At 71.4% G+C, this 55691-nt stretch carries 56 protein-coding genes (1 of these 56 running past the window's edge); 37 read left to right on the top strand and 19 right to left on the bottom strand.

The genetic code is table 11. From position 1 onward, the window contains the following. The 4 genes from DW297_RS03790 to DW297_RS03775 all read left to right on the top strand — a co-directional run. Positions 1-563: the end of a hypothetical protein gene (locus DW297_RS03790; protein ID WP_136029518.1), read on the top strand. The gene continues 1354 nt to the left of window position 1, outside the view; only the last 563 of its 1917 coding nucleotides appear in the window; its start codon lies beyond the left edge, outside the window; the stop codon is at positions 561-563. After that, the gene (locus tag DW297_RS03785) at positions 560-1339 is read left to right on the top strand and encodes an RraA family protein (protein WP_136029516.1); all 780 of its coding nucleotides are present in this window, start codon (positions 560-562) and stop codon (positions 1337-1339) included. Before DW297_RS03790 ends, DW297_RS03785 begins: the two co-directional genes overlap by 4 nt. Then, positions 1309-2253: an aldo/keto reductase gene (locus DW297_RS03780; RefSeq protein WP_136029514.1), complete on the top strand. Its 945-nt coding sequence runs from the start codon at positions 1309-1311 to the stop codon at positions 2251-2253. Before DW297_RS03785 ends, DW297_RS03780 begins: the two co-directional genes overlap by 31 nt. Before the next feature lie 83 nt (positions 2254-2336). After that, positions 2337-3146, top strand: coding sequence for an amidohydrolase family protein (locus tag DW297_RS03775; RefSeq protein ID WP_136029512.1), 810 nt, complete (start codon positions 2337-2339; stop codon positions 3144-3146). Between the two features lie 53 nt (positions 3147-3199). On the opposite strand, the gene DW297_RS03770 is transcribed toward DW297_RS03775, so the two are convergent. The 3 genes from DW297_RS03770 to DW297_RS03760 are packed head-to-tail and all read right to left on the bottom strand — an operon-like array spanning position 3200 to position 8542. Next, a complete protein-coding gene (locus DW297_RS03770) occupies positions 3200-3856 on the bottom strand; it encodes a GntR family transcriptional regulator (protein WP_136029510.1) in 657 nt (218 codons plus the stop codon). Positions 3857-3875: 19 nt separating this feature from the next. Continuing rightward, positions 3876-4475, bottom strand: a complete 600-nt coding sequence (locus DW297_RS03765) for an SGNH/GDSL hydrolase family protein (protein ID WP_240744505.1) — start codon at positions 4473-4475, stop codon at positions 3876-3878. Continuing rightward, a complete protein-coding gene (locus DW297_RS03760) occupies positions 4472-8542 on the bottom strand; it encodes an Ig-like domain-containing protein (protein WP_136029506.1) in 4071 nt (1356 codons plus the stop codon). The genes DW297_RS03765 and DW297_RS03760 overlap by 4 nt, the downstream gene beginning before the upstream one ends. A 265-nt stretch (positions 8543-8807) precedes the next feature. Here DW297_RS03760 and DW297_RS03755 point away from each other — a divergent pair, with 265 nt between their 5' ends. The 6 genes from DW297_RS03755 (at position 8808) to DW297_RS03730 (ending at position 16713) form a co-directional block, all read left to right on the top strand. Continuing rightward, entirely contained in the window at positions 8808-9728 is a 921-nt protein-coding gene (locus DW297_RS03755) for a carbohydrate ABC transporter permease (RefSeq protein ID WP_136029503.1), read from the top strand. Then, positions 9725-10630 carry a carbohydrate ABC transporter permease gene (locus DW297_RS03750; RefSeq protein ID WP_136029501.1) on the top strand — a complete coding sequence of 302 codons (906 nt, stop codon included), beginning with the start codon at positions 9725-9727 and terminating at the stop codon, positions 10628-10630. The genes DW297_RS03755 and DW297_RS03750 overlap by 4 nt, the downstream gene beginning before the upstream one ends. Positions 10631-10679: 49 nt before the next feature. After that, a complete protein-coding gene (locus DW297_RS03745) occupies positions 10680-12011 on the top strand; it encodes an extracellular solute-binding protein (RefSeq protein ID WP_136029499.1) in 1332 nt (443 codons plus the stop codon). A 10-nt stretch (positions 12012-12021) separates the two neighbouring features. Continuing rightward, a complete protein-coding gene (locus DW297_RS03740; RefSeq protein WP_240744504.1) occupies positions 12022-13431 on the top strand; it encodes a BNR-4 repeat-containing protein in 1410 nt (469 codons plus the stop codon). A 64-nt stretch (positions 13432-13495) separates the two neighbouring features. Further along, positions 13496-15757 carry an FAD-dependent oxidoreductase gene (locus DW297_RS03735; RefSeq protein WP_136029497.1) on the top strand — a complete coding sequence of 754 codons (2262 nt, stop codon included), beginning with the start codon at positions 13496-13498 and terminating at the stop codon, positions 15755-15757. 68 nt (positions 15758-15825) lie between these two features. Then, positions 15826-16713, top strand: coding sequence for a LacI family DNA-binding transcriptional regulator (locus DW297_RS03730; RefSeq protein ID WP_240744503.1), 888 nt, complete (start codon positions 15826-15828; stop codon positions 16711-16713). A gap of 11 nt (positions 16714-16724) precedes the next feature. Here DW297_RS03730 and DW297_RS03725 read toward each other — a convergent pair whose 3' ends face one another. Then, positions 16725-17534 (bottom strand): DeoR/GlpR family DNA-binding transcription regulator, encoded by an 810-nt coding sequence (locus DW297_RS03725; protein ID WP_136029496.1) that lies wholly within the window; start codon positions 17532-17534, stop codon positions 16725-16727. Positions 17535-17641: 107 nt separating this feature from the next. On the opposite strand from DW297_RS03725, the gene DW297_RS03720 reads away from it, so the two are divergent. The 9 genes from DW297_RS03720 (at position 17642) to DW297_RS03680 (ending at position 25446) form a co-directional block, all read left to right on the top strand. After that, positions 17642-18616 (top strand): acetylxylan esterase, encoded by a 975-nt coding sequence (locus tag DW297_RS03720; RefSeq protein WP_136029494.1) that lies wholly within the window; start codon positions 17642-17644, stop codon positions 18614-18616. Positions 18617-18748: 132 nt separating this feature from the next. Continuing rightward, entirely contained in the window at positions 18749-19324 is a 576-nt protein-coding gene (locus DW297_RS03715) for a glucose-6-phosphate isomerase family protein (RefSeq protein WP_136029492.1), read from the top strand. Positions 19325-19333: 9 nt separating this feature from the next. Then, on the top strand, positions 19334-20824 hold the full coding sequence (xylB, locus tag DW297_RS03710) for a xylulokinase (protein WP_136029490.1): 1491 nt from the start codon (positions 19334-19336) through the stop codon (positions 20822-20824). Further along, positions 20824-21789 carry a phosphoglycerate dehydrogenase gene (locus DW297_RS03705; RefSeq protein ID WP_206252555.1) on the top strand — a complete coding sequence of 322 codons (966 nt, stop codon included), beginning with the start codon at positions 20824-20826 and terminating at the stop codon, positions 21787-21789. Before xylB ends, DW297_RS03705 begins: the two co-directional genes overlap by 1 nt. After that, positions 21786-22745: a shikimate dehydrogenase family protein gene (locus tag DW297_RS03700; RefSeq protein ID WP_136029488.1), complete on the top strand. Its 960-nt coding sequence runs from the start codon at positions 21786-21788 to the stop codon at positions 22743-22745. The genes DW297_RS03705 and DW297_RS03700 overlap by 4 nt, the downstream gene beginning before the upstream one ends. Beyond that, the gene (locus tag DW297_RS03695; protein WP_136029486.1) at positions 22745-23713 is read left to right on the top strand and encodes a phosphotriesterase family protein; all 969 of its coding nucleotides are present in this window, start codon (positions 22745-22747) and stop codon (positions 23711-23713) included. The genes DW297_RS03700 and DW297_RS03695 overlap by 1 nt, the downstream gene beginning before the upstream one ends. A 48-nt stretch (positions 23714-23761) precedes the next feature. Next, positions 23762-24058 (top strand): putative quinol monooxygenase, encoded by a 297-nt coding sequence (locus DW297_RS03690; protein WP_136029484.1) that lies wholly within the window; start codon positions 23762-23764, stop codon positions 24056-24058. Positions 24059-24136: 78 nt separating this feature from the next. Next, positions 24137-24676: a hypothetical protein gene (locus DW297_RS03685; protein ID WP_136029482.1), complete on the top strand. Its 540-nt coding sequence runs from the start codon at positions 24137-24139 to the stop codon at positions 24674-24676. Beyond that, the gene (locus DW297_RS03680) at positions 24670-25446 is read left to right on the top strand and encodes a hypothetical protein (protein WP_205828221.1); all 777 of its coding nucleotides are present in this window, start codon (positions 24670-24672) and stop codon (positions 25444-25446) included. The genes DW297_RS03685 and DW297_RS03680 overlap by 7 nt, the downstream gene beginning before the upstream one ends. Before the next feature lie 125 nt (positions 25447-25571). On the opposite strand, the gene DW297_RS03675 is transcribed toward DW297_RS03680, so the two are convergent. From DW297_RS03675 to DW297_RS03655, 5 genes are all read right to left on the bottom strand, one after another. Next, positions 25572-26126 carry a VOC family protein gene (locus tag DW297_RS03675; RefSeq protein WP_136029480.1) on the bottom strand — a complete coding sequence of 185 codons (555 nt, stop codon included), beginning with the start codon at positions 26124-26126 and terminating at the stop codon, positions 25572-25574. Between the two features lie 126 nt (positions 26127-26252). After that, positions 26253-27257 (bottom strand): ABC transporter substrate-binding protein, encoded by a 1005-nt coding sequence (locus DW297_RS03670; RefSeq protein WP_136029478.1) that lies wholly within the window; start codon positions 27255-27257, stop codon positions 26253-26255. 157 nt (positions 27258-27414) lie between these two features. Continuing rightward, the gene (locus DW297_RS03665) at positions 27415-28449 is read right to left on the bottom strand and encodes an ABC transporter permease (RefSeq protein WP_205812648.1); all 1035 of its coding nucleotides are present in this window, start codon (positions 28447-28449) and stop codon (positions 27415-27417) included. Then, positions 28449-29951 (bottom strand): sugar ABC transporter ATP-binding protein, encoded by a 1503-nt coding sequence (locus DW297_RS03660; RefSeq protein ID WP_136029476.1) that lies wholly within the window; start codon positions 29949-29951, stop codon positions 28449-28451. The genes DW297_RS03665 and DW297_RS03660 overlap by 1 nt, the downstream gene beginning before the upstream one ends. A 190-nt stretch (positions 29952-30141) precedes the next feature. Then, positions 30142-31011: a sugar phosphate isomerase/epimerase family protein gene (locus tag DW297_RS03655; protein ID WP_136029474.1), complete on the bottom strand. Its 870-nt coding sequence runs from the start codon at positions 31009-31011 to the stop codon at positions 30142-30144. A gap of 186 nt (positions 31012-31197) precedes the next feature. Between DW297_RS03655 and DW297_RS03650 the strand changes: the two genes are divergently transcribed. Then, complete coding sequence (locus tag DW297_RS03650) at positions 31198-32199, top strand: LacI family DNA-binding transcriptional regulator (protein ID WP_136029472.1); 1002 nt, start codon at positions 31198-31200, stop codon at positions 32197-32199. A gap of 128 nt (positions 32200-32327) precedes the next feature. On the opposite strand, the gene DW297_RS03645 is transcribed toward DW297_RS03650, so the two are convergent. Genes DW297_RS03645 through DW297_RS03635 form a run of 3 tightly spaced genes read right to left on the bottom strand, consistent with a single transcriptional unit; the run spans position 32328 to position 35011 of the window. Next, positions 32328-32747, bottom strand: coding sequence for an RbsD/FucU family protein (locus DW297_RS03645; RefSeq protein ID WP_136029470.1), 420 nt, complete (start codon positions 32745-32747; stop codon positions 32328-32330). Positions 32748-32763: 16 nt separating this feature from the next. Beyond that, positions 32764-33729 (bottom strand): aldo/keto reductase, encoded by a 966-nt coding sequence (locus DW297_RS03640; protein WP_136029468.1) that lies wholly within the window; start codon positions 33727-33729, stop codon positions 32764-32766. Beyond that, the gene (locus DW297_RS03635; RefSeq protein ID WP_136029466.1) at positions 33716-35011 is read right to left on the bottom strand and encodes an L-fuconate dehydratase; all 1296 of its coding nucleotides are present in this window, start codon (positions 35009-35011) and stop codon (positions 33716-33718) included. Before DW297_RS03635 ends, DW297_RS03640 begins: the two co-directional genes overlap by 14 nt. 122 nt (positions 35012-35133) lie before the next feature. Here DW297_RS03635 and DW297_RS03630 point away from each other — a divergent pair, with 122 nt between their 5' ends. Next, entirely contained in the window at positions 35134-35994 is an 861-nt protein-coding gene (locus tag DW297_RS03630; RefSeq protein WP_136029464.1) for a fumarylacetoacetate hydrolase family protein, read from the top strand. Next, positions 35976-36743: an SDR family NAD(P)-dependent oxidoreductase gene (locus DW297_RS03625; protein ID WP_136029462.1), complete on the top strand. Its 768-nt coding sequence runs from the start codon at positions 35976-35978 to the stop codon at positions 36741-36743. Before DW297_RS03630 ends, DW297_RS03625 begins: the two co-directional genes overlap by 19 nt. Positions 36744-36917: 174 nt before the next feature. Here DW297_RS03625 and DW297_RS03620 read toward each other — a convergent pair whose 3' ends face one another. Continuing rightward, positions 36918-37820 (bottom strand): amidohydrolase family protein, encoded by a 903-nt coding sequence (locus DW297_RS03620; protein WP_136029460.1) that lies wholly within the window; start codon positions 37818-37820, stop codon positions 36918-36920. A 47-nt stretch (positions 37821-37867) separates the two neighbouring features. On the opposite strand from DW297_RS03620, the gene DW297_RS03615 reads away from it, so the two are divergent. Next, complete coding sequence (locus DW297_RS03615; protein WP_136029458.1) at positions 37868-38545, top strand: FadR/GntR family transcriptional regulator; 678 nt, start codon at positions 37868-37870, stop codon at positions 38543-38545. Between the two features lie 30 nt (positions 38546-38575). Here the strand turns inward: DW297_RS03615 and DW297_RS03610 are convergent, their stop codons facing one another. After that, positions 38576-39238 carry a transaldolase family protein gene (locus tag DW297_RS03610; RefSeq protein WP_168442788.1) on the bottom strand — a complete coding sequence of 221 codons (663 nt, stop codon included), beginning with the start codon at positions 39236-39238 and terminating at the stop codon, positions 38576-38578. 118 nt (positions 39239-39356) lie between these two features. Here DW297_RS03610 and DW297_RS03605 point away from each other — a divergent pair, with 118 nt between their 5' ends. From DW297_RS03605 to DW297_RS03590, 4 genes are read left to right on the top strand one after another with little or no spacing between them, the layout of a single operon-like run. Further along, a complete protein-coding gene (locus tag DW297_RS03605) occupies positions 39357-40319 on the top strand; it encodes a ribokinase (RefSeq protein ID WP_136029454.1) in 963 nt (320 codons plus the stop codon). A gap of 16 nt (positions 40320-40335) precedes the next feature. After that, on the top strand, positions 40336-40740 hold the full coding sequence (gene rbsD, locus DW297_RS03600) for a D-ribose pyranase (RefSeq protein ID WP_136029452.1): 405 nt from the start codon (positions 40336-40338) through the stop codon (positions 40738-40740). Further along, entirely contained in the window at positions 40740-41552 is an 813-nt protein-coding gene (locus DW297_RS03595; protein ID WP_136029450.1) for a GntR family transcriptional regulator, read from the top strand. Before rbsD ends, DW297_RS03595 begins: the two co-directional genes overlap by 1 nt. Positions 41553-41577: 25 nt before the next feature. Then, the gene (locus DW297_RS03590) at positions 41578-42636 is read left to right on the top strand and encodes a PLP-dependent cysteine synthase family protein (protein ID WP_136029448.1); all 1059 of its coding nucleotides are present in this window, start codon (positions 41578-41580) and stop codon (positions 42634-42636) included. Between the two features lie 16 nt (positions 42637-42652). On the opposite strand, the gene DW297_RS03585 is transcribed toward DW297_RS03590, so the two are convergent. Beyond that, complete coding sequence (locus tag DW297_RS03585) at positions 42653-43522, bottom strand: FHA domain-containing protein (RefSeq protein ID WP_136029446.1); 870 nt, start codon at positions 43520-43522, stop codon at positions 42653-42655. A 12-nt stretch (positions 43523-43534) separates the two neighbouring features. Beyond that, entirely contained in the window at positions 43535-43801 is a 267-nt protein-coding gene (locus DW297_RS03580) for a hypothetical protein (protein WP_136029443.1), read from the bottom strand. Positions 43802-44012: 211 nt separating this feature from the next. Here DW297_RS03580 and DW297_RS03575 point away from each other — a divergent pair, with 211 nt between their 5' ends. The 5 genes from DW297_RS03575 to DW297_RS03555 all read left to right on the top strand — a co-directional run bounded on the left by DW297_RS03575 (position 44013) and on the right by DW297_RS03555 (position 47413). Beyond that, positions 44013-44843 carry a DUF4397 domain-containing protein gene (locus DW297_RS03575; protein WP_136029441.1) on the top strand — a complete coding sequence of 277 codons (831 nt, stop codon included), beginning with the start codon at positions 44013-44015 and terminating at the stop codon, positions 44841-44843. Beyond that, positions 44840-45502, top strand: a complete 663-nt coding sequence (locus DW297_RS03570; RefSeq protein WP_240744502.1) for a class F sortase — start codon at positions 44840-44842, stop codon at positions 45500-45502. Before DW297_RS03575 ends, DW297_RS03570 begins: the two co-directional genes overlap by 4 nt. Positions 45503-45541: 39 nt before the next feature. Next, positions 45542-46105 carry an RNA polymerase sigma factor gene (locus tag DW297_RS03565; protein WP_136029439.1) on the top strand — a complete coding sequence of 188 codons (564 nt, stop codon included), beginning with the start codon at positions 45542-45544 and terminating at the stop codon, positions 46103-46105. Then, positions 46092-46829 (top strand): anti-sigma factor, encoded by a 738-nt coding sequence (locus DW297_RS03560; RefSeq protein WP_136029438.1) that lies wholly within the window; start codon positions 46092-46094, stop codon positions 46827-46829. The genes DW297_RS03565 and DW297_RS03560 overlap by 14 nt, the downstream gene beginning before the upstream one ends. 65 nt (positions 46830-46894) lie before the next feature. Next, positions 46895-47413: a glycine cleavage system protein R gene (locus DW297_RS03555; RefSeq protein WP_136029437.1), complete on the top strand. Its 519-nt coding sequence runs from the start codon at positions 46895-46897 to the stop codon at positions 47411-47413. A 21-nt stretch (positions 47414-47434) separates the two neighbouring features. Here the strand turns inward: DW297_RS03555 and DW297_RS03550 are convergent, their stop codons facing one another. Next, complete coding sequence (locus tag DW297_RS03550) at positions 47435-48145, bottom strand: FadR/GntR family transcriptional regulator (RefSeq protein ID WP_136029435.1); 711 nt, start codon at positions 48143-48145, stop codon at positions 47435-47437. A gap of 164 nt (positions 48146-48309) precedes the next feature. Between DW297_RS03550 and DW297_RS03545 the strand changes: the two genes are divergently transcribed. The 4 genes from DW297_RS03545 to DW297_RS03530 all read left to right on the top strand — a co-directional run bounded on the left by DW297_RS03545 (position 48310) and on the right by DW297_RS03530 (position 52791). After that, the gene (locus tag DW297_RS03545) at positions 48310-49545 is read left to right on the top strand and encodes an aminotransferase class V-fold PLP-dependent enzyme (RefSeq protein ID WP_136029433.1); all 1236 of its coding nucleotides are present in this window, start codon (positions 48310-48312) and stop codon (positions 49543-49545) included. A gap of 61 nt (positions 49546-49606) precedes the next feature. After that, positions 49607-50920, top strand: coding sequence for an ABC transporter substrate-binding protein (locus DW297_RS03540; RefSeq protein WP_136029431.1), 1314 nt, complete (start codon positions 49607-49609; stop codon positions 50918-50920). A 3-nt stretch (positions 50921-50923) separates the two neighbouring features. Then, the gene (locus DW297_RS03535; RefSeq protein WP_136029429.1) at positions 50924-51874 is read left to right on the top strand and encodes a carbohydrate ABC transporter permease; all 951 of its coding nucleotides are present in this window, start codon (positions 50924-50926) and stop codon (positions 51872-51874) included. Continuing rightward, a complete protein-coding gene (locus DW297_RS03530) occupies positions 51871-52791 on the top strand; it encodes a carbohydrate ABC transporter permease (RefSeq protein WP_205812679.1) in 921 nt (306 codons plus the stop codon). Before DW297_RS03535 ends, DW297_RS03530 begins: the two co-directional genes overlap by 4 nt. A 61-nt stretch (positions 52792-52852) precedes the next feature. Here DW297_RS03530 and DW297_RS03525 read toward each other — a convergent pair whose 3' ends face one another. Both DW297_RS03525 and DW297_RS03520 read right to left on the bottom strand, forming a co-directional pair. Continuing rightward, positions 52853-53866 (bottom strand): aldo/keto reductase family protein, encoded by a 1014-nt coding sequence (locus tag DW297_RS03525; protein WP_136029427.1) that lies wholly within the window; start codon positions 53864-53866, stop codon positions 52853-52855. A gap of 29 nt (positions 53867-53895) precedes the next feature. Then, a complete protein-coding gene (locus DW297_RS03520; protein WP_168442787.1) occupies positions 53896-55395 on the bottom strand; it encodes an aminotransferase-like domain-containing protein in 1500 nt (499 codons plus the stop codon). A 19-nt stretch (positions 55396-55414) separates the two neighbouring features. On the opposite strand from DW297_RS03520, the gene DW297_RS03515 reads away from it, so the two are divergent. Next, positions 55415-55691: hypothetical protein (locus tag DW297_RS03515; protein ID WP_136029425.1), on the top strand; the 277-nt coding region annotated here is incomplete at its 3' end.

The following is a 55691-nucleotide window of genomic DNA, read 5'->3' as shown; positions in this document are numbered from 1 at the left end:
TCGAGATGGCGCTCGGTCAGGTCGCGCGGCGCACGGCCATGATGCTCGCCGACGACCGCGATCCGGATGCCGCACACCTGCACTTCTGGCAGCGCGTCAACCCCGTCGTGACCGAGGTGCTCACGCAGCTCGTCGCCGGGGCCCCGCAGGTGCTCTACAACGGCGGGCTCGGGTTCACCGCGCTCCGCTACGAGGACGCCGACCGCGGCCGGCCGGGGCTCCCGCCCGACGTCGCCGCGCTCGTGCACCGCCTCGACGACCGCGGGATCGGCGTGCAGCTCGTGAACACCTCGGCCGTGCACACCCGCACCGTGCGGCTGCGCGGCGGCCGCTTCGGCCTCGACCGCATCGTGGAGGTGACCGCGACCGCGGAGGACGCCTCGGGCTGGCCCGGCGCCTCCGGCACGTACGCCGGACCGGAGGGCGAGATCGTCACGCACACCCTCACCTGCGACGACGACCTCGTCGTGACCCTGCCACCGGCGCACCTCGCCGACCTCGACCTGACCATCGCGCGCGCGACCGGCTCGCCGCGCCACCTCTTCCCCGAAGGAGCCGCATGAGCGACCTGATCCGACCCGACTTCCCCCTGCCCGTGCGGGGGGCGGCGTACCAGCGGCCGTCGCGCGACGTGCTCGACTCCTTCGACGCGATCTCCGCGGCGACCGCCTGCGCCAAGCTCCACGGCCTCGGCATCCGCCGCAGCTACATCGAGGGACCGGAGCCGCTGAGCCTCGGCCAGCGCGTGGTCGGCTCCGCCCTGACGCTGCAGTTCATGCCGCAGCGGGAGGACATGGCCTCGGGCGACGGCCAGGAGTACGCCGAACGGCACACGGCCCTGTGGCACGTGCTCGAAGCGGTGCAGCCGGGGGACGTGCTGGTGATCCAGGCGTACGGCAGCCGCTTCTCCGGCTGCGTCGGCGACATCCTCGCGCGCTACTTCGCCCGCAAGGGCGGCGCGGGCATCGTCGTGGACGGGCGCATCCGCGACGCCGGCCGCATCCGCGAGCTCGGGATCCCGGTGTGGTCGACCGGCACGACCCCGCACTACGCCTCGCAGTCGGAGCTCGTGCCGTGGGCGTTCGACGTGCCCGTCGCGGTGGGCGGTGCGCTGTGCATGCCCGGCGACCTGGTCGTGGCCGACGACGACGGACCGGTCGTGGTCCCGCAGGCGATGGCGCCCCAGGTGGTCGAGGACGCGCAGGATCATGAGGAGTGGGAGGTGTTCAGCCGCAAGCGCCTCGACGAGGGCGCCCGGCTGAGCGACTACTACCCCCTGACCCCCGACAGCCGCGAGGAGTACGAGGCATGGCGTTCCGTCCGCAGCTCCGTCCTCTGAACCCGGCCGTCGCCGCCCGCGACGACGTCGGGCTCGGCTGCGCCCCGATCGGCAACCTGTTCGCGCCGGTGCCGGACGCGGATGCCGTCGACACCGTGCACGCGGCCCTCGCCCGCGACGTGCGGTTCTTCGACACGGCGCCGCTGTACGGCTCGGGAGAGAGCGAGCGCAAGCTCGGCCTCGCCCTGCGCGGCGTGCCCCGCGACGACTACGTGCTGGCGACCAAGGTGGGACGGGTGCTCGTCGACGCCGAAGGCGCCCCGGTGCGCGGTGCGGCGAGCGGGCACGATTCCGTGGTCGATCTCAGCCGCGACGGCATCCTCCGCAGCCTCGACGGCAGCCTCGCCCGCCTCGGCGTGGATCGGGTGGACGTGCTGCACCTGCACGACCCCCTCGATGTGGAGGCCGCGTTCGCGACGGCCTTCCCGGCCCTCCTCGATCTGCGGGACCAGGGCGTGGTGCGGGCGATCAGCGTCGGGCTCGGGCGCCTCGACCCGCTGGAGCGCTATGTGGCCGAGGTGCCGCTCGACGTGGTGATGGAGGCCGGGCGGCTCACGCTGCTCGACCGCACGGCGCTCGACCGCCTCGTCCCCACCGCTCGCGCACGGGGCATCGGTGTCCTGGCGGCGGCGGTGTTCAACTCCGGCATCCTCGTCGACCCGGTCGGCTCGCCGTTCTACGAGTACAAGCCGGCGCCCGCCGCGCTGCAGGAGAGGGCGCTGCGACTGCAGGCCGTGTGTGCGGCACACGACGTGCGGCTGGCCGACGCGGCCGTGCAGTTCCCGCTGCGCCACGGCGCCGACGCGGTGGTCGTGGGGGCGCGGACGCCGACCGAGGTGCACGCGTTCGTCGACGGCCTCGACGCCGCGCTCCCCGCGGCGCTGTGGGAGGCACTCGACGCGGAGGCCGTGTGAGCGGGCGGCGACGGCGGCTCCCCCGTGCCGCGGGCGCCGCCGTCGTCGCGGTCGCCGCCTGATGGCGCCGCACGGGACCTGACATGCGGATCGTCGATGCCCACGTGCACGTCTGGGATGTGGACGCCGTGCCGATCCCCTGGTTCCGCGACGACCTCGACCTGCCGGGGCACGCCTCCGCCGTCGGGCTCGGACGGGAGCTGACCGCGGCCGGTGTCGCCTCCGCGATCGCGGTGCAGGCCGCGGACTCCGTGGCGGAGGCGGAGTGGCTGACCGCGACCGCCGCGCGCGACCCGTTCCTGCGGCGCGTGGTGCTGCAGTACTCCCCCGCGCCCGGACGAGCGGCCGGTGCGACCGGCGTCGCCGTCACCCCCGCGGTCGTCGGCATGCGGGCGGCGGTGCCCCAGTTCGCCGCCGACCTGTCCGACGTGGACGGCCTCGACGCGCTCGCCGACCACCTCGGCGCGACCGGCCGTGCGCTCGAGCTGCTGATCCGCCCGGAGCAGCTGCCCGCCGCCGCCACCCTCTCCCGCCGGCACCCGGGCACCGCGATCGTGGTGTGCCACCTGGGCCTCGGGGCGCGGACGGCCGACGGCACGTGGCGGGCAGCACTGGACGAGGCCGCGTCGGCGCCGGGGGTGTCGGCGAAGGTCTCCGGGCTCGACCTCTCGGCCCGCGGCGCGGAGGAATCGCGCGGCCTGCTGCGGCTGGCGTTCGACCTCTTCGGCGCGGAGCGGCTGGCGTTCGGCAGCGACTGGCCGATGTCGACGCGGAGCATCGGCTATGCGGACGTGCTCGCCGCGACGCGCGCGGCGCTGCCCCGCCTTTCCGGCGCCGAGGAACGGGCGTTCTGGTCCGCGACCGCCGACCGCCTCTACCCCACGGGCGCCTGACCCCCGCCGTCTGTCTCGTCGCGCGGCGGCTGGCACGGAGTCGCGCGGGAAGGTCAGGCGTCGTCGAGGAGGGTGCCGGCGGCGTGGCGACGGAACAGCGCGGACGCGGCCTCGACATCGCCCGCGTCGAGCACGTCGAGCAGCCCCTTGTGCCAGTCGGCCACCTCGTGCCAGTCGCCGGTGAACGTCGGGTCGCCCAGCACGTGCATCACCCGCAGGCTCGGCTCGAGCAGATCCCACATCCGCGGCAGGTACACGTTGCCGCTGGCCTCGATCACGGCGCGGTGGAACGTGAAGTCGAGCTCGCGGAAACGGGCGAGGTCGGCGGATTCGGCCGCCTGATGCATCTGCGCGATGAGCGACACGAGCTCGTCGCGGCGGGCGGCGTCGAGCGCCCCGCACGCGAGCCGGCCGGCCAGGCCCTCGAGCTCGACGCGGGCGACCTTGGCCTGCTCGGCCTCCTCGGCGGAGTAGCTCGCGACGAAGTTGCCCTGGTGCCGCACGTGCGACACCAGCCCCTCGTGCGCGAGGCGCTTGAGGGCGTCGCGCACGGGAGCCTGGCTCACCTGGAGCTGTCGCGCGAGCTGGGACTCGACGAGCTGCTCGCCCGGGGCGAGGGTCGACTCCTTGATCATCGCCTTGATCATCGCGTAGATCTGATCCGACAGCAGTCCTCGCTGCAGTCCCGCTGTGCCCAGAGCATCCGTCATGACCATCAGTCTACGTCCATTATCGACTATCGCTAATGGACGCGGCCGTGCGCCAGGCCTCGGCGATCAGCGCCGATCCGCGCGGTGTCGGATGCACACCGTCCGGGGCGAGCTCCGCCACCGGCTGCTGCACCGCGGCGGCCGTGAGCACCTCGTGGAGCGGCACGAAGGCGGCGCCATGCGACGCGGCCAGGTCGCGCACGACCGCCCGCTTGCCGTCGAGATCGTCGAGCCACTCGCGCTGCTCCTCCGTCACCGGAAGGAAGTACGGCTCCATGAGGATCAGGCGGGGGCCCCGCTCCCCGGCGACGCCGGCCAGCAGCGGGTCGAGCGTCGCCCGGAACTCCTCCGCCGACGTCGGGTCGTCGCTGTCGAACCGTCGCCACATGTCGTTCACGCCGACGTACACGGTCAGCAGCTCCGGCGCGGTCGGCAGGAGCTCGGAGTCCCACCGGGCGGCCAGGTCGCGCGCACGGTTCCCGGCGATGCCGAGGTTCCGCACGGTCGCGCCGGCCGCCCGCAGCTCCGGGGCGAGGAGGGCCACGTAGCCGTCACCGAGGGAGTCGGGGTCGGCACGGTCGCGCCCCGCATCCGTGATGGAGTCTCCGATGAACGTCACTCGCACCGGGGCACCTCCTCCTCATCGTCCTTGAGCTTGGGCTTGACCGACGTCTCCAGCTCGACCGTCGCGCCCGCGTGGGTCACGGTCAGCGTCTGGTGCGGACGCACCTTGCTGCTGTCGAACCCGCTCACCATATCGGCCGTGACCTGCTGCGTCGTGAGGGTGCCGTCGCTCCAGCGCACCCCGAGGATCATCCCGGTGACGTCGAGCTCCTCACCGCGCAGGTAGCGGGTCTTGGGGTCGGCCTCCGCGGCCCAGCAGATGCCGGTCACGCTCGCGGGCGGCGGTGTGGGGCGCACGGCGAGAGCGGTCGTCTTGCCGTAGTGGTACACGTTGAAGAAGCCGTCCGCTCCGATGCGCAGGTTCTCCCGCGCATCCACCATGCTCCACACGGTCACGCCGTCCACCCGGAACACGATGCGCGTGCCCTCGCCCTCCGCGATCGCGCCGAACTCGATGCGGTGCGAGGTGTCGGGGGCGATGACGGTGTTGGGGATCGCGTCGAGCATCGTCTGACCGGGGGTCCAGCTCTGGAACTCGATCGTGTCCTGCTTGATCACCACGAGGTACCCGGTGTTGGAGTTCTGCCACGCGGGCACACCGGTCTGGTCGGACCGAGCCTGGAAGCCGTACCACCCTCCGGAGAAGGCACCGAAGTCCGCGTCGAACTGCAGGAGCGTGTCGCCGAAGCGCTCGCCCTCGTAGCCGTGCACCCCCTCGCCGCTGATCACCACGCCCGCGTCGTCGACGGCGATGTGGTCGGATGTGCTCCAGGCCGCGGGGTCCTTCAGCTGCGCGTCGAGCCGGGTCGTCGGGTACTCCGCGTCGGCGACGGTGACCGTCAGGGTGTCGCTGAACGCGGGGTCCGCGACCGAGGTGGCCGTGATGGTCGCGGTGCCTGCGGCGACGGCGGCGATGCGGCCGTCCGCCACCGTGGCGACTGCGGTGGCGTCGCTGGTCCAGGTCACCCTGGCGTCGCTGGCGTCCTGCGGGGCGACCGTCGCGGCGACCGTCCGCCGCTCCCCCACCGAGAGCGCCACCGCGTCGGCGTCGAGGGTGACCCCGGTCACGGGCACCCCGGAGAGGGAGAACCCGATGTCGTCGAAGTCCAGCGACGGGTAGTTCTCGACGTAGAAGCCCACGCGACCGGCCGCACCCGGCGCGGGATCGGCCCCCTCGAGGGCGATCGCGCCGTTGACGGAGATGCGGATCCGCCCGTCCTGGACCGCGATGCGCACGTGCGAGGTCGCACCGGGGACGAGGCCCTGCTCGGCGGGCACGACCTTCTCGGCGACCACCTGCCAGGCGTCGTCGAAGATGGTCCAGGTCGGGCCGGCCGCGGCCTGACGGAAGCGGATGTAACCGCCGCCCTTGCCGTTGCGGTCGTACACGATGAGCCCCGCGTTGGTGGGCGTCGTCGCCGGTGTCGTCACGTCGACGTCGAGCACGAACTCGGTGAAGTCGCGCGGCAGGATGCTGTTCGCGCCCTTGAGGATCCGGTAGACCTTGTCACCCGTGGCGTCGGCCTGGATGCTGCGGTTGGGGTCGGTCGCCCAGCCGTTCGGCCCCGACTCGAAGTCGGTGAAGTGCAGCACGCCGTCGCCCTCCTCCACGATCACCTCGATGGTCGCGGTCTTGGCGGCGTCGGCTTTCGCGGTCGCCGTGATGGTCGTGGTGCCGGGGCCCATGCCCAGCACGACGCCCGTGTCGTCCACGGTCGCGACGGCGGCGTCGGCGGAGGCGTAGGTCACCGCGGTGTCGTCGGCGTTCCAGGGCAGCGGCACGGCGCGCACGCGCACCTGGTCGCCGGCGTCGATCGTGACCGAGTCGCTGTCGAACGCGATGTCCTCCAGCGGGACGGACTGCGGCTGCTGCGTCTGGCCGATGTGTCCGTCGACCCCGATCTCGCCGAACGCGATCGCCTCGAAGCCGGGGATCTGGTCGAACACGGCGGCGTCGGCCTTCAGCGTGTAGTCGCCGCCGGCGGCGTCGACGAACCCGGGGTCGGCGTCGGCCACCCAGTTGTCCTCGTAGTTCAGCAGGTTCTTGCCGTCCTTGGCGCCGTGCTCGTTGACGCCCGCCATGCGGGGGCGGTTCGGGTTCCAGACCACGTTCTCGGCGAACGTGCTGTGGTTCGGGAAGTAGTGGTCGTCCTCGAAGAAGTGCCCGAGCTCGGGGTACTTCTCCAGATACGGCGTGCCGACGAAGTCGTTGTTGTCGGCGAACACCTGCTGCCAGGCGGGCATGTAGTCCTTGTCGACGACGTTGCCCTCGTGGTCGCCCATCCACTGCTCGTAGTTGTCGTAGGGCGCGTAGGCGTCGACGAAGACGTTGTTGCGCGCCTCGATGTAGTCGGCGGATCCGCTCTTGATGGCGCCGTTGCCCATGTTGACGAACACGTTCTTCTCGATCGTGAGGTCCCACGTGAAGTTGTCGGCGTAGATGCCCTCGACGCCCGCCATGCCGGCGCCGATGTTGTGGAAGTAGTTCTCCCGGAAGACGTGTCCGCGCTGCTGCGGCGTCTTGCCGGAGTTCATGTAGATCGCGCCGAGGTCGTGGAACTGCTTGCAGACGTCGTACACCTCGTTGCGCTCGAAGAGGTGGTCGTTGCCGTGCACGATGATGCCGGGGTGCGGCGCGTCGTGGATCTCGTTGTTCTTGGCGACGTTGCCGACCCCGTCGAACATCACACCGGGGTTGTAGGCCTTGTGGTAGTACGCGAAGTCGGCGATCTCGGAGTTCTCGACCCGGTTGCGGCCCGGCTCGAGGGTGGTCTTGTCGCCGCCCTGGAGCACCACGCCGACGCCGCCGACGTGCGTGAGCCGGCTGTCGGTGACGGCGTGGTCGCGGCCGCCGCGGTTCACCGGGATGCCGTCGTAGGTGTAGCGCCCCGGCGAGTTGATGAGCACGCCGCCGTCGGTGAAGTTGCGGATGTCGCTGTGCGAGATCGTGACGTGGGAGCCGCCGAGGATCACGGCGGCGGTGGCGCGGCCGTACTCCAGGACGAGGTCGTCGAAGTTCACGTACGACGCCCCGTCGGCGCGCAGCATCGGCTCGTCGAGCGTGGTGACGGTGACGTCGCCGCGTCCGGACGTGAAGGCGGCATTGGGGATGAGGTAGAGCTTCCCCGCCGCGCGGTCGATGTAGTACTCGCCCGGTGCGTCGAGCTCCTCCAGCAGGTTCTGCGCGAAGTGGAAGTCGGGGAACCAGCTCTTCATGATCCCGGACATCTCGCCGTAGCGGAGGGTGATCGTCTTCGCCGCGGTGTCGATGCTCTCGATCTTGTTGTACGACCACTCCCAGCTGTACCCGAAGATGCCGTCCAGCCACACGTCGTCGGCCTGGGTCCAGTACTGGGGCCGGTCGTAGCCGTACGTGAAGGTGCCGCCGCGGTTCTGCAGATCCGGGTCGTTGCGGTCGGGGCCGACGTCGATGATGTCGCCCATCTGCACGGTGGGGGTGGCGGCGTCGGCGTTGGGCCAGCGCGCGAGCGTCATGCCCTGGCCGTCGATGAAGAGCTCCATCGGCGGGGTGGTGCTGACGTCGTTGGCCTTCCAGTAGCCGTGGCGGCTGAGCTGGCCGTAGTCGGTGATGCCGAGGCCGGCGAGGTCGACCGCGACCACCTGGTCGCGGGCGGCGGGGTCGATGATCCGGTCGGTGACGGCGGCGTCCTCGACGGGCGCGAACTCGTCGCGGGGCAGCGCGCGACCGCCGGTGAGCGTGGCGGTCTCGCCCGGATAGGAGCGGTAGGTGATCGGAGCATCGGCGGTACCGGAGTCCTGCTCGCCGATCTCGAACGAGGCGCTGCGCGGGTACTCGCCCTCGCGCAGGTAGACCGTGAGGCCGTCTGCGGGGATCTGCTCGTCGGCTTTGAGTGCCCGGATGCGGTCCCTGGCTCCCTCGAGGGTGGCGAGCGGGTCGTCCTTGGTGCCGGCGGCGTCGTCGTCACCCCCCGGTGCGATGTAGAGGGCGTCGTCGTCGACCGCGGCCGACGCCGCGGGGGCGACGCCGAGGGCGGATCCGAACACGGCGGCTAGGGCCAGTCCTGCCAGCACACGCTTCATTGCGTCTCCGAACTCTCGATTCCCGCGCGAAGAGCTCGCGCGGTGCCGCAGCCGGCGGCTGCACAGGACCCTACCCAATCGATAATCGACTATCAAGGATCGATTCTTAAACATGTGCAGCGCTTCACAGATTTCACAGTTCATACCAATTCATCACTCTTGGGCTCTCCGGTTGACGAGCCCGTAATCTGCCGGAAATACTGAGGAAGCCCGAGACCGCACCGCGAGCGTGTGGACACATCACCCCAGGCCAAGGATGACCTAGATGACAGAACAGACCATTTCCTCACAGCTAGGAACAGGTCGCCGCCCCCGTCGCCTCTCCGACGGGATGTTCGCGCTCCTCCTCACGGCCCCCGGCCTCGCGCTCCTCGCCGCGGTCGTCGTGTACCCGCTCATCACCGCGCTGATCACCGCGTTCTACAAGCAGAGCCTCGTCGAACCGGGACGCGAGTTCGTCGGCTTCCAGAACATCGTCGACGTCCTCACCGGGGAGTTCGTCCAGCTCCTCGTGCAGACCCTCGTCTTCACGCTCGGCACGACGATCGCGCCGTTCGTCATCGGCTTCGGTCTCGCGCTCGCCCTCAACACGCGCATCCGCGGTGCCAAGGTGCTGCGCGGCCTCATGCTCATCCCCTGGCTGATCCCCGGCGTGGTCGTGTCGTTCCTGTGGATGTGGATCTTCAACGCCAACTACGGCGTGCTCAACGCGGCCCTGGAGACCGTGGGACTCATCGACTCCCCGCAGGCGTGGCTCGCGAACCCCACCACCGCCATGATCGCCGTCATCGTCGCGAAGACCTGGCAGTCGTTCCCCTGGATGATGGTCATGCTCCTCGCCGGCCTGCAGACCGTCCCGATCGAACTGCACGAGGCCGCGGAGATCGACGGCGCCGGGACCGTCCGCCGCTTCTTCTCCATCACGGTCCCGCAGATGAGCGGCATCATCGGGCTCGTGATCCTGCTGGAGTTCATCTGGAACTTCCAGCACTTCGACATCATCTACGTCCTCACCGGCGGCGGCCCCGCCGGCTCCACCCAGACCTTCGCCACGGCGGTGTACGAGACCGCGTTCGACGGCTTCGACCTCGGTCACGCCGGCGCGATCGGGCTCCTCTGGATGGTCCTGCTGATGGCGCTCGTCGTCGTCTACGTCCGCCTGTCCGAGAAGGGAGAGAAGCGATGACCGCCGTGCTGACCGAGGAGACGGTGACCGCCGTCGCCGCCCCGCCCGCTCCCCCGCGGCGCCGCCGCGCCCGCGCCGACCGCCGCGCCTCCACCATCAGTGCCTGGATCGCCGTGGTCGTGTTCGGCGGGTTCGCGCTGCTGCCCGTGTACTGGCTGCTCGCGACCTCCCTCACCCCGCGCACCGAGGTGTTCAGCTACCCGCCCAAGCTCTTCCCCACGGAGATCACCTTCGAGGCCTATGCCGCGCTCGCGAACAACCCCGCGCTGTTCGGCTACCTCCGCAACAGCATCGTGGTCTCGGTCATCACCGCGATCCTCTCGGTGCTGGTCTCCGCCTACATGGGCTACGCGTTCTCGAAGTTCCGCTACCGCGGGCGCCGCAGCCTCATGTACTTCGTGCTGGCCTCGCAGATGTTCCCGCAGGCGCTGCTGCTCATCACCCTCTACGCGGTGTTCTCGGCCTACGGGCTGCTGAACACCTACACGGCGCTGGTGCTGTCGTTCACCACGTTCACGCTGCCGCTGTGCGTGTGGATGCTGAAGGGCTTCTTCGACACGATCCCGGACGAGCTCATCGAGGCCGCCCGCGTCGACGGCGCCTCCCGGATGCGCATCATCCACTCGATCGTCCTGCCGCTCGCGGCCCCCGGCCTCATCGCCGCCGGACTGTTCGCGTTCGTCCGCGGCTGGAACGACTTCATCTTCGCCCTCACCCTGGCCGGACCCGACAAGCAGACCCTGCCGCCCGGCCTCGTCAACACGTTCATCGGCGAGGCGTCGACCGCCTGGCCGGAGCTCATGGCGGCCTCGCTCGTGGTCTCGCTCCCCGTGGCCATCGCGTTCATCGCCCTGCAGCGCTTCCTCGTCGGCGGTCTCACCGCCGGCGCGGTCAAGGGCTGACCCGCACCACCCCTCACCCGCAGTCCCTCGAAGAAGAGAGAGCACCCCCATGTCCGAGAACACCACCGTCTCCCGTCGCCAGCTCCTCCAGTTCGCCGGGCTCGGCGCCGCCGGCCTCCTGCTCGCCGGCTGCATGCCGAGCGGCGGCGGCAGCGGCTCCACCAGCCCCGCGTCGTCCGCCGGCTCCGCCTTCGGCACCGGCGACTTCACCGCCACCGACTTCTCGTTCTCGAGCTGGTCGCTCACCGAAGAGGCCGCGGCCCCGGCCACCCGTGCCCTGCTGGAGGGCTACACCAGCGCCCAGAAGGTCGGCATCACCGAGGTGTCGTTCCCCTACAACGAGTACTTCAAGCAGCTCATGCTGCAGGTGCGCGGCGGGCAGTTCACGGGCGCCGCCCACGTCGACGTCGCCTGGCTCGCCTCCCTCGCCGCCCTCGGCAAGCTCGAAGACGTCTCGGCGCTCACGAAGGACCGCGGCTACACGGCCTCCAGCCTCGAGGCCACCCAGCTCGACGGCGTGCAGTACGCGTTCCCGTGGACCATCGGCGCGATCGGCCTCATCACCAACTCCGAGATCCTCGACAGGGCCGGCATCTCGCAGTTCCCGACCACGGTCGACGACTTCGAGTCCTCGCTGAAGAAGCTCAAGGGTCTCGGCGGCGGGCTCATCCCCTACGCCGCCTCCACCAAGGCCGCCCAGCTCAAGGACATCCTCATCTGGATGCAGACCTTCGGCAGCGACCTCGTCAAGGACGGCGAGGTCACGATCGGCGACGACGCGAGCATCGAGGCGGTGTCCTGGTACAAGTCGCTGTACGACCAGGGCCTCATCGCCGCCGACGTCGACCGCTTCGACGCCCGCTCCCTGTTCGCGCAGGGGCGTGCCGCCATCTACGACGACGCCCCGGTGGGCCGCGGCTCCGTCACCAAGGACTCGCCGGACCCGGACCTCGCGTCCAAGCTCGTGCCCGAGTCGCGGCCGGTCCTGAAGAAGGGCGACACCCCGCGCGCGCTCGTCTGGGGCGGCGCGATCGCGATCGTCGGCGGAGGCGAGGGCGACAGCGCGCGCACCGCCGCCGACTTCGGGCAGTGGGCCACGAGCGACCTCGACGCCGTGCTCGGCGACTACGAGCTGCGGGGTCTGCCGCCCGTGACCGAAGAGGCCCAGACGTCCGAGGTCGTCTCGTCCGACGCGTTCGGCGCCCGCTTCGCGGAGAAGATCACCGCGACCGCCACCACCAACCCGTTCTGGCAGTTCCCCCAGTACGCGCAGATCGAGACCGCCATCGCCGACCGCGTGCAGGCCGTGCTCGTGGGCCAGCAGAGCGCCAAGGGCGCCATGTCCCAGGCCGGCGACGAAGCGCAGAAGCTGCTGGGCTGAGGCCGCCGCCATGTCCTTCCGCTCGAAGACCGGCGCCGCCGTCGCCGCCGTGGTCGCCGCCGTCGCGCTCGCCGTGCCCGCACAGGCCGACGTCACGACCACCACCGTCGAGACCCTGCCCGTCACGGTCGACAGCTCCAACCAGTCCGGCTGGTGGAACCCGCTCGTCGTCGTCGGCGACCGCACCTTCTTCGCCTACAACGTGCCGGGCTCGGTCGCCGCGAAGCACCGGGTGAACGTCGCCGTGCGCACCGCGGACGGCACGTGGACCTCGGGGTGCCTGAAGCTCGCCACGGGCGTCTGCGCCGAGTACGACGACGACAACGGCCACAACCAGCCGTCGCTCGCCGTCGACGGGGACGGACACATCCACGCGTTCGTGTCGATGCACCACGAGCCCTGGAAGTACTTCCGCTCCACGACGCCGTTCGACGTCACCTCGCTCGTCGACGTCAGCGCCGAGATGCCCGACGCCGGTGCCGCGATCTCGTACCCGGTGACCGCCCAGGGCGCGGACGGGGACGTATGGCTCATGGTCCGCGTCGGCGCCGACCCGCAGGCCCGCAGGGACGGCGTGCTGTACCACTACGATCCCGCCGTCGGCACGTGGGCCCGCGAGACCGTGATCGCCGCCGCCGTCAACCACTCCTTCTACCCGGACGACCTCGAGGTCGATGCCGACGGCAGGGTGCACGTGCTGTGGGAGTGGGGGCCCTGGCCCGCCGACCCCTACCGTCACCTCGGCTCGTACGCGGTGTACGACCCGGCCACGGGCGGCTTCCGCGACGTCGCCGGCCAGGCCCTGCCCACCCCGATCCGTCCGGACACCCCCGGGGCGGTCGTGTGGCGCGGGTACGAGCAGGGCGAGACCATCGGCGACGCCGTGCCCGCCGTGCAGACCGCGAAGATGGCGATCGCCGACGGCGCGCTGGTCGGTGTCACGTACCGCTACGCCGACACGACCGAGAACGACTTCGACGTCCGCTGGGCCACCTGGAACGGCTCGGCCTGGACGAGCGAGACCCTCGTGGACGCCGGCGCCCTCGGCAGCGGCGTGCAGACGATCGCCGCGCTGGACACCACGACCGCGGGCTCCGAGACCCGTGTCTACGCCGTGGTGTCGGTGCAGGACTGCGGGGTGACCCGCACGCAGACGGTGCTGCTGTCGCACACGTCCGGCGCGTCGGGCTGGGCGGTCGAGGCCGTCGGCGACCCGGTCACCGGGCAGCAGCGCCTGCGGGCGGCCACGCGCGGTGACGGCACCGATGTGGTGTACCTGAGCGCACCCGCGGTTCCGGGCGGCGGCACCCTCCGCCACGCCGAGGTGCCGCGCGACGGGCAGCAGGGCGGCACCTCCCTCGCCGCGATCGTGTCCGCCCTGCGCGGCGACGCCGGCGGCTGCACGGACACGGGCTCGTGACCACCGCCGCCTCCGCAGCCGCCCTCTGAGCGGCACCCCTCTCCCCACCCCCGAAAGGACCCCCATGCGCACCCAGACCGTCGAAGCCGACATCATCGTCGTCGGCGGCGGCCTCGCCGGAGTGAGCGCCGCCGTCGCGGCCGCCCGCCTCGGCCGACGTACCGTGCTGATCAACAACCGGCCGGTGCTCGGCGGCAACTCCTCGTCGGAGGTGCGGGTGTGGGTGTGCGGGGCGACCGCGCACGGCAATCAGCGCTGGGCGCGCGAGACCGGGATCATCGGCGAGATGTACCGCGAAAACCAGTACCGCAACCCCGAGGGCAACCCGGTGTACTGGGACGACGTGGTGCTCGACATCGTGCGCCGGGAGCCCCACCTCACCCTCTTCCTCAACACCGAGGTGCTCGAGGCCGAGGCCACCGGACCCGACGACGCCCGTCGGGTCCGGTCGGTCACCGGGTGGACGATGGGCTCGGAGATCCGCACGGTGTTCCGTGCACCGCTGTTCATCGACTGCACGGGCGACGGCCTGGTGGGGCGCCTGGTCGGTGCGCGGCACCGGCTCGGCAAGGAGAGCAGGAGCGAGTTCGGCGAGGACTGGGCCCCCGAGCAGCCGGTGCGGGAGTTCCTCGGCTCGACGCTGCTGTTCTACACGAAGGACCTCGGGCACCCGGTCAAGTACGTCGCCCCCGAGAGCGCGAAGGACATCTCGACGACGCCGATCCCGTCCTCCCGCATCATCCGCAGCGGCGACAGCGGCGCCCACTACTGGTGGATCGAATGGGGTGGCACGCTCGACATCGTCGACGACAACGAGGCGATCCGCGACGAGCTGCGCTCGGTGATCCTGGGCATCTGGGACCACATCAAGAACTCCGGCGAGTTCGACGCCGACACCCTCACCCTGGAGTGGATCGGGAACATCCCCGGCAAGCGCGAGTACCGCCGCTTCATCGGCGACTACACGCTGCGCCAGCAGGACATCCTGGAGCAGACGTCGTTCGACGACGGCATCGCGTTCGGCGGCTGGTCCATCGACCTGCACCCCGCCGAGGGCATGTACGCGACGGGCGCCGGCGCGGTGCAGCGCTTCTCCGACGGGGTGTTCGAGATCCCGTTCCGGTCGCTGTACTCCGTCAACGTCGACAACCTGCTCATGGCCGGTCGCGACATCTCCGCGACGCACATCGCGTTCGGTGCCGCGCGGGTCATGGCCACCTGCGCCGCGATGGGTGAGGCCGCGGGCACCGCCGCCGCCCTCTGCTATGCGTTCGACGCCACCCCGCGCGAGCTGTACGAGCAGCACCGCGCGGAGCTGCGCCAGACGCTGCTGCGCGCCGACGCCAGCCTCATCGGCGTCGCCAACGAGGACGACTCCGACCTCGCCCGCACCGCGGCCGTGACCGCCTCCAGCACGCTGCGCACCATCGGCACCGCGGCGAGCGCCACCGCGGACGCCGTCCCGCACGCGCTCGTCGAAGACCTCGGCATCGTGGTTCCGGTGCATCCGCGACTGGAGACGACCGAGCTCCTGCTCTCCGCCGAGGCCAACACGCAGGTCACCGTCGAGGTGTGGTCGACGGGTCGCCCGCAGAACGTCGTGCCCGCGCGGCTCGAGCACCGCACCGTGGTGGAGGTTCCGGCCGGCGGACCCTCGTGGGTGCGCGCGGACACCCCGTTCGCCCCGGACGAGCCCCAGAACGCGATCGTCGTGGTGAGGGCCGCCCCCGGCGTGCACGCGCACCTGACGTCTCCGCTGCCGCCCGGCGTGCTCACGCTGGTGCACCGCGTCGACAACGACGACCGCAACGTCGAGGTCGACCGCGACGGCCTGCTGGTGCAGTGGCCGACGAAGCCCCTGCGCGGACGCAGCCCCGTGTTCCGCACGAGCCCGCCCTCGGAGGCGCTGGCTCCGGAGCGGGCGACGTCGGGGTACAACCGGCCCTTCGGCGGACCCCACCTGTGGGCGTCGGACCCCGCGGCGGACGGGCCCGCCTGGCTCCGGCTGGACTGGGAGCACCCCGTCGAGGCCGCGGAGGTGCGTCTGGTGTTCGACGACGACGTCGACCTCGAGCTCAACACGCTGCACCACCACCGCAGCCCCGACGAGGTGATGCCCCCGCTCGTGCGCGACTACCGTGTCGAGGTGCAGGCGCCCGGTGCGGACGAGTGGCGCGTGGTCGCCGAGGAGCACGACAACCGCCATCGACTGCGGGTGCACCCGCTCCCCGCCGACCTCGGGCCGTTCACCGCGGCGCGCCTCGTGGTGGAGCGCACGAACGGCGCCGCGGAGGCCAGGGTCGTCGCGTTCCGGGTGCAATCGTGACGGAGAGCGCTAACGTGAAGGGCATCCGCCGGCACGGCGGCGACCGTCGTCCCTCCAGGAGGCCGCAGGTGACCACCTCGCCCGGCGGCCGCGTGCTCCCCGCCGCGCGCGCCACCCGTACGGGCCTCATCGCGCTCGCGGTGCCGCACCTGGAGGAGCCCTACTTCGCCGAGCTGGGGTCGCGCATCGTGCGCGCCGCCGATGAGCGCGGTCTCGCCGTGCTCATCGTCCAGACCGAGGGCGACCACGGCCGCGAGATCGACGTCGCGAACGGTGTGGGGCTCCCGCCGATCGACGGTCTCATCCACATCCCGCGCTCCCTCACGGTGGCCGACCTCACCCGCCGCACGTCGCCGGGCCCGCTCGTGCTGCTGGGCGAGCACATCCAGGTGAGCCCGTTCACGCACGTGACGATCGACAACCGCGCGGCGGCGTTCACGGCCACCGAGCATCTCCTGGCGGTCGGCTGCCGTCGCATCGGCTTCGTCGGGCGCCGCGACGCGCGCCCCTCGGATGCGGCGGACCGGCGACACACCGGATACCTGGAGGCCCTCGCGGCCGCGGGCCTTCCCGCCGACCCCGTCCTCACCGCGCAGGTCGATGCGTTCACGGCGGAGGAGGGCGAGCGGGTGGCGGGCGCCATGGCCGCCGCGATCTCCGACCTCGACGGCCTCGTGTGCTCGAACGACTCGGTGGCCCTCGGCGCTCTCGCTGCCCTGCAGGCGCGGGGGCGACGGGTGCCGGCCGATGTCGCGGTGGTGGGGATCGACGACATCCGCGCCGCGCGCTTCGCGGTCCCCGCGCTCACGACGATCGCCCCCGACCACGAGAAGCTCGTCGATGCCGCGTTCACCGAGCTGGAGCGTCAGATCGCCGCCCCGCCCGGAGCCGACCTCCCGGTGCGGCACGTGACCGTCGATGCCCGGCTCGTCCGTCGGGCGAGCACGGCTCGATGACCGTCGCGGACTCAGTCCGCCAGGGCCGTGGCGAGCGCCCGCTCGTCGCCGGCGTCGCGCGGCGCGAGGTGCAGGGTTCCGACGTGGGCGTCGAGCGCCTCCCTGGCCGCGTCGTCGAGCCCGTCGTCGGTGATGAGACGGTCGATGTCGCTGAGGTCGGCCACCGTCGTGAGACCGACCACGCCCCAGCGGTCGTGCTCGGCGAGCACCACGACCTCGCGGCCGGCGGCCATGAGCGCGCGGTTCGTCTCGGCCTCGAGCAGGTTCATCGTGGTCATGCCCGCCTGCACGTCGAGGCCGTGCGCGTCGAGGAAGACGAGGTCGCAGTGCAGGTGCTCGAGCGCGCGCACGGCCACGGGGCCGACGAGGGCCTGCGACGGCGTGCGGACGCCCCCGGTGAGCACGACGGTCTGCGTGTAGGGCGCGTCGGCGCGTTCGGGCGGCGAGAAGAGGTCGGACACCGGGAGCGCGTTGGTGACGACCGTGAGCTCGGGGACCTGCACGAGCGCGCGGGCCAGGGCCAGCGCGGTGGCTCCCCCGGAGATGCCGACGGCCATGCCGGGCTCCACGAGCGCGGCGGCCGCGGCGACGATCGCGCGCCGCTCGTCCGAGATCGCGGGAGCCGGGAGCAGCCGCTGCGGGCCGCGCACGCGCACGCCCCCGCGGATGCGCTCGACGGCGCCTTCCTCGGCGAGCTGGTCGATGTCGCGCCGCACCGTCATCTCGCTCACCTGCAGCGTGGCGGCGAGTTCGCCGATGGAGGCCGTACCGCGGTCGCGGGTGAGGGCGAGGATGCGCTCGCGTCGTTCCGTGACCAGCACGCGGTCTCCTTCCGGTGGGGCCTCCAGTCTGCCACGCGCCCCCACGGCCCGCCGCGGTCGACGCACCCCCGCCCGCCCCACTCCCGGAACAGGATCCCCGACGTCGCATGACCCTCCCCGAGCCCTACGCCACCTGGTTCCCCGCTGCCGCGTTCGACGGCCGCTACGGACGCACCGAGGCCGACCTCCGCGCGGTCGCGCCCGCGCCCGCGCCGCCGGGTTTCACGGAGCGGTGGCGGCGCTGGCGCCGTGAGGCCGCCGCGGTGGACGCGGCTCCCGTCGTGCTGTCGTCGGCGGTCGAGCACGGGCGGAGGGTGTCGGTGGTCGAGCACAGCGGCGTCGACGGCGTGCGTCTGCGGGCCTGGGTCGTGGAGCCCCTCGACGGGCGACCGCGGGCCGGCGTCGTCCACAGCCACGGCTACGGCGGCCGCGAGGAGGTCGACCTCGCGCGCGTGCCCGAGGGCCTCGCGGCGATCTTCCCGGTCGCCCGCGGCCTCGGCGCCCTCAACGCAGGGGTGGGCGCACCCGAGTCGACCGCGGAGCACGTGCTCGCGGGCATCGACGACCCGGAGCGCTACGTGCTCGGCCTCTGCGCGCGCGACCTGTGGCTGGCCGCCGATGCCCTGTCCGCGCTCGTCGGGGAGCTGCCGCTTTACTACGTCGGTGAGAGCTTCGGCGGCGGCATCGGTGCGCTGGCGCTGCCCTGGGACGAGCGCTTCGTGGGCGCGACGCTCATCGTGCCGAGCTTCGGGCAGTACGACGAGCGCCTCGCCGTGCGGTGCCTCGGCAGCGGCGAGACCGTGCGGCAGCACGTGCGCCGCCACCCCGAGGCGCGGGAGGTGCTGCGCTGGTTCGACTCCTCCACGAGCATCGGCTTCGCGCGCATGCCGGTGCGCGTGGAGGCCGCCCTGTGGGACCAGTACGTGCCGCCGCAGGGACAGTTCGCCGTGGCCGCCGGTGCCCGCGAGGTCGAGCTCGCCGTGCTCCCAGCCGGGCACGCCGAGTACCCCGGGTGGGTGGCCGTGACGGCGGCGGCGATCCGCGAGGGCCGGGAACATCTGGAGCGCGTGCTCGCCCGGTGAGCGCCCGGAGATGCCGCAGGCGCGCACGCGGGTCCGCGCAGGCGAGCACTGGACGCAACCTGTCATAACAGGTACAGTGAGCTTGTCATTACAGGTTGCGCAGCGCCGCAGCATTCCGTCCGAGGAGCATCGATGCCCGAGTACCAGACCCCGCCGATCCCGCCGATGGCCATCGCCTTCGACGCCGAGAAGCTGACGCTCTCCCCCGAGGGCCCCACGCTCACGCGGCGGATGTCCGACCTCGAGGGCCTGTTCCGGGATCACGACGCCTGGGCCGCCTCCGCATCGGGCGACGACCCGGTGGTCTACACCGTCGTCAGCTCCCCCGTAGCCGAGGTCGACCGCGAGCTGCCGCAGTCGATCACGACGATCATGCCCGGGGACACGTCGGGCGAGCTGTGGATGACGAAGGGCCACCAGCACCCCGACCACCAGGGCGAGATCTACCTGGCCCTGAAGGGCCGCGGCGGACTGCTCATGTTCGACGGCGAGCGCACCGAGTGGCTCGACATGCTCCCCGGCACCATCGGCTACATCCCCCCGGGCTGGGCGCACCGCTCGGTCAACACCGGCGACGAGCCCTACGCCTTCCTCGCCGTCTACCCGGGCGGCGCGGGGCACGACTACGGGTGGGTGCTGGAGCACGGCATGGGCTCGCGCGCCTACCGTGCGGAGTCCGGCGTCGACCTGCGCCCGTACGCGGAATAGGCTCCGGCCATGCTGATCGCGCACGACCTCGGCACCACCGGCAACAAGGCCTCGCTGCACCATGACGACGGCCGCCTGATCGCCGCGGTCACGGTGCCGTATCCCGCGCACTTCGCCGCGGGCGGGATCGCCGAGCAGAACCCCGACGACTGGTGGAACGCGGTCGTCGCCGCCACCCGCGACCTGCTCGCACGCACCGCCACGGCACCCTCCGACGTCGCGGGGCTCGTGGTGAGCGGACAGATGATGGGCGCCGTGCTGCTCGACGGCGACGGCGAGCCCGCGCGTCCCGCCATCATCTGGGCCGACACCCGCGCCGGGGCGCAGCAGCGCGAGCTCGAGGCCGCGCTCGGCGCCGAGCGGGCGTACGGCATCCTCGGCCACCGCCTGAACCCCACCTACTCGGTCGAGAAGATCATGTGGGTGCGCGACAACGAGCCCGACGTGTGGGCGCGCGTGCGCCGGGTGTGCGTCGCGAAGGACTTCATCGTGCTGCGGCTCACCGGGCGCCTGGCCACCGACCGCTCCGACGCCTCGGGCATGAACGCCTACGACCAGGCCGCCGGCACGTGGTCGAGCGAGGTGCTGGCAGCCGCTCGGCTCGACCCGGTCCTGTTCCCCGAGATCCTGGAGTCGACGCAGATCGCAGGTCCCCTCACCCCCGCGGCGGCCGAGGCCCTGGGCCTGCACACCGGAGTGCGCGTGGTGATGGGCGGCGGCGACGGACCCCTGGCCGCGGTCGGCTCCGGCGTCGTGGCCCCCGAGGACGGCGCCTACGTCTGCCTGGGCACCTCGTCGTGGATCTCGTTCGCGGCGGATGCCCCGCTGCACGACCCGGCCATGCGCACCTTCACGTTCGACAACGTCGTGCCCGGCTCGTTCGTCCCGACGGCCACCATGCAGGCGGGCGGCGCGTCGGTGCAGTGGATCGCGGAGGCGCTGTCGCCCGATCCCGCGCACCCCGAGACCGGGCGCCTGACCGCCGAAGCCTCGGCCGACGTCGACACCGACGACCTCTACTTCCTCCCCTATCTGCTCGGCGAGCGCTCTCCGCTGTGGGATCCGGACGCCCGCGGGGCGTTCGTGGGTCTCGCGCGCCATCACGGCCGGGCGCACCTGGTGCGGGCGGTACTGGAGGGCACCGCGTTCAACCTGCTCACGTGCATCCAGGCGTTCCGGGAGTCGGGCGCCGTGATCGACCGCATCGACGCGGTGGGCGGCGGGGCCCAGAGCGACGTGTACCTCTCCGTGCTCGCGGATGTGTGGGGCGTGCCCGTGCGGCGGCGCACGATCGTGGAAGAGGCGAACAGCCTCGGCGCGGCGGTCACCGGAGCCGTGGGTCTCGGGCTCACCGACTTCTCGGCGGCGCGGGCGCTGAGCGAGGTCACAGCCGAGTTCACGCCCGACCCCGCCCGGCACGCGGTGTACGCCGAACGGCATGCCCGGTTCGCCGACGCCTACACCGCGCTCGCGCCCTGGTTCGCCGGACGGCCGCGCTGATGGGCGTCATCCTCGTCACCAGTCGCTCGTTCTCCGACGGCGACCTCGACCTGGTGGAGCGCGCGGCGCGGGCGGGGCACCGCATCCTCCGCGGGCCCGCGCATCACGACCTCGACGAGCTGCGGTCGCTGCTGCACGGGGCCGACGCGTGGATCGCGGGCACCGGTCCCGTGACCGAGGCGCACCTCGCCGCGGCACCGAAGCTCAAGGTGGTGGCGCGCTACGGCGTGGGCACCGAGGCCGTCGATCTCGCGGCGGCCCGGGAGCGCGGTATCCCCGTCACGAACACCCCGGGCGCCAACGCCGACGCGGTCGCCGACCACGCGGTGGGACTCATGCTCGCGGCACTCCGGTTCGTGCCAGACGGCGACCGCCGGGTGCGAGCGGGCGACTGGGGTGTGCGGCGCGGCCGCGAGCTCGGCGCCGCGACCGTGGGCATCGTGGGCTTCGGCCGTATCGGCCAGGGTGTCGCGCGGCGCCTGAGCGGCTTCGGCTCCCGGGTGCTCGCGGCCGACCCGTTCCTTCCCGTCGAGCTCGTGCGGGCGCAGGGCGCGGAGCCGGTCCCGCTCGACGAGCTGTTCCGCGCGGCCGACGTGATCACCCTGCACGCGCCGGGCGGACAGCGGCTGGTCGACGCCGAGCGCCTCGCGGACATGCGCCGCGGCACGGTGCTGGTGAACACGGCCCGCGGCGACCTGGTCGACGAACAGGCGGTGGCCGAGGCCCTGCGCGACGGCACGCTCGCCGGCTACGCGGCCGACACGCTCGACGGCGACACCGCCGCCCACGACAGCCCGCTGCTCGCGGCCGATCTCGTCGACCGCGTGATCGTCACCCCCCACCTCGGTGCGCAGACCACCCAGGCCGTCGACAACATGGGCTCCCTGTCGCTCGACGACGTGATCGCCGTGCTGCGCGGCGCCGAGCCCGCCCACCCCGTGCCCGTTCCCCAGGAGATGCGATGACCACCACCGCCGACACCGCCGCACCCGCCGCGGACACCGCCACCGCCGACTACATGGGGTTCGTGGGCGTGACCACCGCGTCCTCCTCGATCATGAAGGTGTTCCCGCTCTGGGCCGACATCCTCGACCTCCCGACCCGCAGGCTCGTGGGCCACGACCTGCCGATGGACGCCGACCCCGCGCAGTACCGCGCGATGGTGGAGCAGATCCGCGACGACCCCCACCACCGGGGCGCCCTGGTGACCACGCACAAGATGAATGTGTACGCGGCGGCGTCCGACCTGTTCGACGAGCTCGACCCGTTCGCGGTGTCGTGCTCCGAGATCTCCAGCATCGCCAAGCGGGGCTCGCGCCTGTCGGGCCGCGCGAAGGATCCGATCACGGTCGACCTCGCCCTGAACGACTTCCTGCCCGCCGACCACTTCGCCCGCACCGGGGCGGAGGTCGTCATCCTGGGTGCGGGCGGCTCGGGCACCGCGCTCAGCTGGGCCCTCGCGGAGCGCACCGACGCCCCCGCCCGCATCACGGTGACCGCGCGCACGCAGGACAAGCTCGACCACCTGCGCGAGGTGCACCGCCAGCACGGCACCCCCGACGACCTGCTGCGCTACGTGGTGACGGAGACGCCGGAGGAGGCCGATGCGCTGGTGGCGGCGGCGCCCGCGGGTTCCGTGATCGCGAACGCCACGGGGCTCGGCAAGGACCGTCCCGGCTCGCCGCTCAGCGACGCGGTCGTGTTCCCCGCGGGCGCGTACGCGTGGGAGTTCAACTACCGCGGGTCGCTGGAGTTCCTGCACCAGGCCGAGGCGCAGCGCGCGTCGCGCGACCTGCACGTGGTCGACGGCTGGCGCTACTTCATCCACGGCTGGTCGCAGGTGGTGGCCGACGTGTTCGAGCTGGAGCTGACGCCCGAGACCGTGGAGCGGCTGGCCGCGGCAGCGGAGTCGGTGCGCTGATGCCCGTCGTGCGCACGGTGCTCGGCGACGTCGACGCGTCGGAGCTCGGGCGCGTGAACTACCACGAGCACCTGTTCCAGGTGTCGCCGCTGCTGCCGGGCGACGAGCTCGACGACGAGCAGGCGTCGGGCGACGAGGCGGCGGCGTTGCAGACGAGCGGCTTCGACGCGATGGTCGACGCCACGCCGTTCGGGCTCGCCCGGAACCCGGAGGCGCTGGCCCGCATCAGCGCGGCGACCGGACTGGGCATCGTCGCGACCACGGGGCGGCACCGCGAAGCCCACTACGGCGACGACCACCCGATGCAGGTGTGGGACGCGGAGCGGCTGTCCGCACTGTTCGTGGCGGACCTCACCCGCGGCATGCCCGCCTCCGACGACGCGGTGTTCGCCGCGCCCGATGTGCCCGTCGCGACCTCGCCCACGGGCGCCCCGGTGCGCGCGGGGATGCTCAAGGCGGGCATCGACTACTGGCGCATCAGCCCGTTCGAGCGCACGACCCTCGGCGCGGTGGCGGCCGCGCACCGCGAGACCGGTGCCCCCGTCATGGTGCACCTGGAGTTCTGCACGGCGGCGCACGAGGTGCTCGATCTACTCGCGGCCGAGGGCGTGGCGAGCGATCGGGTCGTGCTCGCCCACGCCGACCGCGACCCCGACCCCGGACTCCACGTGTCGCTCGCGGAGCGCGGCGCCCACCTCGGCTACGACGGCTTCGCCCGTCCGCGCACCCGATCCGACGCGGAACTGCTGGCCCTGACCGCCGCCGTGGTGGAACGCGGTGCGGGCGACCGCATCGTGCTCGGCGGCGACGTCGCCCGGCGCACGCGGTACATCGCCTACGGCGGGATGCCCGGGCTCGCCTACCTCGGCGACCGGTACCTGCCGCGACTGCGCGACGCGGTCGGCGATGCGGCCGTGCAGCGTATGCTCGTGCACACGCCCGCACGACTGCTCACCCTCGACCACTGAGACCGCGCCGCCCGACGCCGTCTCGTCGCCTCCACCCGAGGAGCCCCCATGACCGAACCCACCATCCTGCACGCCGTCTTCACCGCGAAGCCCGGGGCAGCCGACCGGGTCGCCGCACTCCTGCGGGAGTTCGCCGAGATCGTCCGCGCCGAGGAGGGCAACGTGGTGTTCGACGCCACGCGACTCGTCGACGACCCCGACCGCTTCTTCGTATACGAGGTGTACCGCGACGAGGCCGCGTTCCAGGAGCACCTCGCGGCGTCCGCCGGGGTCCCGTTCAACGCCGCGCTGCAAGAGCTGATCGTCGAGCCGGCCTCGATCCTCACCTTCCTCCGCCGCGTCTGAGCCCCTGTCCGAGGTGCGCGCGCGGGCTCCTGTGGACAACCCGGACCGACGCGCCGGCGTTGCACGTACCGTGGCCCGGTGACTCGTCCCCACTCCCTTTCGACGCGCGCCCTCGCCGCCCTCGCCGTCTCCCTCGTCCTGCTCACCGGCTGCACTGCCGATCTGAAACCCTCCCCGTCTCCGACGCCGACCCCGCTGTTCGCCTCGAAGAAGGACGCCTTCGCCGCCGCCGAGGCCACCTATCGCGCCTACAACGACGCCGGCAATGCGACCGTACTGACCGACGCGAGGACATTCGAGGACGTCTACAAGTGGTTGCGAGCAGACGCGCTTTCCTCTGCCAAGAAGGCGTACAGCTACTACGACGCAGAGGGATGGAGGCGGGTCGGCGAGACCACCTTCGATCACTTCACCCCCATCTCCTACGACGGCGAGGACGTGACCGCCAGACTGTGCATTGACGTGTCGCACGTTGATGTCTTGGATTCCACCGGAGCGTCCGTCGTGTCGACCGACCGGCAGCCTCGGCAGGCACTGGAATTGCAATTGAAGCCTGCGCTGACGAGCACAGGATTGGCGATCGTTTCGAGCGATGCAACCAAGGAGCTCGAATGCTGACGTCGACAGTGGCGCTGCTTGCCCTGCTTTCTCTGACGACCACCGTTCCGCCGACATCGCCACCCCCGGGTGGCGGTGAAGAATCAGCCTGGCTATCGACCGTCGGTACGTCCAGCCTCACCGTCACCGCGACGCAGACCACCCCCGCACCGCGCGGCGACAGCGCTCCCCGCGGTCGGAAGAACGGCAGCGCCGAGCCGAAGCCGGCCGACCCGTGCGCCGCCGTGCCGTACCCGTACAAGGCTTCGTGCGGGATCTACGGTGTCCGTGTCACCAGCGCCGACGGCGACCCGCTCACCATCTCGGATCTCGCCCGGTTCGCTCCCGAGCCGGTCGCCACGGCGGCCGAGCCGGGTGGGGTCGGGGTCGCGGGGCTTCCGACGAACTTCGTCACCGCCGCGACCGCGCACACGCAGCAGGGCACCATCCTCGACCTGGCCGTCACGGTGCGCTTCACCCCCGTCGCGTTCGACACCACGTTCGGCGACGGCACCAGCGCCACCACCGCCACCGGGGGCCGCACCTGGGCCGCCGCCCACCAGCCGCAGTTCACCCCGACTCCGACGAGCCACGTCTACCGCGACCGCGGCACCTACACCGCCGTCACCACGGTCCGCTACACGGCCGAGGTCGACCTGGGCAACGGCTGGTTCCCCGTCGCGGGAGAGCTCTCGGTCGCCGGGCCCGCCCAGAGCATCCGCATCTACGAGGCCACGTCCGCCCTGGTCCGCTACACGTGCGACGAGCAGCCCACCGCAGCCGGCTGCTGACTCCCGTCCGTCGCCGTCGCACGGAGCGTCGAAGGAGACCGCCGGGATGTCCTTCGACCTCCGCTGGGCGGTTCGACTCGGCAACGGGCACCTGCGCGAGGATCAACAACACGGCTGCAATCCCTTCAGCTCGGCAGTCGCGGGTCCCGGAGCGATGCGATCGCCTGGACCAGGCTCTCGTGGATGTAGTCCAACTCCGGCGATGTGAAACTCGACCAGTCCTCGGCGGTGTCGGCGCCATCCGTGGACCAGGCCTCGTCTTCACCGCTCGTGTCGTCGGTCTGCTCCTGGGCGGCGTGCCGGTAGACCCACCAGAGGTTGCCCGAGGGGTCGACGAACCGCGCGAGCGTGTCACCGAAGAAGTCGGTCGGTGTGGTCACGACGCGGGCGCCGAGGGCGACGGCCCGCGCCAGCGTCGCCTCCACGTCGACGACGTACACCTGGAGGAACCCGGGGGTGAACGGCCAGTCCGGCTTGCGGTCGGCGACCGTGATCATCGAGTCCCCGATGCGCAGCTCGGAATGCAGGATCAGGCCGTCGGTGTCGAGCGTTCGCGCCTGGGGCACATCCGAGGCGTCGAAGACCTCGATCACGAAATCGATGATGCGGGCGGCATCGTCGGTCATGAGGAAGGGGTTGACGGTGTTCGACCCGGCAGGAACGGGAGCAGGTGTGGGCATGGTGCATCCTTTCGTTCCGCACAGGATGCCGTGCACCGCGGTCAGATCCTGTCCTGATGATCCTCCCGTCCCGGAAACACGAAGCCCCCCGCCGCAAGGCGAGGGGCTCCGTGGTTCAGCGGGGTGTCACTCGTAGAGCACCGCGGCGATCTTGTCGTCGTCGATGTTGTTCTTGTCGTACCAGTAGGAACCGGTGTCGTAGAACTCCTCGACGTCGTCGCCGTTCGCGGCGTCGTATGCGGCCTGCACGACCTGCGCGCCGATGCCGATCGGGTCCTGCGTGATGGCGCCGGCCATGGTGCCGTCCTTGATCGCGTTGATCTGCGCGGCGCCGGAGTCGAAGCCGACGATGGTGATCTTGCCCTTCTCCAGGCCCAGCTCGTTGACGGCGTTCACGACACCGATCGCGGAGCCCTCGTTGGTGCCGTAGATGCCCTTGAGGTCGGGGTGGGCGGCGATCAGCGTCTTGGCGATGTCGGCCGACTTGAGGTGGTCGCCGTCACCGTACTGGATGTCGACGATCTCGATGTCGGGGTAGTCCGACTCGATCTTCTCGACGAAGCCGTCGCGACGCTCGACACCGGTCGAGTTGATCTGCGAGTGGCCGACGATCGCGACCTGGCCCTCGCCGCCGATCAGCTCGGCCATGTGCTCGGCCGCGAGCGCACCCGCGACCTTGCTGTCGGTCGCGGAGAGGCTCAGGCCCACGTCGCCGTCACACGGGGCGTCGAAGTAGACCACCGGGATGTCCTTCGACTTCGCCTGCTCGAGCGGGGCGACGCACGCCTCGGGGTCGAGCGCGGCGTAGGCGATGGCGTCGGGGTTCTTGTCGATCGCGGCGGTCAGCATCTCGAGCTGCTGCGCGATCTCGGTCTCCGCGGCGGGGCCCTCGAACGTGATCTTCACGCCGAGCTCCTCGGCCTTCTGCTCCGCACCCTTCTTCACGGCCTGCCAGAACTGGTGCTGGAAGCCCTTCGAGACGAGCGCGATGTACATCTCGCCGTCGCCGCTGCCGCTGCCGGAGCCGGAGCCTTCCTCGATGACGTCGCCGCCACCGCCGGCACAGCCGGCGAACACGAGCGCGGAAGCGGCCACGAGGGCTGCGAAGGCGGTCTTCTTCCCGAATTTCATGAAAACTCCATTGTTTGAGTACGAGCCGGATGGTTCTGTGTGATGCCGGCCAGGGCCGGCTGTGGGACATTCCTGGTGCCTGTGCGGAGGGACTCCGCGGGTCCGGCCGGGGCCGGGTGGGGCGGCGGCGGGCACGGGTTTCGCCGCCGCCCTGGTCTCAGGTGCGCTGCCGGTTGCGCAGCGAGTCGAGGAAGACCGCCAGCAGCACGACCACGCCGACGACGATGTTCTGCCACTCGGTCTGGATCGACATGATGCGCAGTCCGTTCACGAGCACACTCATGATCAGCGCGCCGATCACGGTGCCGAGGATCGAGCCGCGTCCGCCGAGGAGAGAGGTGCCGCCGATGATGACGGCCGCGATGGCCTGCAGCTCGTACCCGGTGCCGATCTGCGGCTGGGCGGAGTCGAGGCGCGAGGCGATCACGATGCCCGCGACTCCGGTGAAGGCCCCGGCGAACATGTAGATGAGGATCGTCCAGCGGCGCGTGTTCACACCGGAGAGGCGGGTGGCCTCCTCGTTCGAGCCGATCGCGAAGGTGTAGCGGCCGAGGAGCGTCTTCGACAGCACCAGCCACGCCACGATCGCGAGGGCGGCCGTGATGAGCACGGCGTTCGGGATGCCGGGGATGATCACGCCGAGCGCGATCTTCTTGAAGTCGGGCGCCGAGGTCGAGAAGTAGATCGGCGCGACGTTCGAGATGACGAGGGCGAGGCCGCCGGCGATCATCATCATCGCGAGCGTGGCGATGAACGGGGGAAGGCGGAGGAACGTGATGTTCACACCGTTGATGAGGCCCATCAGCACACCGGTCGCGATGCCGCCGATCACGCCCAGCCAGACGGGGAGGCCGAGGTTGGTGACGATCACGCCGGTCATCACGGCGCACAGGGCCATGCCGGTGCCGATCGACAGGTCGATGCCGCCCGTGATGATGACGAACGTGGTGCCGAGGGCGAGGATGCCGATGACCGCGGTCGACAGCAGCACGGTGGCGATGTTGCTGAAGGTGAAGAAGTTGGGGCTGGCGATCGAGAAGAAGATGACCAGCACGATCAGGGTGCCGAAGGCCAGCGACTGCTGGAACTGGCGCTTCAGGAATCCGCCGATGTCGCGCTTGTCGGTGTTCTCGTTCACGGCCGTCTGGATGATGGTCGTCGTCGACCCTCCGGGCTGCTGTGGGGTGCTCATCAGTCTTCCTCCCCGTGGGCTGCGAGTTGCATGATCTTCTCCTGGCTGGCTTCCTCGTTGCGGAGCGTCCCGGTGATGCGCCCGTTCGCGAACACGGCGATGCGGTTCGCGACGCGCAGGATCTCGGGGAGCTCCGACGAGATGACGATGATGGACTTGCCGCTGTCGGCGAGCTGCTGCATGAGGCGGTAGATCTCCTCCTTCGCGCCGACGTCGATGCCTCGCGTCGGCTCGTCGAAGATGAGGATGTCGCAGTCGCGCATCAGCCACCGGGCGATGACGACCTTCTGCTGGTTCCCTCCGGAGAGCAGCTTGACGACCTGGTTGACCGAGGGGGTCTTCACGCGCAGCTGCTGCACGTACTCCTTGGTGCGGTTCTTGGCCTTGCCGTCGCCCATCCAGCCGATGCCGTTGGCGTAGCTGCCGAGCGAGGCGAGCACGGTGTTGAACGTGACGTCCTGTTCGAGCATGAGCCCGAGCAGCTTGCGGTCTTCGGAGAGGTAGCCCACGCCGTGCTTGACCGCGTCGGCGGGCTGGGCGATCCGCGCCTGGCGCCCGCCGATGGTGATGGTGCCGCCGTCGCGGTGGTCGGCGCCGATCACGGCACGGGCGGTCTCGGTGCGTCCCGCGCCCATGAGGCCGGCGAACCCGAGGATCTCGCCCTTGTGCAGCTGGAACGACACGTCTTTCAGGAGGGTCTTCGTCGACAGCCCCTGCACGTCGAGCACGACCGGGTCGTTCAGGTGCTCGCGGGCCTGCGGGCGGGTCCCCTCGTCGATCACGCGGCCGACCATCATCTCGATGATCTTCGGGATCGTGATCTCCGCCTTGTCGAGTGATCCGATGTATGTGCCGTCGCGGAGGACGGTCACGCGGTCGGCGAGGCGCCGCAGCTCGTCCATCCGGTGCGAGATGTAGACGATGCCGGTGCCGCGCGCCTTGAGCTGCTCGATCAGCACGAACAGCGTCTCGACCTCGCTGTCGGTGAGGGCCGAGGTGGGCTCGTCCATGATGAGCACCTTGGCGTTGAACGACAGCGCCTTGGCGATCTCGACCATCTGCTGCTCGGCCACCGTGAGCTCGCCGACGAGCTGTCGCGGGTTGAGGTGGATGCCGAGGCGCTGGAGCAGCTCCGCCGTCTGCGCGTTGAGCTTGCGCTCCGACAGGAACGGGCCGGTCGTGGGCTCGCGGCCGACGTAGATGTTCTGGGCGACGGTGAGGTCGGGCATCAGGTTGAGCTCCTGATGGATGATCGTGATGCCGAGCTCCTGCGCCTGCAGCGGGCTGGTGAGCTCGACCTCGCGGCCCTCGAACGTGATGGTGCCCTCGTCCTTGGTGTAGATGCCGGAGAGGATCTTCATCAGCGTGGACTTGCCGGCGCCGTTCTCTCCCACGAGCACGAGCACCTCGCCCTCGCGCACCTCGAGGTGCACATCCTTCAGCGCCTGCACGCCGGGGAATCCCTTGCTGATCCCCTCGACCCTGAGGATGGGTCCACTCATGCGCTCACCTGCTTCCTTGGAGGTCGTCTCGCGATTGGCGGATCATTCCGCCGTAAACATCGGATCAATTCTGCGTCCTGCACCCGGGCTGGTGCAAGTTGTATCTAAATGTATCTAAAGATCATTCGATCGGGAAGACCTGTAATAACATCTTGATCTCGACCGAGGATCCCGTCGCCGCTGACCCGGCTCAGTGCAGCCGGATCGAGTCGACCGCGACGAGCTTGTCGCGGATATAGGCGTTGGCGTGCGCGCCGAGCTCGTCGTTGTCGGTCCAGAGGTTGCGCCAGATGCCCAGCATGCGACTGAGGTCGGGAGCGACCACCGCCGACGAGAACGACTCGAAGACGATCGGCCCGTCGTAGCCGATGCGGCCGAGCGCCTTGAAGAACGTGTCGAAGTCGACCGTGCCGGTGCCCAGGTACCCGCGGTGGCTCTCGCCGATGTGCACGTACCGCAGCGCCGGAGCCGCGTCGAGCACCGGGGCGAACATGTCCGACTCCTCGATGTTCATGTGGTACGTGTCCAGGTGCACGCCGAGGTTCGGGCGGTCCACCTCCGCCAGGTACGCCAGGGCCTGCCGCGCGGTGTTGAGCACGTTGGTCTCATAGCGGTTCACCACCTCGAGCGACACCGAGACCCCGCGCTCGGCGGCGTGGTCGGCGACCCGGGCGATCGCGCGACGGCTCGACGCGAGCCCCTCCGGTGTCACCGGGTCCATGTACTTCTGCATGGCGCTGTAGATCACGCCGCAGAAGTGGGTCCCGCCCAGCTCGGCCAGCACCTCGACCGCGCGCAGCAGCAGCGCCTCACCGGCCGCGACCACATCCAGGTCGGAGCTCGTGACGTCGGTCTCCGCGGAGAGCCCGAGGGAGGCACTGACCGCGAGACCGTGCTCGGCGAGGGCGCCCTTCGCCGCCGCGACGTCGAACGTGAACGGGTCCATCAGCGGGAACTCGATCAGGTCGAACCCGGCCCGCTTCGTCTTCTCCACCGCGAGGCGGATACCGTCGGCGTCGAAGGTTCCGGTCCAGACGAGTCCGTGACAGCCGATGTTCATGAGACCTCTCCCGGCGGGTGTGCGGCACCGTCGCCGTCCGGACTTGGCACGTTCCAATTCCGGGTTCGACACACGTTAGGTCCGACGACGACGGCCTGTCAAGAACTTTCTTGGCACGTTGCAATCCCTCGGCTAGCCTGGTGTCGCCGCCGGGGTCGCCTCGGCCCGTATCGACGAAGGAGACCGATGCCCGCCAGCGTGAAAGACGTGGCCGCCCTCGCCGGCGTCTCCTCCTCGACGGTCTCCAACTACCTCAACCACCCCCACGTGCTCGGGGAGGGCAGCCGGGAGAAGGTGCGGGCGGCCATCGAGCAGCTGGGCTTCGTACCGAACGAATCGGCACGGCAGCTGCGGGCGGGGTCGAGCAAGGCCCTGGCGCTGATCCTTCTCGACGCGTGGCTGCCGTACTTCCACGAGCTGTCCCGCGGTGTCGACGACGTGGCGCGCGAGGGCGGCTGGTCGCTCTTCTTCAGCAACAGCGACCGGGATGCCGACCGCGAGCAGCGCAACATCGACATGTTCGAGGCGCATCGCGTGCAGGGCATCGTCATCTACCCGCTCGGCGACGTGGTGCCGCGCCTGGAGCGACTCGCCGATCGCGGCATCCGCTCCGTCGTGGTCGGGCCGATCCGCGAATCCGCCACCGTCGCCTCCGTGCTGTTCGACGACCGCGCGGGCGGACTGCTCGCCGGCGAGCACCTCGTCGACCTCGGGCGGCGGCGCATCCTCTTCCTGGGCAACCCCGCGGTGACCGAGTCGAACGACCGCCTGGCGGGACTGCGCGACGCCACGGCGGGCACGGGCGCGGAGGTCGAGGTGCGGGAGGTCGGGCACCTCGCCACCGAGGACGGACTGACCGCGGGGGCAGAGATCGTGGCGCAACCCGCGGACGAACGGCCCGATGCGATCTTCGCCGCGAACGACATGGTGGCGCTCGGCGTGCTGACACAGCTGCTGCGGCACGGCATCCGCGTGCCGGAGGACATCGCGCTGGTCGGCTTCGACGACGTGGCCGAGGCGCACCAGAGCGTGGTGCCGCTCACGAGCGTCCGCCAGCCCGGCTACGAGATCGGTCGCGCGGCCGGTGCAGCGCTGCTGGCTCAGCTCGCCGACCCCGCGGCTCCCCCGCCCGCGACCCCGCCGTTCCCCGCCGAGCTCGTCATCCGCGAATCCACCCGCGGCCGCTGACCCGCATCACACCGCACGCACCGTGGGCGCCTGAGCCGGTTCACAACTCCGCAGAAGGGGCGCGCCCGGCGCCGGTACGCGCGGGAGGCCGAGTGTCCCCGCTGTTCCCCTGAGTCGTGAACCGATCGTCAGGCGGAGGGGTGGCCGACGACGCCCTTGCGGAGCAGCGCGTTGCCGTACTTGCGGGTCTCGCCCGTGCGCACCAGGAGATACGCGTCCTGGGCGACGTCGTAGTAGGCGAAACGCTCCACGAACCGGGTCGTGTCGACCGCCGTGCCCGCCGCGTCCATGAGCTCGCGCTGCACGTCGAGCACCTCGCCGTCGGCCGACGCCATCAGGTCGAGGCCGGGCGCATCGTCGAGGGGCAGCACCGTGCGGATCGCCGCGACGACCTCGGGCGTCGTCGTGCCGGGGAGGTCGACCACCCGGGCGCCCAGCCCCCACGCGGGGAAGTGCGCATCGGCGACGACCACGGCGTCGGAGTGCCCCATGCGGTCGAGGTGCAGCAGCAGTTCGCCGGTCAGCAGCGGGTGGATTCCTTCGAGCACGAGGGCTCCTCTCTGGTCAGGCGGGGATGAGACCCTCGGCGGCGAGGTTCTCCCACAGTGCGGACGGGATCTCCCGCGCAGCGTACTCGGCGTTCTGCGTCAGCTGTGCGGGGCGACTGCCGCCCACGACCACCGAGCGCACCACGTCGGACTGCAGCGGGAACTGGATCGCGGCCGCGGGCAGCGGCACCCCGTGGTCGGCGCACACCGCGGCGATGCGCACCAGCCGGTCCCACAGCTCGTCCGGCAGCTGCCCGTACTCGTAGCGTCCGTCGCGCCGCGGCTCGTTCGACGCGAGCAGCCCGGAGTTGAACACCGAGGCCGCCACGATGCCGGTCGAGGTCTCGCGGCACGCCGGCAGCACGTCGACCGCGGCGGGCTGTTCGAGCAGCGTGTACCGCCCGGCGACCATGACCAGGTCGAGGTCCGCGGCCCGCACCGACGCGGCGAGCGCCTCCGACACCATCGAGCCGATGCCGATCGCGGTCACCTCGCCGTCCGCACGCACCTGCTCCAGCGCGGGGAGGGCCTCCGCCAGCGCGAGGTCGAGGTCGTGGCGCTCGGGGTCGTGCAGGTAGAGCAGGTCGATGCGCTCGATGCCGAGGCGTTCGCGCGACTCGTCGAGGCTCGTGCGGATGCCCTCCGCCGAGAAGTCCCACACGCGCTGCAGGGTGTCGGGCACATGGAAGTCGTTCGCGGTGTCGAGACCGCCCGCGTGGTCGGGGTTGGGGCGCAGCAGCCGTCCGACCTTGGTGGACAGCACGTACTCGTCGCGGGGCTTCGTGCGCAGGAAGGCTCCGAGACGACGCTCGGACAGCCCGAGCCCGTAGTGCGGCGCGGTGTCGTAGAAGCGGATGCCGCTCTCCCACGCCGCATCCAGCACGGCCCAGGCGTCGTCGTCGGACAGCTCCCGGAACAGGTTGCCGACGTTCGCGGCACCGTAGCCGAGCGTCGGGACGGCCAGGCGGTCAGGCACCGACATGCGCACCCGTCCAGGTGTACTCGGCGATGCTGTCGGTCTTCATCTCCATGCCGGTACCCGGCGCGGTGGGCGCCATGTACGAGCCGCCCTGGATGTCGGTCGGCACGACGAAGTGCTCGTGCAGGTGGTCGACGAACTCGATCAGCCGGCCCTCGCGCGTGCCCGAGACGGCGACGAAGTCGAACATCGACAGGTGCTGCACGGCCTCGCACAGCCCGACGCCGCCGGCGTGCGGGCAGACCGGCACGTCGAACTTCGCGGCGAGCAGCAGGTTCGCGATGTTCTCGTTGACCCCGGCCACGCGCACGGCGTCGATCTGCATGACGGAGATCGCGTCGGCCTGCAGCAGCTGCTTGAAGATCATGCGGTTCTGCGCGTGCTCGCCGGTGGCGACGCGGATGGGCGCCACCCCGCGGGCGATCTCGGCGTGCCCGAGGATGTCGTCGGGGCTCGTGGGCTCCTCGATCCAGGCGGGGTGGAACTCGGCGAGGGCGTTCACCCACTCGATCGCCTCCGATACCTCCCAGCGCTGGTTGGCATCGATCGCGATCGGGAAGTCGGGGCCGCAGACCTCGCGCGCCTTGCGGAAGCGGCGGATGTCGTCCTGCAGGTCGGCGCCGACCTTGAGCTTGATCTGCGTGAAGCCGTCGGCCATCGCCTCGCGCGCCAGGCGTTCGAGCTTCTCGTCGGAGTAGCCCAGCCACCCCGGGCTGGTGGTGTAGCCGGGGTAGCCGGTGGCGAGCAGCTGCTGCTCCCGCTCGGCGCGACCGGGCTCGGCGGCGCGGAGGATGTCGAGCGCCTCGTCGCGGGTGAGGGCGTTGGTGAGGTAGCGGAAGTCGACCAGGTCGACCAGCTCCTCCGGCGTCATCCGGGCGAGGAGCTGCCACAGCGGCAGGCCCGCGCGCTTGGCCTTGATATCCCACAGCGCGTTGATCACGGCGCCGATGGCCATGTGCATGACGCCCTTCTCCGGCCCGAGCCAGCGCAGCTGCGAGTCGCCGATGATCTCGCGGAAGGTGCCGCCCATGTCGTCGAGCAGCGGTTCGAGCTCCCGGCCGACCAGGTGCCCCGCGAGGGCGTCGATCGCAGCCACCTGCACGTCGTTGCCCCGTCCGATCGTGAACACGAACGCGTGCCCCTCGATGTCGTCCTCCGCATCCGTGCGCACGATGACGTACGCGGCGGAGTAGTCGGGGTCGGGGTTCATCGCGTCCGACCCGTCCAGGCTCAGGGACGTAGGGAAGCGGATGTCGGTGGTGTCGAGGGCGACGATACGGCTCACGGGATTCCTCTCCATGCACGGGACTTCTTCCGTGCGGATCCCTTGGAGTGTAAACATCCGATGTCTATACTGTCAACGAGACCGGCCGCCGCAGAGCGGCTTCCCGAACGATCAGGAGAATCATGAAGTTCGCGCGGCTCGGCACCCCTGGGGCGGAGATCCCCGTCCTCGTGGAGGGTGACCGCTACCTCGACCTCCGCCCACTGACATCCGATGTCAACGGCGACTTCCTCGCCGGAGACGTCGCCGCCCGCGTCGCCGCCGCGCGCGACGCCGGAGAGCTCCCCGAGCTGCCCGACGCTGCGGGGATGCGCGTCGGCGCCCCCATCGCCCGCCCCAGCGCGGTCATCTGCATCGGCATGAACTACGCCGCGCACGCGGCCGAGTCCGGCTCCGAGCCGCCGACCATCCCGATCATCTTCCTCAAGACCCCGAACACCGTGGTCGGCCCGAACGACACCGTCACGATTCCGCGCGGCAGCGAGAAGACCGACTGGGAGGTCGAGCTCGGCATCGTGATCGGCGCCCGCGCCGCCTACCTCGACTCCCCCGACGAGGCGATGGCGCACGTCGCCGGCTTCGTCGCCGCGAACGACGTGTCGGAGCGCGACTTCCAGATCGCGGTGTCGGGCGGGCAGTGGTCGAAGGGCAAGATCGCGTTCGGCTTCAACCCCACCGGACCGTGGCTGGTCACGCCCGACGAGGTGGACCACCGGGCCCTCGGCCTCCGCAGCTTCGTCAACGGCGAGCCGCGGCAGGACTCGAACACGAGCGACATGATCTTCCCGGTCGAGCAGATCGTGCACCACCTGTCGCAGTACGTGACGCTGGAGCCCGGCGACCTGATCCTCACCGGCACCCCGCAGGGCGTGGCCCTGTCGGGCAAGTACCCCTATCTCGCCCCGGGCGACGTGGTGGAGATCGAGATCGACGGCCTCGGCCGGCAGCGACAGGAGTTCGTGGCATGGGAGGCGCAGAAGTGAGCGGAACGATGGACGGCCTGGTGGCGATCGTCACGGGCGGAGCCTCCGGCATCGGCGCGGCGATCGCCCGCCGACTGCACGACGACGGCGCCACGATCGCCGTGCTCGACCGTGACACGACGAACGCCGACGAGAGCTTCGCCGCGTTCACGGCCGACGTGTCCGACCGCGCGAGCGTCGACGCGGCCGTGGCCGCGGTCGCCGAGCGCTTCGGCCGCATCGACATCGTGGTCAACAACGCCGGCATCGGCGCGCAGGGCGACATCGCCGCGAACGACGACGACGAGTGGGCGCGCGTGCTCTCGATCAACGTGACCGGCATCGCCCGCGTGACCTCGGCGGCACTGCCGTGGCTGCGGAAGTCGCCCGCCGCCGCCGTGTGCAACACCGCGTCGATCGCCTCCACCACCGGCCTCCCGCAGCGCGCGCTCTACTCCGCGTCGAAGGGCGCCGTGTCGGCCCTCACCCGCGCGATGGCCGCCGATCACCTGCGCGAGGGCATCCGCGTCAACGCCGTGAACCCCGGCACCGCCGACACCCCCTGGGTCGGGCGGCTGCTCGACTCCGCCGCCGACCCCGAGGCCGAGCGCGCCGCCCTCGAAGCACGACAGCCCCACGGACGGCTCGTCAGCCCGGACGAGGTCGCCGCGGCCGTCGCCTACCTGGTGGGACCGGGCGCGGGCTCGACCACGGGCACGTTCCTCGAGGTGGACGGCGGGATGGCGCAGCTGCGGCTCCGCCCCGAGTGACCTCGCACCCTCCTCGACGAGAGGGCCCGGCGACTCCCTGAGACGCCGGGCCCTCTCGCGTGCGGCCTGAGGTGCGGAGTCGGTGCGGGATCGAAAACGTGCCGCGCAGGGGCTTCGGGGGTGACATATCGCACGCGCACCGCGCGACGGGATGGGGCGGACGGGGCGGGGGGGTCAGAGGCGATAGAACGCGGCGGCGGTGTCGTGGAAGAGGGCGGTCCGGTCGATGCCGCGGGAGTCCGCCCACGTCGAGACCGCGTCGGCCCAGCGGCTGCGGGCGGTCGGCTGATACGTCGACGGGGCGTCCGAGGCGGCGTCCGGGGCGGCGTCCGTCCCGGCGGGGCCGACCGCGGAGACCGGCCAGTCGGTACCCCACATCAGGCGCTCCGGCCCGAAGACGTCGGCCGCGGTGTCCAGGAACGGCTCGAGCTGCGCGAGGCTCCAGTCACCACCCGCCTCCGCCGGAAGGCCCGACACCTTGCAGTACACCTGCGGGTGGCGTGCGAGCTCGGCGAGGTCGCGCTCCCACTCCGCCGTCGGGGCCAGCGGAGCGTGCGCGGTGCCGACCGCGGGCTTGCCGAGGTGATCCAGCACCATGCGCAGCTCGGGGATCGCGGCGGACAGCCGCGCGACGTCGGGCAGCTGCCACGACCGCACGCACGCGTCGAACGCCCAGCCGTGGGCCGCGACCTCTCGCGCGCCCGTCACGAACGCGGACGACAGCGCCACCGCATCCGGCTCGTCCTGCAGGATGTGCCGCACGCCCACCACCAGCGGCTCCGCCGTGAGGCTCTCCAGGTGCACGGTCGTGTCGGTGCCGCGGTCGAGTCGGGCACCCGCGACGATGCCGACCACCCCGAGCCGCTCGGCCTGTCCCGCGACCCACCGCACCTCGTCGAGCTCGTCGTCGACCGCGGTGCCCGCCTGCACGAAGATCGCGCGCTCCTCGGTCGACCCGTCGATGCGGGCGCTCTCGATCTCCTCCGCGGCGAACCGCCCGGCGAGGGGCCCCTCCAGCCACGAGTAGGTCAGAACCTCCGGGTCCCACAGGTGCAGGTGCGAGTCGAGGGTGCGCATGCCCCCATCCTGCCGTAGACATCCGATCACTGTGCAAGGATGACGCCATGGCTGTCACTGACGAGGCGATCGAGAAGATCAAGGCGATGATCGTGTCGGGCGAACTGGCGCCCGGCGATCGCCTGCCCCCGGAGAAGGAGCTGTCCGAACGACTCGGGCTCTCGCGCAACTCGATGCGCGAGGCGGTCAAGGCGCTCGAGGTGATCCGCGTGCTCGACGTGCGCCGCGGCGACGGCACCTACGTCACGAGCCTGGAGCCGCATCTGCTGCTCGAGGCGATCGCGTTCGTGGTCGACATGCACGACGACGACTCGATGCTGGAGATGTTCGCGGTGCGGCGGATGCTCGAGTCGCAGGCGACCGGGCTCGCCGCGACGCTCGGCAGCGAGGAGGCGATCGCGGCCGTGCAGGAGGAGGTCGCCGGCATCGACGCCGGCGTGAGCATCGAGGAGCTCGTCGACCACGACATCCGCTTCCACCGCGACATCGTGGCGATGGCGGGCAACGCCTATCTGGCCAGCCTGATCGAGCACCTGAGCAGCCAGACCGTGCGGGCTCGCGTGTGGCGAGGGCTCACCGAGGGCGGCGCGGTCGAGCGCACGCTGTCGGAGCACCGCGCGATCGCCGACGCCATCGCCCAGCGCGACTCCGCTCTCGCCACGTCGCTCGCCACGGCCCACATCGCGGGCGTGGAGCGCTGGCTGCGGCAGGCCGCGACCGCCTGAGCCGCACCGCGACGGAGCGAGCGGGGCGGGTCAGGCTCCCAGGCGCACCATGGCCGCGTCGAACTCGGCGGCGGAGGCGTCGCTGACCGGGTTCGACAGCACCTGGTCGAGCACGTCGGGGGCGGCGGTGAAGTAGGGCACGCCGGCGCGTCGGAGGCCGACCAGATCCTCCGCCGACCGCAGCGACGCGGCGAGCACGTTCGAGTCGGTCCCCGCGCACATCTCCTGCATCCGCGCGATCACGACCTCGCCGTCGACGCCCGCGTCGCGCATCCGGCCGAGGTAGGGCGCGAGGTACCGGGCGCCGATCGCGGCGCCCGCGAGGGCCTGCGCCACGGAGTACACGGCCGTGACGAGCACGGTCGCCCCGTCGCGCACGAGGGCGGACGCGGCCGCGAAGCCGTCGGGCGTGGCGGGGACCTTCACCGCCACCCGGTCGCCCAGCGCCCGGATGCCCTCGGCGTTGCGCAGGAAGGAGGCGGTGTCGCCGCCCCAGGTCTGGAAGAACACCTCGCGGGCACCCTCCTCGACCCATCGGGCGTAGAGGTCGGGGATCTCCGCGGCGGTGCGGCCGCCCCGTTCGAGGATCGTGGGGTTGGTGGTGACCCCGTAGACCACGCCCGCGGCGAGCAGCCGGGAGACGCGGTCGACGTCGGCGCTGTCGACGTACAGGCGGGGCGCGATCGGGGTCATCGGGGTCTCCTCGCGGGAACCTGTCGTTACAGGTTCGGTTTCGGCTAATGTAATGACAGCTCCGAGCCTAGTCAACGCCACCGGAGCGCCCGCGCTGTCGAGGAGGATCAGGAGCGAGATGACACCCGCACACCCCGGCGACCGCACCGGCGTCGTCATCGTCGGCAGCGTCACGGCCGACGTCACCACCTTCTCCGGTCGGCTGCCGGCCCGCGGCGAGACCATCCTGGGCGACGAGTTCACGCTCATGCTCGGCGGCAAGGGGGCGAACCAGGCGGTCGCGGCCGGACGCTCCGGTGCACGCACGAGCTTCGTCGGCTGCGTGGGAGACGACCTGTTCCACGACCTCGTGGTGGACGGGCTCACGGCCGCCGGTGTCGACCTCACCCACCTGCGCACGGTCCCCGGCCCCACGGGCATCGCGCACATCCGCGTCGACGCGTCGGCGCAGAACGACATCGTGATGGTGCCGCTCGCGAACGCCGCGCTCAGCACCGCGCAGATCGACGAGGCGCTCACCGCCCTCGCCCCCACCACGTCCGTCCTGCTGACCCAGCTGGAGACGCCGTCGGCGCTGACCGCCCACATCACGGCCCGCGGGCGGGAGCACGGCATGACCGTGATCCTCGACCCCGCCCCCGCCGCGGAGCTCCCGCCCGCCCTCTGGCGCAGCATCGACATCGTCACGCCCAACGAGACCGAGGCGTCGCTCATCAGCGGCATCGAGGTGACCGACGCGGCGTCGGCCGAGCGCGCGGGCCGCTGGTTCCTCGCCCAGGGCGTGGGCGCCGCGGTCGTCACGCTCGCCGGACAGGGGTCGTGCGTGGTCACCGCGGAGGGCGCGACGGTCGTTCCGCCGTTCCCCGTCGAGGCCGTCGACACCACGGCCGCGGGCGACGCCTACGCGGGCTACCTCGGTGCCGCCCTCGCGAGCGGCAGCACCCTCACCGACGCCGTGCGCCTGGCGACCGCCGCCGGCGCCCTCGCCGTCACGAAGCAGGGCGCGTCGCCGAGCCTTCCGCACCGCGCCGAGGTCGACGCGTTCCTCACCGAGCGCGAGACCGCCCCCGTCGCGAACTGACCAGCCAGGAGCACCGATGCGCAAGACGTCCACCACGATCAACCCCGCCCTGTCCCGGGTGATCAGCGAGACCGGCCACACCGACACGATCGTCGTGACCGACGCCGGCCTTCCCATCCCCCCGGGGTCGGAGCGCATCGACCTGGCCTACCGCCCGGGCGCCCCCGCCTTCCTCGACGTGCTCGACACCGTGCTCGCCGAGCTCGTGGTGGAGGGCGCCACGGTATCCGCGGAGGTCGCGGAGAAGAGCCCGGAGGTGCTGGATGCCCTGCGCGAGCGCTTCGCCGGGATGGGCTTCGAGATCGAGCTGGTGCCGCACGTCGAGTTCAAGCAGCGCACCCGCACGGCACGGGCGTTCGTGCGCTCCGGCGAGTTCACCCCGTATGCGAACGTGATCCTGCACGCGGGGGTGGCGTACTGATGACCACCGTCGAGGACGCGATCGACCGCCACTCCGCCGCCCCCATGTACGACCAGCTGCGGCAGCTGATCATCGACGGCATCGCCCGCGACGGCCTGCAGCCCGGCGACCCGCTGCCCGGCGAGCACCGCCTGTGCGAGCGCTACGGCATCTCGCGCACGGTCGTGCGCCAAGCGCTCGCGCAGCTCGAGCACGAGGGGCTGGTCGAGCGGGTGAAGGGGAAGGGCACGTTCGTCTCCCGCCCGCGCACGAGCGAGAGCCTGGTGCACACCCTCGTCGGCCTGTACGACGACGTGGAGCGTCGCGGCGGGCACGTGCACAGCGACGTGCTGCGGCACGAGCAGACCGTGGCCGACGAGGAGGTCGCGCTGGCGCTGGAAGTGCCGGTCGGGTCGCCCGTGGTGGCGCTCGAGCGGCTGCGGCACGTCGACGGGGAGCCCTGGTCGCTGTCGACCACGTGGATGCCCGAGGCCGTCGGCGGGGTCACGCTCGGCGCCGACCTGACCGAGGGGTCGCTGTACCGGCTGCTGGCGATGCACGGCATCGTGGCGACGCACGGCGTGCGCTCCGCGGAGGCGACCGTCGCCACGCACGAGCAGGCGCAGCACCTGGGCGTCAGCGCCGGCTCGGCCCTGCTCCGGCTGCGCAGCGTCAGCCGCAGCGAGGACGGCACGCCCATCGAGTACTTCATCGCCTACCACCGCGGCGACCGTTCGCGCTTCGAGTTCCAGTTGCAGCAGGAGCAGTCGCAGGCGTCGCTGCTGCACGTCGACGGCGACGGCGGGGCCTCGCCCGCGGGTACCGTCGGCTGAGGGCAGCCCCACTACGCTCGAAGACATGAGCGACTGGACCAGCACCGCGATCGCCCTGCTGGAAGCCGACGCGAACCGCAGCGCCGACACGCACCTGCACCTGTTCCCGCTGCCGGCCGAGTGGGGCATCGACCTGTACCTGAAGGACGAGTCGGTGCACCCGACGGGCTCGCTCAAGCACCGGCTGGCGCGGTCGCTGCTGCTGTACGGGCTGGTGAACGGGCGCATCCGCGAGGACACGACGCTGGTGGAGTCGTCGAGCGGGTCGACCGCCGTGTCCGAGGCGTACTTCGCGCGGATGCTCGGTCTGCCGTTCATCACCGTGGTACCCCGGTCGACCGTGCAGGAGAAGATCGACCTGATCGAGTTCTACGGCGGGACCTGTCACTTCGTGGACCGCGCAGAGGACATGTCGCCGGAGGCCCAGCGCCTGGCGTCGGTGTGCGGCGGCCACTACCTCGACCAGTTCACGTTCGCGGAGCGCGCGACCGACTGGCGCGGCAACAACAACATCGCGGAGAGCGTGTTCAGCCAGCTCGCCCAGGAGCGGCATCCGATCCCGCGGTGGATCGTCATGGGTGCGGGCACCGGCGGCACGAGCGCGACCTTCGGCCGCTACGTGCGCTACCGCCGGCACGACACCCGGATCGCGGTGGTCGACCCCGAGGGCTCCGCCTTCTACGACGGATGGGCCGGGACCGTCGACCCGCCCGCCGGGCGCCCGAGCCGCATCGAGGGCATCGGCCGCCCCCGCGTGGAGGCATCCTTCGTCCCGACCGTGATCGACGAGATGATCCAGGTGCCCGACGCGGGCTCGATCGCCGCGATCCGCCTGCTGCGCGAGCGCACGCTGCACTGGGCGGGCGGCTCCACCGGCACCAACCTCTCCGGTGCGTTCCAGCTCATCGCCCGCATGCGTGCCGCGGGCGAGACCGGCAGCGTCGTGACCCTCATCTGCGACAGCGGCGTGCGCTACGCCAACACCTACTACTCCGACGAGTGGGTCGCGCAGCAGGGGTGGGACCTCGCCCCGCACCGCGCCCGCCTGGAGCACTTCCTCGCGACCGGGGTCTGGGCGGACTGATGCTCGCGGTGCCGGGTCAGCCGAGCTCGCCGGAGCCGTAGGGTCGCACCGGCTGCTGCTTCTGGAACTCGTATTCCCCGCCCTGACGCCCGCCGAACGGACGACCGTGGTCGGCGAACTCCTCCCGGTAGTAGGCGAGGCGCCAGGTGCCCAGCTCGATCCGCGAGCCGGTGCGGAGGATGCGCGCGCCGTCCGAGCTGTGCGGCAGGTTCGGCCACCCGCCGCCGGTGGGGGCGTGCGGGTACAGCACGTACTCGTCGTCCTCGTTGTGCCGGATCTCGGCGTGCACCGCTTCGAGTCCGTCGAGCCGCAGATCGGCGTCGGGACTCGAGCCGATCACGGTCCGGTCGGGCAGCAGGTCGAACTCGCGCGGACGGCTGCGGTCCCAGTCGCCCGAGCCGACCGAGAAGATCAGGCGCGGGCGTCCCGAGCCGGGCAGGTAGTGCGTCGTGGTCACGCGACGGCGGACGTGGCGCACCACGGTGGGCACGAGCGGGAACAGCGTGCCGGGCGGGATGGAGAGCAGCGAGCCGCCGCCGCGGTCGCGGTCGCGGCGCTGCAGTTCCGTCAGCAGCGTGGTGAGGTGGCCGAGCCGGATGTGCGGTGATCCCGCGACCGCGCGACCCACGGGTCCCGACCGCACGTCGCCGAACTCCACCAGGGTGCCGCGCGGTCCCTCCACCCGCACCCGGATGCCGCGGCGCGCGAGGCCGTCCGCGACGGGGGCGAGCTGCGCGAGGTCGCGGCGACCCATGCCGCCGAGGGTGGACGTGTCCGCGATCGTGACGACGACCTCGCGTCCCGCCGCGTGCACGGTGAACCGCGTGGGGGTGTCGTCGTCCGGGCCGCGGTGCTCGACCTCCAGGTCGATGTCGAGGCGGATCATGGTCGTATCCGCTCAGGCGGCGTGCGGTCCGTCGGTGGCGCGGTCGCTCGTGGTCACCCGCAGGGTGCCGTTGAACTTCCAGGTGGCGCGGGGCGCGTCGGGGCCGATATCGCGCGGCACCTCGACGGTCATGTCCTCGAAGGTGTAGTTCACCGCCGCTCCTCGGCCGGTCAGGTACGCCCACATCTCCCGGCCGAGATCGGTCCAGTCGGTGATGGAGGCGCCGGTCGGGCCGGTGGAAGACGAGAACAGTTCGGCGGGGTGGTTCGTGTCGCTCATGGCGTGCTCCTTTGCCGGGTCCGGGTGTGTGGATGCGATTATGCGCGCGGTCCCGATCGAAGTCCATCAGTTTCTGGGCACCGTCTAAAAAAGCACCACCGGAACCGGAGAGTGCCGACAAGATCGGGTTCGGGTGCATCCGCCGACCGCCCTCGCCCGGAATAAGGGGGCAATGGGTGGCGACCGCCGCCCCTGTTCAAGGAGGAGCATCGTGCGAAGAATCACCACAGCCGGCCTCGTCGTCGGACTACTGGCCGCAGCGGCCCTGGCCACGCCCGCGACCGCCGCGACCACCGGCAGCGCCCAGCTCTCGGTGCTGCACGCCATCCCGAACACCCCGGTCGACGTGTACGTCAACGGCGAGCGCACCATCGACGACTTCCAGCCCGGCTCACTGGCCGGTCCGCTGGAACTCCCCGCCGGCAGCTACGAAGTCGCGCTGACCGCGCCGGACGCGGCCGATGCGAGTGCGCCCGTGCTCGGCCCGGCGACGCTGACCCTCACGGCCGGTGCCAACTACACCGCCGTCGCGCACCTCACCGAGGCGGGCGACCCCGGGCTGAACCTCTTCACGAACGACACGTCCCCCACCGCACCCGGCCAGGGGCGGCTCACGGTCCGTCACGTCGCGGCCGCGCCCGCCGTCGACATCCTCGCCGGCGGCTCACCGGTGGTCGAGGACCTGACCAACCCGAACGAGGCGACGCTGAACCTGCCCGCCGGGAACGTCTCGGCCGCCGTCGCCCTCGCCGGCACGACCGACCCCGTGCTCGGCCCGCAGGACGTGGCGGTGCAGGACGGCGTGCTCACGATCCTGTACGCGTGGGGCAGCGCCGAGGAAGGCACCCTCGCCCTCGCCGCACAGACGGTCTCGGGACTGCACACCAACCCCGGCGGCGTGCCCTCCGGCACCGCGGGCTACGCGGCGCAGCGGGACGCCGACACCGCCATCGTCCTGGCGACGGCACTGATCGGCCTGGCGATGATCGCGGCTGCGGGTGCGACCGTGGCCGTGCGTCGTCAGCGGATCGCGCGCCGATGAGACCGGGGGCGCTGCGCCGCCGCATCCGGCGAGGACTCCTCGCCGGATGCGGTGCCGCGTGCGCGGCGCTCCTGATCGCCTGCACCCCCGTGGGGGCGGGCGAGGTGATGACGTCGGATCCCCCCTCCGACCCCCCACGCTCGCCGTCGCCCGCCCCCACCTCGACGCTGCGCCCGGAGACGCACTCCGCCGAGCTGCCCGCACCGCAGCCTACGACCCCTCCCACCCGGCTGCGGATCCCCGACCTCGGCGTCGACATGACCGTGGTCGACGTGGGAGTGGAGCCGACAGGGCAGATGCAGCTCCCGGAGGACCCGGCGGTGGCGGGGTGGTACCGGTACGGCGCCGATGCCGCCAGCACGGCCGGACTCGTCGTGCTGGCCGCGCACGTGGACGCCGTCGGATACCCCATCGGCCCGCTCTCCCGGTTGCGTGAGCTCGGCGCCGGAGCGACCGTCGAGGTGACCGACGCGAACGGCGTGCCCCGGACCTACGCGGTGGAGTCGCTGGCCTTCTACGAGAAGGCGGCTCTCCCCACCGGGGAGCTGTTCGCCAGGGAGGGCCCGCCCGGCCTGGTCCTCATCACGTGCGGAGGACCCTTCGACAGCACGACCGGTCACTACCGCGATAATGTCGTCGCCATCGCACGGCCCGCCTGAGCACCCGCACCCGACGCCCCGAACGGAAGGGAGGCGCGCATGACCTCCGCGGACGACCCCGACGACGAGACGCAGCTCAACGAGCGCTTCGTCCGGGGCGACGAGGACGCCCTCGCCGAGCTGTATCGGCGGTGGTCGCCGGTGGTGTTCACGCTCGCGTTGCGCTCCCTCGGCGATCGCGCTGACGCCGCCGACGTGACGCAGCGCACGTTCGTGTCGGCCTGGACGTCGAGAACGGGGTACGACCCGTCGAAGGCCCGCCTGAGCACGTGGCTGGTGACGATCGCCCGGCGCCGCATCGCCGACATGCACGAGTCGCGGGCCCGCATCCAGCGGCTGCAGGAGGAGATGATGCGCGTCACCTCTCCCGACGACCTCGTCGGCGCACCGGTCGACCTGTCGCAGTCCATCCTGATCGCGAACGAGATGCGGCAGCTGCGACCCGAGGCGCGCGAGGTCATGCGGCTGGCGTTCTTCGACGACCTGACGCACGAGGAGATCGCCCGGCGGCTGGACATGCCTCTGGGTACCGTGAAGAGCCACATCCGCCGGAGTCTCTCCCGAATGCGCGACCGATTGGAGGTCAACCGTGTCGCACCTTGACCCCGAGCAGCTTGCCCTGCTCGCGCTCGGCGAGCCGGTCGCCTCCGAGCGCGAGCGCGCGCACCTCGACCAGTGCCGGGCGTGCGCTGCCGAGATCGCCGACCTCGCCCACGCGGCGGGTGTCGCGCGGTCGACCGTCGCCGACGCGGAGCTGGAGTCGCCGCCCGCCGACGTGTGGGCGCGCATGCACGACGAGCTGGGCCTGCCGGAGCGGCTCCGGGTCGACCCTCTCCGCCCGGCGGAACCGACAGCGGGCGAGCCGCCCTCCGCCCCACGCCCGCGGCGCAGAACCGCCGCCCGCTGGTGGGTGCTCGCCGCCGTCACGGTCCTCGTCGTCACCGTGGGCGTGAGCACGTGGACGGCGATCTCGGCCGCGCTCCGGCCGGTCACGGTCGCCACGGCGACGCTCGACCCGTTCCCCGACCATCCCGATGCGATCGGCACGGCAGAGGTGGACGAGGACCGCGACGGCGCGCGCACCCTCACGGTGTCGCTCGACGGCGAGGTCGGGTCGGAGGACTACCGGGAGGTCTGGCTCATCCGCAACGACGGGAAGGCGCTCATCAGCCTCGGCGTGCTCGACGCCGCGACCGGCGCATTCGCCATCCCCGCGAACGTCGACCTCGACGAGTACGACCTCGTCGACATCTCGTTCGAACCCGTCGACGGCGACCCGGCCCACTCGGGGAACTCCATCGTGCGCGGCACGCTCGACTTCAGCTGAGCGGAGCGCACGACGCCCGCGTCAAGGGCATGTCCCGAACGCCGAACGCCCCCTACGCTGAGGCCATGACCACACTCATCCTCACTGTCGCGGGTGCCGACCGGCCGGGACTCGTCGCGGCGGTCGCCGACGTCGTCGACGCCCACGGCGGCAACTGGGAGAACAGCTCGCTGGCCGAGCTCGCGGGAACGTTCGCGGGCGTGATCGAGGTGTCGGTGCCGACCGACCGCGCGGGCGACCTGGAGACCGCGCTCCGGGCGATCCAGGGTCAGGGGCTCCTGACGCTGTCGGTGCTCACCGGGACCCGCGGCGTGGCGGAGGAGGACGAGGAGCGGCTGCTGGTGATGCAGGTGCTCGGCAACGATCATCCCGGGATCGTGCGGGAGGTGTCGGCCGTGCTGAACGCGCACGCGCTGAGCATCGAGGAGCTCGCGACCGAGACCCGCGATGCGGCGATGGCGGGCGGACGGCTGTTCGAGGCGTCGGTGATCGCGAAGGTGCCGCCGACGGTCGACCTCGAGGCACTGCGGGCCGACCTGGAGCGACTCGCCACCGAGATCCAGGTCGACATCACCCTCGGCTGAGCGGACCCCGCCGGCGCCCACTCAGGCGGACGGCGTCTCCGCGGTCGGGACGTCGTCGAGCCCGGAGTACCGCCGCACCCAGTACTCGGTGTACGCGACGTGCGCGGATGCCGCGGCCGACGCGGCGACGGGATCGGCGGCGGCGAGGCCCCGCAGGATCGCGCGGTGCCCGGCGTCGGAGTGCACCTTGAGCTCCGCGGCGTCGTCGGGCTCCGAGATGCGGTACGCCCGGGAGCGGGAGCGCAGCACGTCGATCAGGCTCGTGAGGGCCTCGTTGCCCGCGACCGCGGAGATGCGCATGTGGAACTCGTGGTCGAGGCGTGACTGCGCCTCGAAGTCGGTCGTGGCCTCGATCTCGTCCAGCACCGCGGCGAGCGCCGCCACGGTGTCCGCGTCGATGCGGGCGGCCGCGAGTGCGGCGGCATGGGGTTCGAGCACCCGGCGCAGCTCCGTCAGCTCCAGCACTCCCGCCATGGGCAGCAGCCCGACGGTGAGGGAGAGACTGCCGATGAGGTCGGCCGCGCGCAGCTCGCTGACGTAGCTGCCCGAGCCGTGGCGCGTCTCCAGCACGCCCAGCGCCGCGAGCGTGCGGATGGCCTCGCGCAGCGATCCGCGGGAGACGCCGAGCCGTTCGCACAGCTCCCCCTCGCTGGGTAGGCGGTCGCCGGGGCGCAGCGCACCGTCGGCGATCAGCGCCCGCAGGCCGTGCAACGCCGTGTCGAGTGCGCTCATCGTCATCCTCCCTGACACCCCCGCCCCTCGTGCAGTCTGTCGGAACCGCTCCACGCGACAAACTCGTATGACAACTATGTTTCATCTTCGCGGATTCGTAGCCAAAATCGGGGCCTTGTGGCAAAGTTGTGCAACAACTCGCCCCCACTCATCGATGAGGTCCGATGCCCGCTCCGCTGTTCCCCGCTCCGCTCACGCTGAACTCCGGCCTGCGAGCGCGCGACGCCTGGCCTCTCGACCCCGCGGTCGTGCACCTCAACCACGGGTCGTTCGGCGCGGTGCCGTCGGTCGTGGTCGCACACCAGGACGCCCTGCGTCGCCGCGCCGACCTCAGCCCGGTCGAGTGGTTCCCCCGCATCGCCGAGCGCGTGCAGGACGCCAGGGAGCGCACCGCCCCGTTCGTCGGCGCCCGGGCGGACGACAGCGTCTTCGTGCCCAACGCCTCCGCCGCGGCGACCGTGGTGTACAACGCGCTGCGACTCGAGCACCGCGACGAGATCCTGGTGACGGATCAGGGCTACGGCGCGATCACCATGGGGGCGGAACGCCTCGCCCGCCGCTTCGGGGCGACCGTCCGCACCGTCGCCCTCCCGCTGCTCGCGCCCGACGACGAGATCGTGCAGCTGTTCGCCGACGCCCTCACCCCGCGCACCCGGCTGATCGTCGTCGACCAGATCACCTCACCCACCGCCCGCCTGCTGCCCACGCGCCGCATCGCCGACCTCGCGGCCGAGCGCGGCGTGCGCACCCTCGTCGACGGCGCCCACGCCCCCGGCCTGATCGCCGACGCCGCCGCGGTCGCGGGCGGCGACTGGTGGTTCGGCAACCTGCACAAGTGGCCGTGCGCCCCCCGCGGCTCGGCCCTGCTCGTCACGGCAGCACCCGACCGCGACGAGCTGTGGCCGCTGATCGACTCGTGGGCCGCCCGCGAGCCCTACCCCGGGCGCTTCGACACCCAGGGCACGATCGACGCCACGACGTACCTGGCCACCCCCACCGCGATCGAGTTCATCGAGGCCGAGTTCGGGTGGGATCACGCCCGCGCCGCGATGGCCGAGCGCGCCGACGCCGGGGCCGAGCTGATCGCCGAGGCGCTGCGCCCGTACGGCGACGAGGACCCGCTCACCCCGCTGCCCTCCCCCGTGCCGTCCATGCGCCTGATCCGCCTGCCGCTCGGGCTCGGCGCGACGCGCGAGGAGGCCGACGCGCTGCGCATGGACCTGCTCGACGAGGTCGGCGTGGAGACCGCCTTCACGAGCTTCCGCGGGGTCGGCTACTTCCGCCTCTCCGCGCACCTCTACACCGAGGCGTCCGACGTCGAGGCGTTCGTCGAGCGCTGCATCCCCGCGATCCTGCGCCGCGCCGGCATCCGCCCCGCCGACGCCCTCATCCTCCCCTGACCACCCGCACGACCCGACCCACCCGAAACACACCCACCCATCCCCCACCGAGAGGCACATCGTGAAGAACAAGATCTTGACGACCGCAGCGGGAGTCGGCACCGTCGCCGTCCTCGCACTCACCGGCTGCTCCGGAGGCTCCGGCTCGTCCGGCGGCGACGGAGACGTCACCCTCCAGATGGTCGAGAGCCTGACGAACCCGGCGCGCACCGAGCTCATCCGCGGGCTCCTCGACGAGTTCGAGAAGGAGAACCCCGACATCACGGTGAACCTGGTCTCGCCGCCCACCGAGCAGGCCGACCAGAAGATCCAGCAGATGCTCCAGTCCGGCAAGGGCGTCGACGTGCTCGAGGTGCGCGACATCACGGTCGGTCCGTTCGCCAACAACGGCTGGCTGTACGACCTCGGCCCCGACCTGAAGAAGTGGGACGGCTGGGACGCGCTGACCGACAACGCCAAGTCCGCCGGCGTCGCCGAGGACGGCAAGAGCTACTTCGTCCCGTACGGCTTCTACGGCCTGTCGCTGTTCTACCGCACCGACCTCGTGGAGGAGGCGGGCTTCGACGGTCCCCCGCACAGCTGGAAGGACCTGCTGGAGCAGGCGTCCGCGATCCAGGATCCGTCGAACAACATCTACGGCTACGCGTTCCGCGGCGGCCAGAACGCCAACAGCAACGTGGTCGCCGCGATCGAGGCCTACACGATCGACGGGCTCGACACGGAAGATGCGTTCCTCATGGAGGACGGCTCGACGATCTTCGCCGCTCCCGAGGCGCAGGATGCGGTCGACGACTACTTCGACCTGTTCAAGAAAGCCTCGCCGCCGTCCGCCGTCTCCTGGGGCTACCCCGAAATGGTCGCCGGCTTCACGAACGGCACCACGGCCTTCCTGCTGCAGGACCCCGAGGTGATCGCGACCGTGCAGGACTCGTCGCTCACCGAAGACCAGTGGGACACCGCTCCGCTGCTCGTCGGACCGTCGGGCAAGGCCGCGCAGCCGCTCGCCGTCGCCGGCTGGGGTGTCGCGAAGAACAGCGAGCACACCGAGGCGGCGGTGAAGCTGGTCGAGTTCCTGTCGTCGGCCGAGCCCGCGACCGAGTTCGCCCAGGCCAACAGCCTCGTGCCGATCATCGCCGCCGCGGCCGACGACGAGTTCTACTCCACGGGCCCCTGGACCAGCTACGTCACCATGACCGAGGACCCGGACACGTACGTCAACGTGCGCCAGCCGCGCGGCGTGAGCTGGTGGACCGAGTGGATCCAGAAGTCCGACCAGGACGTGCAGAGCGTGCTGCTCGGCACCATGTCGACGAAGGACCTGCTCGCCTCGTGGGATGCGTTCTGGACCGAGAAGTACGCCGCGGAGAAGGGCTGACCCGTGGCCCGCACCATCCGTGAAGGGGGCTCCGTCGGCACTGCCGGCGGGGCCTCCCCGGCACGCGGACGGCGTCGGCCGTTCCGCGGCCGTCACGCCCTGACGCTGCTGGCGTTCCTCGCCCCGGCGATCGTGTTCGTCTGCTGGTTCACCTACTGGCCCATGCTGCAGGGCGCCCGCATGGCGTTCCACGACTGGAACCTGTGGGACCTCACGTCGACCCCGTTCGTCGGCTTCGACAACTTCCTCGCCGTGTTCCGCGACCCGGCGTTCCCGACCGTGGCGTGGAACTCCGTGCTGTGGGTGGTCGGCTCGCTCGTGCCCCAGCTCGTCATCGGCTTCCTCATCGCGCTGGCCCTGCGCAAGCGGTTCCGCTTCCGCGGGCTCTACCAGGCGCTGGTGTTCTTCCCGTGGGCGGTGTCGGGCTTCCTCATCGGCATGCTGTTCCGCTGGATGTTCAACGCCGAGTTCGGCGTGGTCAACGACCTGCTCATGAAGGCCGGCCTCATCGACGCCCCGCTGCCCTGGCTGGCCGACCCGAAGCTGGCGATGTTCGCCGTCATCGTCGCGAACATCTGGTACGGCGTGACGTTCTTCGCGATCATGATCCTCGCGGCACTCCAGTCGGTGCCCGACGAGATGCTGGAGGCGGCGAGCCTCGACGGCGCCGGCAAGGTGCGGCAGCTGTTCTCGATCATCATCCCGTACATCTCGATGACGCTGCTGCTGACGATCCTGCTGCGCGTGATCTGGATCTTCAACTTCCCCGACATCATCTACGCGATGACGAACGGCGGCCCGGCCAACCAGACCCACATCATCACGACGTGGATGATCAACTACACGCAGCAGGGCAACTACGGCATCGCGAGCGCCATCGGGCTCATCGTCGTGGCGTTCCTCATGGTGTTCTGCGCCTTCTATCTGATGGCGATGCGGAGGGTGCAGCGATGACCATCACCTCGACCACCCGGACCGGTTCCTCGATCACCGAGACCCGTCGGATCACGGTGCCCGACCCGAAGGCCGCTCCGCGACCGAGGCCGCGGGTGACCGTCGGCGGTGTCGTGCGCGTGGTCGGGCTGGCCCTGTGGCTCCTGATCACGCTGTTCCCGCTGTACTGGATCACGCTCACCGCGTTCAAGTCGCCGGGGACCATCAACCGCTTCCCGATCGAGTACTGGCCGAGCGAGCCCTCGTTCGACAACTTCACGAGCCTGTTTGAGAAGAGCTCGTTCGGGGTCTTCCTGGCGAACTCGGCGATCGTGGCGGTATCGGCCGGAGCCGTCGCGACGCTCATCGCCCTGCTCAGCGCCTACGTGCTCGCGCGCTTCGAGTTCCGCGGCAAGGGGGCGATCCTCATCGCGTTCCTGCTGACGCAGATGATCCCCGCGTTCATCGCCCTCGGCCCGCTGTACTCGATGATGACCGACCTGGGCCTCGTCGACACCAAGCCCGGACTCATCCTCGTCTACATCGCGATCTGCATCCCGTTCTCCACCGTGATGCTGCGCGGCTTCTTCGAGAACGTGCCCGACGCGCTGGAGGAGGCGGCGATGATCGACGGCTGCTCGCGCCTGGGGGCCCTGTTCCGGGTGCTGGTGCCGGTCATGACGCCCGGCATCATCGCGGCGTTCATCTTCAACTTCGTCAACTGCTGGAACGAGCTGTTCCTGTCGGTCGTGCTGATGAACACCGACGCGAACCGCACCGTGCCCTCGGCGCTGAACGGCTTCATCTCGACGTTCAACATCGACTGGGGCTCCATGTCGGCCGCGGCCGTGCTGACGATCCTGCCGACCATGGTGATGTTCGCCCTCGCCAGCCGCTGGATCGTGCAGGGCCTCACGGCCGGTGCCGTGAAGGAGTAGCCCGCGCGCGGACGAAGGCCCCCTCTCGCTGATCGCGGGAGGGGGCCTTCGCCTGCCCCGGTCAGACCAGGCGGGACTTCGGGGACACGGAGTACGTGTGCTCGGCGTCGCGGTTCACCGTGTCGCCCAGGGCCTCGTCGATCGCGGACAGCGTGTCGGCGTCGAGCGTCACGCCCGAGGCCTTGACGGTGTCGGCGAGCTGCTCGGGCCGGGAGGCGCCCACCAGGGCCGCCGCCACGTTGGGGTTCTGCAGCACCCACGCGATCGCGAGCTGCGGCATCGTGAGCCCCGCCTGCTCGGCGATCGGCTTGAGACGCTGCACCGCGGTGAGGATGTCGTCCTGCAGGAAGCTCTGGATGAACCCGGCCCCGGAGTTCTGGTCGGTCGCGCGCGAGCCCTCCGGCACCGGCTGCCCCGGCAGGTACTTGCCGCTGAGCACGCCCTGCGCCATCGGCGACCACACGATCTGCGAGATGCCCAGCTCCTCCGACGCGGGCACGACCTTGCCCTCGATCACGCGCCACAGCATGGAGTACTGCGGCTGGTTCGAGATGAGCTGGATGCCGAGCTGCGTCGCCAGCGCGTGACCCTCGCGCAGCTGCTCGGCCGTCCACTCCGAGACGCCGATGTAGAGCGCCTTGCCCTGCCGCACGACGTCGGCGAACGCCTGGAACGTCTCCTCCAGCGGGGTCTCGTAGTCGAAGCGGTGCGCCTGGTACAGGTCGACGTAGTCGGTGCCGAGGCGCTTCAGCGAGCCGTTGATCGACTCCATGATGTGCTTGCGGCTCAGGCCGGTGTCGTTCGGGCCCTTCGGGCCGGTCGGGAAGTAGACCTTCGTGAAGATCTCGAGCCCTTCGCGGCGCTGGCCCTCGAGCGCCCTGCCGAGCACGACCTCGGCCGCCGTGTTGGCGTAGGTGTCGGCGGTGTCGAACGTGGTGATGCCGGCGTCGAGCGCCGCATGGACGGTCTTGACGGCCGCGTCGTCTTCGACCTGTGAGGCGTGCGTGACCCAGTTGCCGTAGGTGATCTCCGAGACCTTGAGACCACTGTTGCCGAGATAGCGATAGTTGACCATGGATCAACGCTAGTCCCGGCGGCGGACGCTCAGGCCGGTCGGCCGAGGGATTCCCGATACTCGCCCCACGCCGCGCCCAGGCGGCGCACCCCTTCCGCGAGCACGTCGTCGGGCGCCGTGAAGGGCAGGCGCACGTGGTCGTCGGGGGCCGTGGGGGACGCGGCGAAGGCGGCGGTGCCGGCGATCGAGACGCCGTGGGTCGCCGCGACGCGGGCGAGAGCCGACGCGGACCCCCGGGGCAGCGCGGCCCACAGCGCCAGTCCGCCCCGCGGCGCCACGTACGTCCAGTCGGGCAGGTGCTCGGCCATCAGGTGCTCCAGCAGCCGCAGCCGCTCCCGGTGCACGCGGCTGTTGGCCCGCCGCAGCTCGTCGGCGTGCGCGATGAGGTCGAGCGCGAGCAGCTGACCGGGCACGCTCGTGGACTGGTCGGCGAGCTGCCGGGCGCCGCGCAGACGCCGCACCAGCACCGGGTCGGCACGCAGCCACCCGATCCGCAGCCCCGCCCAGGCCCACTTCGACACCGACTCGACGACCATCACGGGGGCGTCCGGTCGTTCCGAGGCGAGCGTGGGCGGCACGACCCCGTCGAACGAGATCCCCGCGACGACGCGGTCCTCGATCACCGGCACACCGTACTGCGCGGCGAGCTCGGCCACGCGGTGCCGGGCCGCGGCGGGCAGGCGCGTGCCCGTGGGGTTCTGGTGGTGCGGGTTGAGCGCCACCAGCACGGGGCGCAGCCGGGCCATCGCCTGCTCCAGCGCGACCACGTCGAGGCCGTCCGCGCCCATCGGCACCCCCTGGACGGTGCCGCCGCGCAGCCCCACGCTGTCGGTCACCCCGGGCCAGGTGATCTCCTCCGCGAGCACGATGTCGCCCGGCTCGACGAGCGCGTTCACCACGAGGCTGATCGCCTGCTGCGCGCCGTGCGTCACCAGGATCTGCTCGGGCGTGGTGGGCGTGCCCTCCGCGCGGTACATCTCGGCGATCAGCTCGCGCAGCACCGGGAGCCCTGCGGGGTCGGTCTCGGGCAGCAGCGCGAGGTCGAGACGCGGCTGATGGTCGCGGATCAGCTGCACGCCGAGCTCCGGGATCTGCGGCACCGTGCGCAGCAGGTCGATCGTGTTCGGCACCGCGGAGAACAGGGCCTCGCCGCGACCGGGACGCGCAGGGGCGGTGGGGGCACCGGTCCCCGCCACGCGGGTGCCGCTCCCCTGCCGCCGCTCCACGAGCTCCTGCTCCGCGAGCACGGCGTAGGCGGAGACGACCGTGCCGCGCGACACCGACACCGCGGACGCCAGGGAGCGCTCGGCCGGCAGTCGGTCGCCCGCGCGGAGCTCGCCACCCGCGATCAGCGCCGAGATGCCGCGCGCGAGCCGGGTCGCCAGCGTTCCGTCGCCGTGGGTCCAGCGGCCGAGCCGAGCGGCCAGCCCCTCGGTCGACACCTCGCCCGCTCGCACCAGCGGAGTCGCGCGACCCGGGGCCGATCCGTGGTCCATCGGCGCCGCATTGGCCCTGTCGTCCGTGTCCATGTGACCCGATTCTGGACCAATGGACACCTCCACCACCACTCTCACGCCGGATCTGGGGCCAATCCCCGCGGATTGGACCATCGACCGGTTGCTCGCTCACCTCGCCGACGACCGTGCGCTCGACGACCCCGCGCTGGTCGGCCCCCTGCGCCGCCTCGACGCCGCGATCACGGGGAGCGACGGCGGGCGGCCGCTCGCCGCGATCGTGCTCGTCCGCTCCCTGGTCCTCGCCGTCGCCGCGACGCCGGCCCTCCGCGCGCGGACCCTGCACGACGTGCTCACGTCCGCCCGCGTGC

Source organism: Microbacterium sp. PF5 (genome assembly GCF_004794315.1).
In the GTDB taxonomy this organism is placed as follows: Bacteria; Actinomycetota; Actinomycetes; order Actinomycetales; family Microbacteriaceae; genus Microbacterium; species Microbacterium sufflavum.
Note: the sequence above shows the minus strand (reverse complement) of the source record. Positions and strands in the feature narration are given on the sequence as shown.

What these genes read in the sequence shown, in the direction of transcription:
- DW297_RS03785 (WP_136029516.1), top strand. Translation starts at nt 560, where the DNA reads ATGAGCGACCTGATCCGACCCGACTTCCCCCTGCCCGTGCGGGGGGCG.
- DW297_RS03780 (WP_136029514.1), top strand. Translation starts at nt 1,309, where the DNA reads ATGGCGTTCCGTCCGCAGCTCCGTCCTCTGAACCCGGCCGTCGCCGCC.
- DW297_RS03775 (WP_136029512.1), top strand. Translation starts at nt 2,337, where the DNA reads ATGCGGATCGTCGATGCCCACGTGCACGTCTGGGATGTGGACGCCGTG.
- DW297_RS03770 (WP_136029510.1), bottom strand. Translation starts at nt 3,856, where the DNA reads ATGACGGATGCTCTGGGCACAGCGGGACTGCAGCGAGGACTGCTGTCG.
- DW297_RS03760 (WP_136029506.1), bottom strand. Translation starts at nt 8,542, where the DNA reads ATGAAGCGTGTGCTGGCAGGACTGGCCCTAGCCGCCGTGTTCGGATCC.
- DW297_RS03755 (WP_136029503.1), top strand. Translation starts at nt 8,808, where the DNA reads ATGACAGAACAGACCATTTCCTCACAGCTAGGAACAGGTCGCCGCCCC.
- DW297_RS03750 (WP_136029501.1), top strand. Translation starts at nt 9,725, where the DNA reads ATGACCGCCGTGCTGACCGAGGAGACGGTGACCGCCGTCGCCGCCCCG.
- DW297_RS03745 (WP_136029499.1), top strand. Translation starts at nt 10,680, where the DNA reads ATGTCCGAGAACACCACCGTCTCCCGTCGCCAGCTCCTCCAGTTCGCC.
- DW297_RS03740 (WP_240744504.1), top strand. Translation starts at nt 12,022, where the DNA reads ATGTCCTTCCGCTCGAAGACCGGCGCCGCCGTCGCCGCCGTGGTCGCC.
- DW297_RS03735 (WP_136029497.1), top strand. Translation starts at nt 13,496, where the DNA reads ATGCGCACCCAGACCGTCGAAGCCGACATCATCGTCGTCGGCGGCGGC.
- DW297_RS03720 (WP_136029494.1), top strand. Translation starts at nt 17,642, where the DNA reads ATGACCCTCCCCGAGCCCTACGCCACCTGGTTCCCCGCTGCCGCGTTC.
- DW297_RS03715 (WP_136029492.1), top strand. Translation starts at nt 18,749, where the DNA reads ATGCCCGAGTACCAGACCCCGCCGATCCCGCCGATGGCCATCGCCTTC.
- xylB (WP_136029490.1), top strand. Translation starts at nt 19,334, where the DNA reads ATGCTGATCGCGCACGACCTCGGCACCACCGGCAACAAGGCCTCGCTG.
- DW297_RS03705 (WP_206252555.1), top strand. Translation starts at nt 20,824, where the DNA reads ATGGGCGTCATCCTCGTCACCAGTCGCTCGTTCTCCGACGGCGACCTC.
- DW297_RS03700 (WP_136029488.1), top strand. Translation starts at nt 21,786, where the DNA reads ATGACCACCACCGCCGACACCGCCGCACCCGCCGCGGACACCGCCACC.
- DW297_RS03695 (WP_136029486.1), top strand. Translation starts at nt 22,745, where the DNA reads ATGCCCGTCGTGCGCACGGTGCTCGGCGACGTCGACGCGTCGGAGCTC.
- DW297_RS03690 (WP_136029484.1), top strand. Translation starts at nt 23,762, where the DNA reads ATGACCGAACCCACCATCCTGCACGCCGTCTTCACCGCGAAGCCCGGG.
- DW297_RS03680 (WP_205828221.1), top strand. Translation starts at nt 24,670, where the DNA reads ATGCTGACGTCGACAGTGGCGCTGCTTGCCCTGCTTTCTCTGACGACC.
- DW297_RS03675 (WP_136029480.1), bottom strand. Translation starts at nt 26,126, where the DNA reads ATGCCCACACCTGCTCCCGTTCCTGCCGGGTCGAACACCGTCAACCCC.
- DW297_RS03670 (WP_136029478.1), bottom strand. Translation starts at nt 27,257, where the DNA reads ATGAAATTCGGGAAGAAGACCGCCTTCGCAGCCCTCGTGGCCGCTTCC.
- DW297_RS03665 (WP_205812648.1), bottom strand. Translation starts at nt 28,449, where the DNA reads ATGAGCACCCCACAGCAGCCCGGAGGGTCGACGACGACCATCATCCAG.
- DW297_RS03660 (WP_136029476.1), bottom strand. Translation starts at nt 29,951, where the DNA reads ATGAGTGGACCCATCCTCAGGGTCGAGGGGATCAGCAAGGGATTCCCC.
- DW297_RS03655 (WP_136029474.1), bottom strand. Translation starts at nt 31,011, where the DNA reads ATGAACATCGGCTGTCACGGACTCGTCTGGACCGGAACCTTCGACGCC.
- DW297_RS03650 (WP_136029472.1), top strand. Translation starts at nt 31,198, where the DNA reads ATGCCCGCCAGCGTGAAAGACGTGGCCGCCCTCGCCGGCGTCTCCTCC.
- DW297_RS03640 (WP_136029468.1), bottom strand. Translation starts at nt 33,729, where the DNA reads ATGTCGGTGCCTGACCGCCTGGCCGTCCCGACGCTCGGCTACGGTGCC.
- DW297_RS03630 (WP_136029464.1), top strand. Translation starts at nt 35,134, where the DNA reads ATGAAGTTCGCGCGGCTCGGCACCCCTGGGGCGGAGATCCCCGTCCTC.
- DW297_RS03625 (WP_136029462.1), top strand. Translation starts at nt 35,976, where the DNA reads ATGGGAGGCGCAGAAGTGAGCGGAACGATGGACGGCCTGGTGGCGATC.
- DW297_RS03620 (WP_136029460.1), bottom strand. Translation starts at nt 37,820, where the DNA reads ATGCGCACCCTCGACTCGCACCTGCACCTGTGGGACCCGGAGGTTCTG.
- DW297_RS03615 (WP_136029458.1), top strand. Translation starts at nt 37,868, where the DNA reads ATGGCTGTCACTGACGAGGCGATCGAGAAGATCAAGGCGATGATCGTG.
- DW297_RS03610 (WP_168442788.1), bottom strand. Translation starts at nt 39,238, where the DNA reads ATGACCCCGATCGCGCCCCGCCTGTACGTCGACAGCGCCGACGTCGAC.
- DW297_RS03605 (WP_136029454.1), top strand. Translation starts at nt 39,357, where the DNA reads ATGACACCCGCACACCCCGGCGACCGCACCGGCGTCGTCATCGTCGGC.
- rbsD (WP_136029452.1), top strand. Translation starts at nt 40,336, where the DNA reads ATGCGCAAGACGTCCACCACGATCAACCCCGCCCTGTCCCGGGTGATC.
- DW297_RS03595 (WP_136029450.1), top strand. Translation starts at nt 40,740, where the DNA reads ATGACCACCGTCGAGGACGCGATCGACCGCCACTCCGCCGCCCCCATG.
- DW297_RS03590 (WP_136029448.1), top strand. Translation starts at nt 41,578, where the DNA reads ATGAGCGACTGGACCAGCACCGCGATCGCCCTGCTGGAAGCCGACGCG.
- DW297_RS03585 (WP_136029446.1), bottom strand. Translation starts at nt 43,522, where the DNA reads ATGATCCGCCTCGACATCGACCTGGAGGTCGAGCACCGCGGCCCGGAC.
- DW297_RS03580 (WP_136029443.1), bottom strand. Translation starts at nt 43,801, where the DNA reads ATGAGCGACACGAACCACCCCGCCGAACTGTTCTCGTCTTCCACCGGC.
- DW297_RS03570 (WP_240744502.1), top strand. Translation starts at nt 44,840, where the DNA reads ATGAGACCGGGGGCGCTGCGCCGCCGCATCCGGCGAGGACTCCTCGCC.
- DW297_RS03565 (WP_136029439.1), top strand. Translation starts at nt 45,542, where the DNA reads ATGACCTCCGCGGACGACCCCGACGACGAGACGCAGCTCAACGAGCGC.
- DW297_RS03555 (WP_136029437.1), top strand. Translation starts at nt 46,895, where the DNA reads ATGACCACACTCATCCTCACTGTCGCGGGTGCCGACCGGCCGGGACTC.
- DW297_RS03550 (WP_136029435.1), bottom strand. Translation starts at nt 48,145, where the DNA reads ATGAGCGCACTCGACACGGCGTTGCACGGCCTGCGGGCGCTGATCGCC.
- DW297_RS03545 (WP_136029433.1), top strand. Translation starts at nt 48,310, where the DNA reads ATGCCCGCTCCGCTGTTCCCCGCTCCGCTCACGCTGAACTCCGGCCTG.
- DW297_RS03530 (WP_205812679.1), top strand. Translation starts at nt 51,871, where the DNA reads ATGACCATCACCTCGACCACCCGGACCGGTTCCTCGATCACCGAGACC.
- DW297_RS03525 (WP_136029427.1), bottom strand. Translation starts at nt 53,866, where the DNA reads ATGGTCAACTATCGCTATCTCGGCAACAGTGGTCTCAAGGTCTCGGAG.
- DW297_RS03520 (WP_168442787.1), bottom strand. Translation starts at nt 55,395, where the DNA reads ATGGACACGGACGACAGGGCCAATGCGGCGCCGATGGACCACGGATCG.